General features: G+C 37.5%; 57 protein-coding genes (2 of these 57 only partly in view). 56 read left to right on the top strand and 1 reads right to left on the bottom strand.

The window, feature by feature from the left end; all coding sequences use genetic code 11:
* The 7 genes from rlmN to spoVM all read left to right on the top strand — a co-directional run.
* Positions 1–261, top strand: partial view of a 23S rRNA (adenine(2503)-C(2))-methyltransferase RlmN gene (rlmN, locus tag ACK1U5_RS20310; RefSeq protein WP_000450541.1) — the final stretch only. Its footprint begins 828 nt before the window's first position; the window shows 261 of its 1089 coding nt (coding positions 829–1089); the start codon falls outside the window, past its left edge; the stop codon is at positions 259–261.
* A gap of 4 nt (positions 262–265) precedes the next feature.
* Positions 266–1018: a Stp1/IreP family PP2C-type Ser/Thr phosphatase gene (locus ACK1U5_RS20315; RefSeq protein WP_000648703.1), complete on the top strand. Its 753-nt coding sequence runs from the start codon at positions 266–268 to the stop codon at positions 1016–1018.
* 8 nt (positions 1019–1026) lie between these two features.
* On the top strand, positions 1027–3000 hold the full coding sequence (gene pknB, locus ACK1U5_RS20320; RefSeq protein ID WP_000904742.1) for a Stk1 family PASTA domain-containing Ser/Thr kinase: 1974 nt from the start codon (positions 1027–1029) through the stop codon (positions 2998–3000).
* 246 nt (positions 3001–3246) lie between these two features.
* Positions 3247–4128: a ribosome small subunit-dependent GTPase A gene (rsgA, locus tag ACK1U5_RS20325; protein WP_001113932.1), complete on the top strand. Its 882-nt coding sequence runs from the start codon at positions 3247–3249 to the stop codon at positions 4126–4128.
* 2 nt (positions 4129–4130) lie between these two features.
* Positions 4131–4775 carry a ribulose-phosphate 3-epimerase gene (rpe, locus tag ACK1U5_RS20330; RefSeq protein WP_069605171.1) on the top strand — a complete coding sequence of 215 codons (645 nt, stop codon included), beginning with the start codon at positions 4131–4133 and terminating at the stop codon, positions 4773–4775.
* A 69-nt stretch (positions 4776–4844) separates the two neighbouring features.
* Positions 4845–5525 (top strand): thiamine diphosphokinase, encoded by a 681-nt coding sequence (locus tag ACK1U5_RS20335; RefSeq protein ID WP_002062149.1) that lies wholly within the window; start codon positions 4845–4847, stop codon positions 5523–5525.
* Between the two features lie 66 nt (positions 5526–5591).
* On the top strand, positions 5592–5672 hold the full coding sequence (spoVM, locus tag ACK1U5_RS20340; protein WP_001213599.1) for a stage V sporulation protein SpoVM: 81 nt from the start codon (positions 5592–5594) through the stop codon (positions 5670–5672).
* A 73-nt stretch (positions 5673–5745) separates the two neighbouring features.
* Here spoVM and rpmB read toward each other — a convergent pair whose 3' ends face one another.
* Complete coding sequence (gene rpmB / locus ACK1U5_RS20345; RefSeq protein WP_000124776.1) at positions 5746–5934, bottom strand: 50S ribosomal protein L28; 189 nt, start codon at positions 5932–5934, stop codon at positions 5746–5748.
* A gap of 376 nt (positions 5935–6310) precedes the next feature.
* On the opposite strand from rpmB, the gene ACK1U5_RS20350 reads away from it, so the two are divergent.
* From ACK1U5_RS20350 to ribF, 49 genes are all read left to right on the top strand, one after another.
* Positions 6311–6673 carry an Asp23/Gls24 family envelope stress response protein gene (locus ACK1U5_RS20350; protein ID WP_000021109.1) on the top strand — a complete coding sequence of 121 codons (363 nt, stop codon included), beginning with the start codon at positions 6311–6313 and terminating at the stop codon, positions 6671–6673.
* Between the two features lie 22 nt (positions 6674–6695).
* On the top strand, positions 6696–8372 hold the full coding sequence (locus tag ACK1U5_RS20355; RefSeq protein ID WP_069605170.1) for a DAK2 domain-containing protein: 1677 nt from the start codon (positions 6696–6698) through the stop codon (positions 8370–8372).
* Positions 8373–8662: 290 nt separating this feature from the next.
* Complete coding sequence (recG, locus tag ACK1U5_RS20360) at positions 8663–10711, top strand: ATP-dependent DNA helicase RecG (protein WP_001000813.1); 2049 nt, start codon at positions 8663–8665, stop codon at positions 10709–10711.
* Positions 10712–10799: 88 nt separating this feature from the next.
* Positions 10800–11393: a transcription factor FapR gene (gene fapR / locus ACK1U5_RS20365; RefSeq protein ID WP_000747349.1), complete on the top strand. Its 594-nt coding sequence runs from the start codon at positions 10800–10802 to the stop codon at positions 11391–11393.
* On the top strand, positions 11390–12382 hold the full coding sequence (gene plsX, locus ACK1U5_RS20370) for a phosphate acyltransferase PlsX (RefSeq protein WP_000684100.1): 993 nt from the start codon (positions 11390–11392) through the stop codon (positions 12380–12382). The genes fapR and plsX overlap by 4 nt, the downstream gene beginning before the upstream one ends.
* A gap of 14 nt (positions 12383–12396) precedes the next feature.
* Entirely contained in the window at positions 12397–13341 is a 945-nt protein-coding gene (fabD, locus tag ACK1U5_RS20375) for an ACP S-malonyltransferase (RefSeq protein WP_000515910.1), read from the top strand.
* On the top strand, positions 13341–14081 hold the full coding sequence (fabG, locus tag ACK1U5_RS20380) for a 3-oxoacyl-[acyl-carrier-protein] reductase (protein ID WP_000911769.1): 741 nt from the start codon (positions 13341–13343) through the stop codon (positions 14079–14081). The genes fabD and fabG overlap by 1 nt, the downstream gene beginning before the upstream one ends.
* 69 nt (positions 14082–14150) lie before the next feature.
* The gene (gene acpP, locus ACK1U5_RS20385; protein WP_000786062.1) at positions 14151–14384 is read left to right on the top strand and encodes an acyl carrier protein; all 234 of its coding nucleotides are present in this window, start codon (positions 14151–14153) and stop codon (positions 14382–14384) included.
* Positions 14385–14442: 58 nt separating this feature from the next.
* Positions 14443–15180, top strand: coding sequence for a ribonuclease III (rncS, locus tag ACK1U5_RS20390; RefSeq protein ID WP_001146875.1), 738 nt, complete (start codon positions 14443–14445; stop codon positions 15178–15180).
* A 146-nt stretch (positions 15181–15326) separates the two neighbouring features.
* The gene (gene smc, locus ACK1U5_RS20395) at positions 15327–18896 is read left to right on the top strand and encodes a chromosome segregation protein SMC (RefSeq protein WP_000478977.1); all 3570 of its coding nucleotides are present in this window, start codon (positions 15327–15329) and stop codon (positions 18894–18896) included.
* Between the two features lie 15 nt (positions 18897–18911).
* The gene (gene ftsY / locus ACK1U5_RS20400) at positions 18912–19901 is read left to right on the top strand and encodes a signal recognition particle-docking protein FtsY (protein WP_000007655.1); all 990 of its coding nucleotides are present in this window, start codon (positions 18912–18914) and stop codon (positions 19899–19901) included.
* 133 nt (positions 19902–20034) lie between these two features.
* Entirely contained in the window at positions 20035–20367 is a 333-nt protein-coding gene (locus tag ACK1U5_RS20405; protein ID WP_000891062.1) for a putative DNA-binding protein, read from the top strand.
* A 12-nt stretch (positions 20368–20379) separates the two neighbouring features.
* Positions 20380–21729 carry a signal recognition particle protein gene (gene ffh, locus ACK1U5_RS20410; protein ID WP_000863460.1) on the top strand — a complete coding sequence of 450 codons (1350 nt, stop codon included), beginning with the start codon at positions 20380–20382 and terminating at the stop codon, positions 21727–21729.
* Positions 21730–21830: 101 nt separating this feature from the next.
* Positions 21831–22103, top strand: a complete 273-nt coding sequence (gene rpsP / locus ACK1U5_RS20415) for a 30S ribosomal protein S16 (RefSeq protein ID WP_000268750.1) — start codon at positions 21831–21833, stop codon at positions 22101–22103.
* A gap of 14 nt (positions 22104–22117) precedes the next feature.
* On the top strand, positions 22118–22345 hold the full coding sequence (locus ACK1U5_RS20420; RefSeq protein WP_000737401.1) for a KH domain-containing protein: 228 nt from the start codon (positions 22118–22120) through the stop codon (positions 22343–22345).
* Positions 22346–22465: 120 nt separating this feature from the next.
* Positions 22466–22981, top strand: a complete 516-nt coding sequence (rimM, locus tag ACK1U5_RS20425) for a ribosome maturation factor RimM (RefSeq protein WP_000170278.1) — start codon at positions 22466–22468, stop codon at positions 22979–22981.
* Positions 22981–23715 carry a tRNA (guanosine(37)-N1)-methyltransferase TrmD gene (trmD, locus tag ACK1U5_RS20430; protein WP_000686903.1) on the top strand — a complete coding sequence of 245 codons (735 nt, stop codon included), beginning with the start codon at positions 22981–22983 and terminating at the stop codon, positions 23713–23715. Before rimM ends, trmD begins: the two co-directional genes overlap by 1 nt.
* A 146-nt stretch (positions 23716–23861) precedes the next feature.
* Positions 23862–24206: a 50S ribosomal protein L19 gene (rplS, locus tag ACK1U5_RS20435; RefSeq protein WP_001186516.1), complete on the top strand. Its 345-nt coding sequence runs from the start codon at positions 23862–23864 to the stop codon at positions 24204–24206.
* Between the two features lie 101 nt (positions 24207–24307).
* Complete coding sequence (gene lepB / locus ACK1U5_RS20440; RefSeq protein ID WP_000711851.1) at positions 24308–24859, top strand: signal peptidase I; 552 nt, start codon at positions 24308–24310, stop codon at positions 24857–24859.
* Between the two features lie 20 nt (positions 24860–24879).
* Positions 24880–25770 (top strand): ribosome biogenesis GTPase YlqF, encoded by an 891-nt coding sequence (ylqF, locus tag ACK1U5_RS20445; protein ID WP_000236702.1) that lies wholly within the window; start codon positions 24880–24882, stop codon positions 25768–25770.
* 56 nt (positions 25771–25826) lie between these two features.
* A complete protein-coding gene (locus ACK1U5_RS20450) occupies positions 25827–26600 on the top strand; it encodes a ribonuclease HII (RefSeq protein ID WP_001193513.1) in 774 nt (257 codons plus the stop codon).
* Between the two features lie 194 nt (positions 26601–26794).
* Positions 26795–27955 (top strand): ADP-forming succinate--CoA ligase subunit beta, encoded by a 1161-nt coding sequence (sucC, locus tag ACK1U5_RS20455; RefSeq protein WP_001020791.1) that lies wholly within the window; start codon positions 26795–26797, stop codon positions 27953–27955.
* A gap of 19 nt (positions 27956–27974) precedes the next feature.
* Positions 27975–28877, top strand: coding sequence for a succinate--CoA ligase subunit alpha (gene sucD, locus ACK1U5_RS20460; RefSeq protein WP_000115178.1), 903 nt, complete (start codon positions 27975–27977; stop codon positions 28875–28877).
* 87 nt (positions 28878–28964) lie between these two features.
* On the top strand, positions 28965–29834 hold the full coding sequence (dprA, locus tag ACK1U5_RS20465; RefSeq protein WP_000818039.1) for a DNA-processing protein DprA: 870 nt from the start codon (positions 28965–28967) through the stop codon (positions 29832–29834).
* A gap of 144 nt (positions 29835–29978) precedes the next feature.
* The gene (gene topA / locus ACK1U5_RS20470) at positions 29979–32057 is read left to right on the top strand and encodes a type I DNA topoisomerase (RefSeq protein ID WP_001286963.1); all 2079 of its coding nucleotides are present in this window, start codon (positions 29979–29981) and stop codon (positions 32055–32057) included.
* A gap of 48 nt (positions 32058–32105) precedes the next feature.
* On the top strand, positions 32106–33410 hold the full coding sequence (gene trmFO / locus ACK1U5_RS20475; RefSeq protein ID WP_000213002.1) for an FADH(2)-oxidizing methylenetetrahydrofolate--tRNA-(uracil(54)-C(5))-methyltransferase TrmFO: 1305 nt from the start codon (positions 32106–32108) through the stop codon (positions 33408–33410).
* 65 nt (positions 33411–33475) lie between these two features.
* Positions 33476–34375 (top strand): tyrosine recombinase XerC, encoded by a 900-nt coding sequence (gene xerC, locus ACK1U5_RS20480; RefSeq protein WP_001101241.1) that lies wholly within the window; start codon positions 33476–33478, stop codon positions 34373–34375.
* Between the two features lie 42 nt (positions 34376–34417).
* The gene (gene hslV / locus ACK1U5_RS20485; RefSeq protein WP_048567505.1) at positions 34418–34960 is read left to right on the top strand and encodes an ATP-dependent protease proteolytic subunit HslV; all 543 of its coding nucleotides are present in this window, start codon (positions 34418–34420) and stop codon (positions 34958–34960) included.
* Positions 34961–34982: 22 nt separating this feature from the next.
* Positions 34983–36374, top strand: a complete 1392-nt coding sequence (gene hslU / locus ACK1U5_RS20490; RefSeq protein ID WP_000550087.1) for an ATP-dependent protease ATPase subunit HslU — start codon at positions 34983–34985, stop codon at positions 36372–36374.
* Between the two features lie 77 nt (positions 36375–36451).
* The gene (gene codY, locus ACK1U5_RS20495) at positions 36452–37231 is read left to right on the top strand and encodes a GTP-sensing pleiotropic transcriptional regulator CodY (protein WP_000421290.1); all 780 of its coding nucleotides are present in this window, start codon (positions 36452–36454) and stop codon (positions 37229–37231) included.
* Between the two features lie 348 nt (positions 37232–37579).
* Complete coding sequence (rpsB, locus tag ACK1U5_RS20500) at positions 37580–38281, top strand: 30S ribosomal protein S2 (protein WP_000111485.1); 702 nt, start codon at positions 37580–37582, stop codon at positions 38279–38281.
* 103 nt (positions 38282–38384) lie between these two features.
* Complete coding sequence (gene tsf / locus ACK1U5_RS20505) at positions 38385–39272, top strand: translation elongation factor Ts (protein WP_001018578.1); 888 nt, start codon at positions 38385–38387, stop codon at positions 39270–39272.
* A 66-nt stretch (positions 39273–39338) separates the two neighbouring features.
* Positions 39339–40061 (top strand): UMP kinase, encoded by a 723-nt coding sequence (gene pyrH, locus ACK1U5_RS20510; protein ID WP_000042668.1) that lies wholly within the window; start codon positions 39339–39341, stop codon positions 40059–40061.
* Between the two features lie 2 nt (positions 40062–40063).
* Positions 40064–40621, top strand: a complete 558-nt coding sequence (gene frr / locus ACK1U5_RS20515; protein ID WP_000531501.1) for a ribosome recycling factor — start codon at positions 40064–40066, stop codon at positions 40619–40621.
* Positions 40622–40706: 85 nt separating this feature from the next.
* A complete protein-coding gene (uppS, locus tag ACK1U5_RS20520) occupies positions 40707–41483 on the top strand; it encodes an isoprenyl transferase (protein WP_000971296.1) in 777 nt (258 codons plus the stop codon).
* Positions 41484–41500: 17 nt separating this feature from the next.
* The gene (cdsA, locus tag ACK1U5_RS20525) at positions 41501–42292 is read left to right on the top strand and encodes a phosphatidate cytidylyltransferase (RefSeq protein WP_000813594.1); all 792 of its coding nucleotides are present in this window, start codon (positions 41501–41503) and stop codon (positions 42290–42292) included.
* A gap of 23 nt (positions 42293–42315) precedes the next feature.
* Positions 42316–43458: a 1-deoxy-D-xylulose-5-phosphate reductoisomerase gene (gene dxr / locus ACK1U5_RS20530; RefSeq protein WP_000790372.1), complete on the top strand. Its 1143-nt coding sequence runs from the start codon at positions 42316–42318 to the stop codon at positions 43456–43458.
* Between the two features lie 17 nt (positions 43459–43475).
* A complete protein-coding gene (gene rseP / locus ACK1U5_RS20535; protein WP_001090245.1) occupies positions 43476–44732 on the top strand; it encodes an RIP metalloprotease RseP in 1257 nt (418 codons plus the stop codon).
* A 109-nt stretch (positions 44733–44841) separates the two neighbouring features.
* Positions 44842–46542 carry a proline--tRNA ligase gene (locus ACK1U5_RS20540; RefSeq protein WP_113710624.1) on the top strand — a complete coding sequence of 567 codons (1701 nt, stop codon included), beginning with the start codon at positions 44842–44844 and terminating at the stop codon, positions 46540–46542.
* Between the two features lie 124 nt (positions 46543–46666).
* Positions 46667–50968 (top strand): PolC-type DNA polymerase III, encoded by a 4302-nt coding sequence (locus tag ACK1U5_RS20545; RefSeq protein WP_000060005.1) that lies wholly within the window; start codon positions 46667–46669, stop codon positions 50966–50968.
* A gap of 336 nt (positions 50969–51304) precedes the next feature.
* A complete protein-coding gene (rimP, locus tag ACK1U5_RS20550) occupies positions 51305–51775 on the top strand; it encodes a ribosome maturation factor RimP (protein WP_000359096.1) in 471 nt (156 codons plus the stop codon).
* A 17-nt stretch (positions 51776–51792) separates the two neighbouring features.
* The gene (nusA, locus tag ACK1U5_RS20555) at positions 51793–52899 is read left to right on the top strand and encodes a transcription termination factor NusA (RefSeq protein WP_000102604.1); all 1107 of its coding nucleotides are present in this window, start codon (positions 51793–51795) and stop codon (positions 52897–52899) included.
* An 11-nt stretch (positions 52900–52910) separates the two neighbouring features.
* On the top strand, positions 52911–53183 hold the full coding sequence (rnpM, locus tag ACK1U5_RS20560) for an RNase P modulator RnpM (protein WP_000071127.1): 273 nt from the start codon (positions 52911–52913) through the stop codon (positions 53181–53183).
* Positions 53184–53495 carry a YlxQ family RNA-binding protein gene (locus ACK1U5_RS20565; RefSeq protein WP_069605168.1) on the top strand — a complete coding sequence of 104 codons (312 nt, stop codon included), beginning with the start codon at positions 53184–53186 and terminating at the stop codon, positions 53493–53495.
* 4 nt (positions 53496–53499) lie between these two features.
* Positions 53500–55560 (top strand): translation initiation factor IF-2, encoded by a 2061-nt coding sequence (gene infB, locus ACK1U5_RS20570; protein WP_000036343.1) that lies wholly within the window; start codon positions 53500–53502, stop codon positions 55558–55560.
* Positions 55557–55838: a DUF503 domain-containing protein gene (locus tag ACK1U5_RS20575; RefSeq protein ID WP_000582363.1), complete on the top strand. Its 282-nt coding sequence runs from the start codon at positions 55557–55559 to the stop codon at positions 55836–55838. The genes infB and ACK1U5_RS20575 overlap by 4 nt, the downstream gene beginning before the upstream one ends.
* A gap of 15 nt (positions 55839–55853) precedes the next feature.
* A complete protein-coding gene (rbfA, locus tag ACK1U5_RS20580; RefSeq protein WP_000776437.1) occupies positions 55854–56210 on the top strand; it encodes a 30S ribosome-binding factor RbfA in 357 nt (118 codons plus the stop codon).
* An 86-nt stretch (positions 56211–56296) separates the two neighbouring features.
* Positions 56297–57220 carry a tRNA pseudouridine(55) synthase TruB gene (gene truB, locus ACK1U5_RS20585; protein ID WP_069605167.1) on the top strand — a complete coding sequence of 308 codons (924 nt, stop codon included), beginning with the start codon at positions 56297–56299 and terminating at the stop codon, positions 57218–57220.
* A gap of 43 nt (positions 57221–57263) precedes the next feature.
* Positions 57264–57671, top strand: partial view of a bifunctional riboflavin kinase/FAD synthetase gene (gene ribF / locus ACK1U5_RS20590; protein WP_000766704.1) — the start only. 564 nt of this gene lie beyond the right edge of the window; only the first 408 of its 972 coding nucleotides appear in the window; the start codon lies at positions 57264–57266; its stop codon lies beyond the right edge, outside the window.

Here is a 57671-nt window from a genome sequence, read left to right on the forward strand (position 1 = left end):
GGAGGAGAAAATGACCAAGTAGAGCATGCTGAAGAGCTTGCTGCGCTCTTAAAAGGTGTAAAATGTCATGTGAACTTGATTCCGGTAAACTACGTACCTGAACGTGATTATGTACGTACGCCACGTGAACAAATTTTCTTGTTCGAGAAAACGTTAAAAGATCGTGGAGTGAATGTAACGATTCGCCGTGAACAAGGTCATGATATTGATGCAGCCTGCGGTCAGTTGCGTGCGAAGGAGCGCAAAGAAGAGACGAGGTGACGAGATGAAAGCCGTATTTCTATCGGATAAAGGAAAAGTTCGTCAACATAATGAAGATAGTGCAGGAGTTTTTCACAATTTAGATGGAAATGTATTAGCGGTAGTAGCAGATGGAATGGGAGGTCATCGAGCTGGTGATGTAGCTAGCTCGATGGCCATTCAATTATTCCATGATTATTGGAAGCAAACACATAATATGAATGAGCCGAAAAAAGTAGAACAATGGTTACATACTAGTGTTGGGATTATTAATGAGCGTATATATGAATACGCTCAGCAAAATGCAGAATGTAATGGTATGGGAACAACGCTTATAATAGCTGTTTGTACACCAAGCTTTGTGACAATAGGGCATATAGGAGATAGTCGTTGCTATATGGTATCAGAAGGAGAAATGACGCTAGTAACGGAAGATCATTCACTTGTAAATGAGCTTGTGAAACATGGTGAAATTTCAAAGGAAGACGCAGAGTATCATCCGAAAAAGAATGTGTTATTAAGAGCATTAGGAACAGAAGAAAAAGTTGGGTTAGATGTTAAAACGTTGGTGATTGAGGAAGATGATCAATTACTTCTTTGCTCTGATGGGTTATCAAACAAAGTTTCTATTGATGATATGCGACAAATTTTACAGTTAAATGAACAGCTTGAAGGTAAAGGGCAGTGTCTCATTCAATTGGCAAATGATCGCGGTGGAGAAGATAATATCACACTTGTTCTTATTGATTATGCGGGTTCGACAAACGAAAGTAGGTGAAGTGCAACGTGCTGATTGGAAAACGCTTAAATGACCGTTATAAGCTGCTGAAAATGATTGGTGGTGGCGGAATGGCCAATGTATATTTAGCTCATGATGATATACTTGGCCGAGATGTAGCGGTAAAAATATTAAGACTCGACTACTCAAATAACGAAGAGTTTATTAAACGTTTCCATCGAGAAGCGCAGTCTGTTACAACGTTGTCGCATCCAAATATTGTGAATATGTATGATGTCGGAGAAGAAGATGGTATATACTATCTTGTCATGGAATATGTACCAGGGCAAACATTGAAGCAATACATAATTGAGCGAGGGATGTTACCTATAGGAGAAGCTCTTGATATTATGGAGCAGTTAACATCCGCTATGGCACATGCCCATCATTTTGAAATTGTGCATCGTGATATAAAGCCGCACAATATTTTAATTCGAGCTGATGGAATAATAAAAGTAACAGATTTTGGAATTGCGACAGCTACAAGTGCAACAACAATTACACATACAAATTCAGTGCTCGGTTCAGTCCATTATTTATCACCAGAACAGGCACGTGGCGGGATAGCAAATAAACAATCAGATATCTATTCTCTTGGAATAGTTATGTTTGAATTGTTAACAGGAAGACAACCGTTTTCTGGCGAATCTGCTGTTGCCATAGCTTTAAAACATTTACAAAGTGAAATCCCATCACCAAAAAGATGGAATGAAAATATTCCGCAAAGTGTTGAAAATATTATATTAAAGGCAACTGCAAAAGATCCGTTTCACCGATATCAATCTGCTAATGCGATGAAGCGAGATATTGAAACTGCGCTATATCCAGAGAGGATAAATGAGCAACCATTTTACATACCGGAAGATATGGAAGCGACAAAAGCGATTCCGATTATTCAACAAGAACAATTATTTGAAAATGTAAGTGATGAAACGATTGTTTTAAAAGGGAGTAAGATGGAAGAACCGATAAGAGCAGAAGCAGCTGAGTTAGATAAGAAGAAAAAACGGAGTAGCAAGTGGCTTAAAGTTTTAATTTCAACATTTTTATTTTTAGCAATAGGAATAACATTAGCACTTACGGTTATTCCAGGATTATTTATTCCGAAAGATGTGAAAGTTCCTGATGTGGCTGGTATGAAATACACGACAGCTGTAAATACATTAGTAGAAAAGGGCTTTGAGGTGACGGAGCCTAATATTGTATATACAGATGATGTTGAAGTTGGGGATGTAATAAAAACGGACCCTGTAGCAGGAAGAGTCGTAAAAGAAAACGCTAAAATTACTATCTATCAATCAGGTGGAAAAAAGAAAAGTAAGATGGCAAATTTCACAGGTCAAAACTTTGAGAGTGTAAAAGCTGAGTTAGAAGAAAAATATAAACAAGTTACGGTAAATTATATTGAAAATGATAAGCCGAAAGGTGAAATTGTAGAACAAATTCCGACGCCTGATCAGATGGTTATAGAAGCGGAGCAAGAACTGAAAATCTGGGTAAGTAAAGGTCCTTATCAAATTAGACCAGGTGACTTTTCGGGGTGGACTGAAAATAGTGTAACTGGTTATTTGAATGAGAGAAAACTAACGTCAGATATAAAACGAGAGTATTCAGATACAGTCGAAAAAGGACTTGTAATTTCGCAATTTCCAAAACCAGGTACACCATTAAAAGAGGGAGATAAAGTAACTATTATTATCTCTGATGGTCAAAAGCCTAAAGTGACTAAAACGATAAAAGTGGACAATATCTCTATCCCATATGAGCCTGCTGTAACAGGTGAAAAAAAGCCGCAAACAATAGAAATTTATAAAGAAGACATGCAGCAAAAAATGGATAGACCGGTTGAAACGAGAACAATTACTGAATCAGCGACTATTTCTTTAGAATTTGTAATTCAAGAAGGTTCAAAGGGACACTATAAAATTGTACGGGATGGAGTAACGATTATTGATAAAGAAGTACCATATCCAACTCAATAATAGTGAAAGTCTACTTATTATTATTGCCTGTTATGCTGTCTACAAAGTGGACGGTATAGCAGGCAAAAATATATGATTCAAAAAGCTAGTAAAGTGATGCAGCTGTAAATATTTTTTTGCATTTAATGGGAAATTCAATGTATATTAGCGAAAGTATATATGGTAGGTTTTGAAATCGTTATTTGGAAAATTTAAATCCATTCATTTTTAAATTCAGCATCACCTTATACAAAAAAGGAGAATTCTATGCCAGAAGGAAAAATTATAAAAGCTTTAAGTGGGTTTTATTACGTGCAGCATGAAGAAGGGGTTACGCAATGTCGTGGGCGAGGTGTATTTAGAAAAAATAAAATTACACCACTTGTAGGAGACCAAGTTGTTTTTCAGGCAGATAATCCAACTGAAGGTTATGTGCTTGAAGTGTTTGATCGAAAAAATGAACTTGTTAGACCTCCTATTGCTAATGTCGATCAAGCGATCCTTGTGTTCTCTGCAGTAGAACCAGATTTTAATCCTGGACTGTTAGATCGATTTTTAGTGCTGATTGAATATCATAACATTAAGCCAATTATTTGTATTAGCAAGATGGATTTAGTAGATGAAAAGATGAAAGCAACTGTTGAAGCTTATGCGAATGATTATCGTGAGATGGGTTATGATGTTTTATTTACTTCTATTAATACGTCAGAAAGTATTGATATATTAAAACCATACTTAGAAAATTGTGTTTCTGTCGTTGCGGGCCAATCTGGTGTTGGGAAATCTTCAATGCTTAATGTGCTACGTCCAGAATTAGAGCTGAAAACAAATGATATTTCTTCCCATTTAGGACGCGGGAAGCATACGACAAGACACGTAGAATTAATTGCAATTGGGAGTGGACTAGTAGCAGATACACCGGGTTTTAGTTCACTAGATTTCATTGATATAGAAGTAGAAGATCTTACATATTGTTTTCCAGAGTTGAAAGAAGCGAGCCAATACTGTAAATTTAGAGGGTGTACACATCTTTCTGAACCGAAATGTGCGGTGAAAGCTGCGGTTGAAGAAGGGAAGATTACAGAATATCGCTATAAGAACTATAAACAATTCGTAGAAGAAATTAGAGAGAGAAAGCCGAGGTACTAGTTATGATTAAAATTGCACCATCGATTTTATCAGCAGATTTTTCAAAATTAGGGGAAGAGATTAAAGATGTAGAAAAGGGCGGAGCGGATTACATTCACGTTGACGTAATGGATGGACATTTCGTACCAAATATTACGATTGGACCGTTAATTGTAGAAGCAATCCGTCCGATTACATCATTACCATTAGATGTACATTTAATGATTGAAAATCCTGATAACTATATCCCGACTTTCGCACAAGCGGGAGCGGATATTATTACTGTTCACGTAGAGGCGTGTCCGCATCTACATCGTACAATTCAGTTAATTAAATCTCATGGTATTAAAGCGGGCGTTGTATTAAATCCACATACGCCAGTTTCAGTGATTGAGCATGTATTAGAAGATATAGATATGGTATTACTTATGACAGTAAACCCTGGATTTGGTGGACAGAAGTTTATCCATTCTGTATTACCGAAAATTAAACAAGTTGCAGACATGGTGAACGAGCGCAATCTAGAAGTGGAAATTGAAGTTGATGGTGGTGTAAATGCTGAAACAGCAAGACTTTGTGTGGAAGCAGGAGCAAATGTACTTGTAGCTGGGTCAGCAGTATACAATCAAAAAGACCGCGGTGAAGCAATTCGCGTAATTCGTGGGTAGTGATGAACTTTTATCCTAGTAAGGCATTTATAGGATAGGATAAAAATATGTAAAAAGGCAATCTACCGAATGGCAGATTGCCTTTTTACAATGGGAGGAGAAGAAAAAATGATTATTCATATTTTGGCAGGAGGACCTTCGGAATATTGCGCAGATTTTGCTCGATACGAGAATGAGGAAGTAGTGTGGGCAGCGGTTGATAGGGGAGTATACCGTCTATTAAAGAAAGGGATTACCCCGGCTGTTGCGTTTGGAGATTACGATTCAGTTACTGAAGAAGAATTAGTATGGATGGGACAGCAAACGAACGAATTACATATTGTTCCGCGGGAAAAAGATCAAACGGATTTAGAAATTGCAATCAACTGGGCATTAGAACAGAAGCCGGCACTAATTCGTATTTTTGGTGCTACTGGTGGAAGGCTTGATCACGGTTTGGCAAATATACAGATGCTTTTAAAAGGGTTAGAAGTAGAGATAGAAATGTGTATTGTGGACAATAAAAATGAAATAACAGTTAAAAAAATGGGTACACATATAATTGAAGAAAATAAAAATTTTCCTTATGTATCTTTTGTACCAGTTACTGAAATAGTGGAAGGGATTACATTGTTTGGTTTTAAGTACCCTCTTACTAATAAAACAATAGAGTGGGGATCAACACTTTGTATTAGTAACGAACTCGTTGAGGAAAAAGGTACTTTTTCATTTACTTCTGGCATATTAATGTTGATAAGAAGCACTGATTGAAGAAACAATTTTGCTCCTTACATCATATAGTGACCAAGTGGAGTAATGGGGATTAGGAGGGAAACCATGAGATTTTATACAATTAAGTTACCTAAATTTCTTGGTGGAATAGTTCGTGCAATGTTAAATACCTTCAAAAAAGATTAAAAAAAGCACCTATCACCGGTGCTTTTTCCATTGTTATAGTAAAAAAAGAGCCTATCGGCTCTTTTTTTTATTATTAAACACGTTCGATTTTGCCAGATTTTAATGCTCTAGCAGAAACGTAAACACGTTGAACTTTTCCGTCGATGCGTACGCGAACTTTTTGAAGGTTAGCGCCCCATTTACGTTTTGTAGCGTTCATTGCGTGAGAACGAGAGTTACCAGAACGAGCTTTTCTTCCAGTAATAGCACAAACACGAGCCATTTATATTTCCCTCCCTTGATACCTTACCATACGTAATTTTTCAATGTTAGTCTTTTATGCGATGCTAAAAACACTACTATAATTTAACACAACTAAAAAGAGAATGCAACACCGTAGAAAAAAGAAATCAAGAAAATTTACTTGACACTATATGTCAATGAAGAAAAGTTGAAATCCATAAAAATTGCTTGACATATTATAGTGGTACATGTTGTATAATAACAATGGACTATTTTGCTCATCATAAAAAAGTGTAATTTAAAACATAAAATATGAGAGTGAAAAGAAAGAACGATGGAATTTTCTTTAAAAAGATTATATGATAGTAACTAAAGTAGTCTAGCTCACTTTCACCATTTATGAAGGGGGAAACGAGATGTCAATTGAAATTAAAACGAAGTACGGTCAAATTGATATTAGTACAGATGTAATTGCAACAATTGCTGGAGGTGCCGCGGTAGATTGCTACGGTATCGTAGGTATGGCATCAAAAAATCAGTTAAAAGATGGATTAACAGACATTTTACGAAAAGAAAACTTCACTAGAGGTGTTATTGTTCGTAAAGATGAAGATGAAGTACATATTGATATGTATATTATTGTGAGCTATGGTACGAAAATTTCAGAAGTGGCACATAATGTGCAGACGAAAGTGAAATATACATTAGATCAAACTGTAGGACTAGCAGTAGATTCTGTAAACATCTACGTACAAGGAGTTAAAGTAATAAACTTGTAATGTGCATTAAGGAGGAAAATCTGTGTCAATTCAAAAAATTGATGGAAAACGTTTATCACAAATGATCATGCAAGGAGCGAATAATTTAACAAACAATGTTCAGCTTGTTGATGCATTAAACGTATTTCCAGTTCCAGATGGCGATACCGGTACAAACATGAACTTATCTATGACTTCAGGTGCGCGTGAAGTGAAAGCAAACCCTTCACAGCATGCTGGTAAAGTCGGCGTAAGTTTAGCCAAAGGATTATTAATGGGAGCTCGTGGTAACTCTGGAGTTATTTTATCTCAGTTGTTCCGTGGTTTCTCTAAATCCATTGAACAAAAAGAAGAATTAACAACAGTTGATTTTGCTGCAGCACTAGAAGCTGGAGTAGAGGCGGCTTATAAAGCGGTTATGAAACCGATTGAAGGAACGATTTTAACGGTTGCAAGAGAAACGGGTAAATATGCAGTAACAGTTGCGAAAAAACAGCGCGACTTTGTTTTGTTTATGGAAGACGTTGTGAAAGAAGCAAACGCATCGTTAAATCGTACGCCAGATTTATTACCTGTATTAAAACAAGTTGGCGTTGTAGATAGCGGTGGTAAAGGTCTTGTAGTGGTATACGAAGGATTTTTAGCTGACTTAAAAGGAGAAACGATTTCTTCTGATGCACCGACGCAACCATCTATGAATGAAATGGTACGCGCAGAACATCACCGTAGTGTACAAAGCCAATTGAGTACAGAAGATATTAAGTATGGATATTGTACGGAATTCATGGTGAAATTAGAGGCTGAAAAGGTGAAAGAGCATAATTTCTCTGAACAAAAATTCCGTGAAGATATTAGTGTATATGGTGATTCTCTACTAGTTGTGTCTGATGATGAAATTGTAAAAGTTCATATCCATGCAGAACATCCTGGAGACGCTATGAACTACGGGCAAAAATACGGTAGTTTAATTAAGATTAAAGTAGAAAATATGCGTGAACAGCATACTGCTTTATTAGATGAACCTACTATGGTTCCTGAACAACCAGCTCAATCGAAAGAAAAACAACCATATGGTATCGTAACTGTAGCTATGGGGTCTGGTATTAAAACTTTATTTGAGAGCATCGGCGCAACGAAAGTTATCGAAGGTGGTCAAACGATGAATCCAAGTACGGAGGATATCGTGAAGGCAATTGAAGAAGCAAATGCTGAAAAAATCATTATTTTACCGAATAACGGAAATATTGTAATGGCAGCAGAACAAGCGGCATCAGTTGTAGATCAAGAAGTTATTGTTGTTCGTTCGAAAACAGTTCCTCAAGGTATGGCAGCAATGTTAGCATTTAACCCAGTTGGAACGTTAGAAGAGAATGAAGAAAACATGCAAGAAGCTTTATCTCATGTGAAAACAGGTCAAATTACGTATGCTGTACGTGATACGGAAATTGATGGTGTAGCAATTCAAAAAGATGATTTCATGTGTATTGTAGATGGGAAAATTGTATCTACAAATGCTGAAAAAGTAGGAGCTGCGAAGCAATTACTAGAAGCGCTTATTGATGAAGATTCTGAAATCGTAACGATTCTACAAGGTGAAGATGCAACTGACGAAGAAGTAGCGGAGTTAGTTGAATTTGTAGAAGAGAAATTTGAAGATGCAGAAGTAGAAGTGCATGCTGGAAACCAACCAGTGTATTCTTTCATCTTCTCTGTAGAATAAGATAAGATTCGTTTTGAAAATAAATGGATTACTTACTTGCTAATGGATAAGAAGTAGTAATATGAAGTTTATTACTAGTTTTTATTCAAAAGGCTAGCATATTGAAGAGAGAAAAGAGCCTTGCTGCTAATAGTGAGGCTCTTTTTTACTTGTTTTATATAAGGGATTTGAGTAGTTTCTCTTAGAATGCCTATGATAGAATATATAAGGTGAAAGAGAGCGATTACAGATGCTAATTGGTACTCAAATAAAATGCAATAAAGAAAATAATGTGACGGGGTGTGAGAATCTTGAATGATGTTGTACAAGTTCCTGTTACGGATGTAAAGGGGATCGGAGGAGAAACATCTGAGTTACTACATGAGATGGGTATTTATACAGTTTCTCATCTATTAGAACATTTTCCATACCGTTATGAAGATTATGCGATGAAAGATCTTGCTGAAGTAAAGCATGATGAACGTGTAACGGTTGAAGGGAAGATTCATAGTGCTCCTTTGCTGCAATATTATGGTAAGAAGAAATCGCGTTTAACAGTTCGTGTTCTCGTCGGTCGTTATTTAATTACGGCGGTATGTTTTAATAGGCCTTACTATAAGCAAAAATTAAAGTTAGATGAAACGGTAACGATTACTGGTAAATGGGATCAACATCGTCAAACAATTGCTGTATCAGAACTTCATTTTGGGCCGGTTGTACGTCAACAAGAAGTGGAACCTGTTTATTCAGTAAAGGGGAAACTTACAGTAAAACAGATGCGTCGTTTTATTGCTCAAGCGTTAAAGGAATATGGAGATTCTATAGTCGAAGTGTTACCGGATGGTTTGTTAGGGCGATATAAATTATTACCAAGATATGAAGCGCTTAGGGCATTGCATTTTCCGGTAGGACAGGAAGATTTGAAGCAAGCGCGTCGCCGTTTTGTATATGAAGAATTTTTCTTATTTCAGCTGAAAATGCAAACGCTCCGGAAAATGGAGAGGGAAAATTCAAAAGGGACGAAGAAAGAGATTCCGTCAGTAGAATTACAAGAATTTATCGATGCACTGCCGTTTCCATTAACGGGTGCGCAGCGCCGAGTTGTAGATGAAATTTTGAAAGATATGACATCTCCTTATCGGATGAACCGACTATTGCAAGGTGACGTTGGTTCTGGGAAAACAGTTGTTGCTGCGATTGGCCTTTATGCATCGAAGTTAGCTCATTATCAAGGTGCTTTAATGGTTCCTACAGAAATTTTAGCTGAGCAACATTATCAGTCGCTTGCTGAAACGTTTTCGCATTTTGGTATGAAGGTGGAACTGTTAACAAGTTCTGTTAAAGGTGCGAGACGTCGAGAAATTTTAGCGAAGTTAGAACAAGGAGAAATAGATATTCTGGTTGGAACGCATGCCTTAATTCAAGATGAAGTTATATTTCATAGGTTGGGTCTCGTTATTACAGATGAACAGCATCGATTTGGTGTAGCGCAGCGCCGAGTTTTACGGGAGAAAGGTGAAAGTCCAGATGTATTATTTATGACAGCGACACCAATTCCGCGTACGCTTGCAATTACTGCATTTGGAGAGATGGATGTTTCGATAATCGATGAGATGCCAGCAGGTAGAAAGGTGATTGAAACATATTGGGCAAAACATGATATGTTAGATCGCGTTCTCGGTTTTGTTGAAAAGGAGATAAAAAAAGGAAGACAGGCATACGTTATTTGTCCTCTAATTGAAGAATCTGAGAAACTTGATGTGCAAAATGCTATCGACTTACATAGTATGCTGACGCATCATTACCAAGGGAAATGCCAAGTTGGATTGATGCATGGGAGATTATCGTCTCAGGAAAAAGAAGAGATAATGGGACAGTTTAGTGAAAATAAAGTGCAAATTCTTGTATCGACAACAGTTGTTGAAGTAGGTGTGAACGTACCGAATGCGACTGTAATGGTTATTTATGATGCAGAACGTTTCGGTTTATCGCAGCTTCATCAGCTTAGAGGGCGTGTCGGCCGTGGTAGTGAGCAATCATATTGTTTATTAATAGCAGACCCTAAATCAGAAACAGGGAAAGAAAGAATGCGCATAATGACTGAAACAAATGATGGATTTGTATTGTCAGAAAAAGATTTAGAATTACGAGGTCCTGGAGATTTCTTTGGGAGTAAGCAAAGTGGCTTACCAGAATTTAAGGTTGCTGACATGGTACATGATTATCGAGCGTTAGAAACAGCAAGGCAAGATGCGGCGATACTAGTAGATTCAGAAGCGTTTTGGCACAATGATCAGTACGCTGCCTTGCGTACGTATCTTGATGGGACAGGTGTGTTCCAAGGAGAGAAGCTCGATTAAAGGGAGTCAACAAAAGTTTTTGTTGCATTCTACTTTTAATGATTATATACTACTGTTAGTACCTAGTCATAAAAATGGATGGTGCGGTATGAAAAAAAGAAGAAGTAAAAAAGAAAGACAAGAGTTATTACAACAAACAATCGAATCAAATCCTTTTATTACGGATGAAGATTTAGCGGAAAAATTTCAAGTGAGTATACAAACAGTACGACTTGATCGTATGGAATTGTCTATTCCTGAATTAAGAGAGAGAATTAAACATGTAGCTACAAAGCAACATGAAGAAGATGTGAAATCTTTACCGTTAGAAGAGGTTGTTGGAGAAATTATTGATATTGAATTAGATAGACATGCAATCTCTATCTTTGAAGTAAAGGTAGAACATGTATTTAAAAGAAATCAAATTGCCCGTGGGCATCATCTGTTTGCGCAAGCAAACTCACTAGCTGTTGCGGTTATTGATGAAGAATTAGCTTTAACTGCAAAGTCTACCATTCGATACATTCGCCCTGTAAAATTAGGAGAGCGTGTTGTTGCAAAAGCGCGCGTTGAAGATGTAGAGAATGATAAGGGACGGACGGTTGTCAAAGTGCGTAGCTTCGTTGGAGAAGAACTTGTTTTTACAGGCACTTTTGAAATGTATCGATCTAGTAATTATAGTGAGGAAGGTAACAACTTATGAAAATCGCAATAGATGCAATGGGCGGAGATCACGCTCCAAAGGCTGTAGTATTAGGGGCAATGAAAGCTATTAAGGAATATTCTGATTTACATATTACGTTAGTAGGGAAAGAAGAGGAAATTCGTCAATACTTAACGAGTGATGAACGAATTACTATTCTTCATACAGACGAAAAAATAGAATCAACGGAGGAACCAGTAAGAGCGGTTCGTCGAAAAAAACAAGCTTCAATGGTGCTTGCGGCACAACAAGTAAAGGATGGAGAAGCAGACGCTTGTATATCCGCAGGTAGTACAGGAGCTTTAATGGCAGCTGGATTATTTGTTGTCGGTCGTATGGAAGGAATTGAGCGACCAGCTTTATCGCCTACAATGCCGACTGTAGATGGAAAAGGTTTTGTTATGTTAGATGTTGGAGCAAATGTTGATGCAAAACCAATTCATTTATATCAATATGCAGTAATGGGATCTGTTTATGCTGAGAAGGTAAGAGGAATTGAAAATCCTCGTGTTGGACTATTAAACGTTGGAACAGAGGATGGAAAAGGAAACGAGCTTTCAAAGCAAGTATTTGCAATGCTTAAAGATGCGCCAATTAATTTCGTTGGGAACGTTGAATCGAGAGATTTATTGCAAGGTGTAGCAGATGTTGTTGTATGTGATGGTTTTACAGGGAATGTAGCGTTGAAATCATTAGAAGGAACAGCACTTGCGCTATTCTCTATGTTGAAAGAACAACTAATGAGTTCGTTTACGAGCAAATTAGCAGCGGCGGTATTAAAGCCAAAACTTATGGTATTAAAAGATAAAATGGATTATTCGGAGTATGGGGGAGCTGCATTATTTGGATTGAAAGCACCTGTCATTAAGGCTCACGGTTCTTCTAATGACCAGTCGATATTTAGTGCGATTCGTCAAACGAGAGAAATGGTAGCGAAAGAAGTAATTCCTACAATTTCAAGCGTAATGGAGAAAGAGTCACTCCAATAAGAGGAGGATTTGAAATGGGAAAAATAGCATTTCTTTTTCCGGGCCAAGGTTCACAGGCAGTTGGAATGGGTAAACAATTAGCAGAGAATAATAAAGAGGTTGCAAAAGTGTTTGCAAAAGCAGATGAGGTGTTACAAGAGTCACTTTCAGAAGTGATTTTTGAAGGCCCGCAGGAAAAGCTTACATTAACAACAAATGCTCAGCCTGCATTATTAACAACGAGTTTTGCTATTTTGACAGCTTTGAAAGAGTATGACATTACACCTGACTTTGTCGCTGGTCATAGTTTAGGTGAATATAGCGCTCTTGTAGCAGCTGGTGCATTAACTTTTGAAGATGCGGTATATGCTGTAAGGAAACGCGGGGAATATATGGAAGAAGCTGTTCCGGGCGGGGAAGGTGCAATGGCAGCTATATTAGGTGCTGACCCACATATGCTGAAACAAGTTACAGAAGAAGTAACAAGTGAAGGATATGCAGTGCAAATCGCTAATATGAATAGTACGAAGCAAATTGTAATTTCTGGAACGAAGCAAGGCGTAGAGGTTGCTTCTCAAAGAGCGAAAGAAAATGGTGCAAAGAGAGCAATTCCACTAAAAGTAAGTGGGCCATTCCATTCTTCACTTATGAAGCCGGCAGCTGAGAAGTTCCAAAGTGTTTTAAATGAAATTACAATTCATGATACGAATATTCCTGTTATTGCAAATGTTACGGCGGATGTTATTACGCGTGGTGCCGACATTCAAGAAAAGTTAATCGAACAGCTTTATTCGCCTGTATTATGGTACCCGTCTATTGAATGTATGGTGAAGCAGGGAGTAGATACATTTATTGAAATTGGGCCTGGAAAAGTACTTGCTGGACTTATGAAGTCAATTGATTCATCAGTGAAAGCATATGCGATATATGATGAAGAGACATTAAAAGATACCATTTCAAATTTGAGAGGAGAAAACTGATGTTAAAAGGGAAGGTAGCATTAGTAACTGGCGCTTCACGTGGAATTGGTCGCGCGATTGCGATCGATTTAGCGAAACAAGGGGCAAATGTAGTAGTAAATTATGCAGGTAATGAACAAAAAGCAAATGAAGTAGTAGATGAAATTAAGAAATTAGGTTCTGATGCAATTGCGGTAAAAGCAGATGTTGCAAATGCTGATGATGTTACAAATATGGTGAAACAAACAGTAGATACATTTGGACAAGTTGATATTCTTGTAAATAATGCTGGTGTAACAAAAGATAATTTATTAATGCGTATGAAAGAAGAAGAATGGGATACAGTTATTAATACAAACTTAAAAGGTGTATTCTTATGTACAAAAGCAGTATCTCGTTATATGATGCGTCAACGTCACGGTAGAATTATAAATATCGCTTCTGTTGTGGGTGTTATAGGAAACCCAGGGCAAGCTAATTATGTTGCTGCTAAAGCGGGTGTTATTGGATTAACAAAAACATCTGCAAAAGAGTTAGCAAGTCGAAATATTACTGTGAATGCAATTGCGCCGGGCTTTATTGCGACTGATATGACGGATGTACTAGATGAGAATATTAAAGCTGAAATGTTAAAAGTTATTCCAGCTGCTCAATTTGGTGAAGCGCAAGATATCGCGAATGCTGTAACGTTTTTTGCTTCTGATCAAAGCAAATATGTTACAGGTCAAACGTTAAATGTTGATGGCGGTATGGTAATGTAATAAAAGAATCGATTTCACCTAGTTTTTTTGGTCAATATTTAATATAATATTTGAGGGGAGGTGAATGGAATGGCAGATGTTTTAGAGCGCGTAACAAAAATCATCGTTGATCGTTTAGGAGTAGAAGAGACTGAGGTAGTACCAGCTGCAAGCTTCAAGGAAGATTTAGGAGCAGACTCCCTAGATGTAGTAGAACTTGTAATGCAATTAGAAGATGAATTCGAAATGGAAATTTCTGATGAAGATGCTGAAAAGATTGCTACTGTTGGCGATGCTGTGACTTACATAGAGAGTCATCTATAATGCTTAAGTGAAGTCCCGTTTTTTAGCGGGGCTTTCTGGCTTATATCTGGAGGGACCTATGCCGTACCGAAAATATAGAGAAAAAAAATACGAAACAAAATATCGTGAAGCATTTAAAGTGTTTCAAGAAAAGATAGGTATTACGTTTACAGATGAAAAATTATTGATTCAAGCATTTACGCATTCATCGTATGTGAATGAGCATCGAAAAAAACCGCATGAAGATAATGAGCGTCTTGAATTTCTTGGAGATGCAGTATTGGAACTGACTGTATCACAGTATCTGTTTCAAAAATATCCGACAATGAGCGAAGGAGAGTTAACAAAACTACGTGCAGCTATTGTATGTGAGCCATCTCTTGTTCGTTTTGCGAACGAATTGTCATTTGGCAGCCTTGTTTTATTAGGAAAAGGTGAAGAAATGACAGGTGGACGTGAACGACCAGCTTTATTAGCGGATGTCTTTGAAGCGTTTATTGGTGCCCTTTATCTTGATCAAGGGCTAGAAACAGTTTGGGAATTCTTAAAAGAAATTGTATATCCGAAAATTAATGAGGGTGCTTTTTCTCATGTGATGGATTATAAGAGTCAGTTGCAAGAATTGATTCAGCGTGATGGCAGTGGCAATGTTGAGTATCAAATTTTGCAAGAAAAAGGACCAGCTCACAATCGAGAATTTGTGTCACGTGTTACGTTAAATAACGTAGCTTTAGGTCTTGGTAGTGGTAAGTCGAAAAAAGAAGCAGAGCAACAAGCTGCTGCAGAAGCATTGAAAAAATTAAAAGAACAACTATAAGGAATCCCCCTTTGAATGAGGGGGATTCCTTATGCATAGAATGAAACTTTCTTTTTGTTTATAAAGAAAAAGAAGGTAAATCCGTATAATACTTGTTTTTATATAGAGAACATTTATAACGACGGAGAATAGGAGGAAGGCCTTTCGTGTTTTTAAAAAGATTAGAAATAGCAGGGTTTAAGTCTTTTGCTGAGCGTGTATCTGTTGATTTTGTCCCAGGTGTAACTTCTGTAGTAGGACCTAATGGAAGCGGGAAAAGTAATATTACTGATGCAATTCGCTGGGTACTTGGTGAACAATCTGCAAAATCATTACGTGGTGCAAAGATGGAGGATATTATTTTTGCAGGCAGTGATACGAGGAGAGCGGTTAATGTTGCTGAAGTAACAATAACTTTAAATAATGAAGATCAACGTTTACCAATTGAATACAATGAGGTGTGTGTAACACGTCGTGTATCTCGTTCAGGTGATAGTGATTTTTATATTAATAAACAATCATGTAGATTGAAAGATATTATCGATTTATTTATGGACTCTGGTATGGGAAGAGAAGCTTTTTCAATTATTAGCCAGGGGAAAGTGGAAGAGATTTTAAGTAGTAAGTCAGAAGAGCGTCGAGGTGTATTTGAAGAAGCGGCAGGCGTACTAAAATACAAACTTCGCAAAAAGAAAGCTGAAGGGAAACTAGCAGAAACACAAGAAAACTTAAATCGTGTACAAGATATAATTCATGAATTAAGTAGTCAAGTAGAACCTTTAGAAAGACAAGCTTCTATTGCGAAAGATTATCTTGAGAATAAAGAAGAATTAGAGAAAGTAGAAGCTGCGCTTATTGTTCATGAAATTGAAGAATTGCATGAGAAATGGGAAGCGCTTCGAAATCAGTTTGGGCATAATAAAAACGAAGAAGCTAAAATGTCAACGAATTTACAAAAAAGTGAAGAAGAGCTTGAGGAATTACGAGGACAATTACAAGCGGTAGACGAGTCTGTAGACTCGTTGCAAGAAGTACTTCTTCTTTCTAGTAAAGAGCTAGAAAAACTAGAAGGGCAGCGTGAGTTGTTAAAAGAAAGAAAGCAAAATGCTACGACGCATTGTGCGCAACTTGAGCAGTTAATTGTTGAATTAACTGAGAAAGCTAAAAGTTACGATGGTGAGATTGAGTCAAGTACAGAATCTTTAATGCAATTTGTGAATGAAGTAAAAGAGTTGGAGCAAAAATTGCATGATAATGAGCAACTGCTTGCTACTTTTGCTGACAATTTAGAGGAACAGATTGAGAATTTAAAAGGTGACTATATTGAGCTTTTAAATCAACAAGCTAGTCATCGTAATGAATTATCTATGATTGAAGAACAATCGAAACAGCAAACGTCTAAAAACGAGCGTCTAGATGAAGAGAATGCGAAATATGTAGAAATGCGTATGGAAATTACAGCGAAAAAGACGAAACTTGTAGAAAGTTACGAACAAGCGAAAGAAAAAGTAGCTGGCATTCTCTCAAATATACAGAAGACAGAGGCGGCGCTTGGGAAATGTAAGACGCAGTATAGTGAAAATGAAACAAAACTGTATCAAGCATATCAATTTGTGCAACAGGCACGTTCTCGAAAAGAAATGCTTGAAGAGATGCAAGAAGATTATTCTGGATTCTATCAAGGTGTACGTGAAGTATTGAAAGCTAGAGAAAATAGGTTGCAAGGTATCGAGGGTGCTGTTGCGGAACTGTTAACGGTACCGAAAGAATACGAAGTTGCAATGGAAATCGCTCTAGGTGCAGCGATGCAGCATATTGTTGTACAAACAGAGGAACATGCTCGTAATGCGATTGCATTTCTAAAGCAAAATAAACATGGACGTGCAACGTTTTTACCGCAAGCTGTTATTAAAAGCAGATCGTTATCATTTGAGCAATTACGCATTGCAAATCAACACCCATCGTTTGTAGGTGTGGCGGCAGAACTTGTGCAGTACAACAATAAATATGAAAATGTAGTTTCAAATTTATTAGGTACTGTTATTGTTGCGAAAGATTTACGTGGAGCAAATGAGTTGGCGAAACAACTGCAATACCGTTATCGCATTGTAACAATCGAAGGTGACGTAGTGAATCCTGGCGGTTCTATGACTGGTGGGGCGGTAAAGCAAGCGAAATCTTCTTTATTAGGACGCCAACGTGAACTGGAAGAGTGGACTCGCAAGTTAACTGATATGGAAGAAAAAACAACGAAGTTAGAAAACTTTGTTAAAGCAGTAAAACAAGAGATTCAAGAAAAAGAAGTGAAAATACGCGAACTAAGGCAAACTGTAGAAGCAGATCGTGTAGATGAGCAGAAATTAAGAGAAGAGATTAATCGTTTAGAATTAGAAGAACATCGTATTAATGATCGGTTGTCTATTTATGATTTAGAGATTGAAGGGTTTTTACAAGATCGAGTAAAAATGCAAGGGCGTAAAGAGGAGTTAGAAGGGGTTTTAACGAATCTTCAAGCTGAAATCACTAAGTTAGATAGTAAAATTGTAGCTTTAACAAAACAAAAAAGTGAGCAACATTCTTCGAAAGAAAAAGTTCAAAAAGAAATGACTGAGTTAAAAGTGCTGGCAGCTGAAAAGCAACAACGCTTATCTAATCAAAAAGAAAAAGTTGAACGATTGACGAAGGAAAAAGAAGAAACGGATGCGACACTTGTAAAAACGAAAGAGGATTTAGCGTTCTTAAAACAAGAAATGACATCTAATTCAAGTGGTGAAGAGCAAATTACGAATATGATTGAGAAGAAAGCATATGATCGTAATCAAACTTCAGAATTAATTCGCTCTCGTCGTGAACAACGTGTATCGTTGCAAGAGAGAGTAGAACATTTAGAGCGCAATTTGAAAGAAACGACAGGTAAACATAAATATGTTCTTGAAATGTTGAAAGATCAAGAAGTGAGAATAAATCGACTGGATGTAGAGTTGGAAAATAGATTACAACATTTACGTGAAACATATACGATTTCATTTGAAGCGGCAAAACTAAAATATACAATGACAATGCCTGCAGAAGATGCGCGTAAGAAAGTAAAATTAATCAAATTATCCATAGAAGAGTTAGGTACAGTGAACCTAGGGGCAATTGATGAATATGAACGTGTAGCGGAGCGTCATACATTCTTACTAGAGCAGAGAGACGACTTAGAAGAAGCGAAAGCGACATTGCACCAGCTTATTACCGAAATGGATGAAGAAATGAAAAAACGCTTTTCTACTACGTTTGAAGGCATTAGAATGGAGTTTCAATCGGTATTCTCTGAATTATTTGGAGGCGGTAGAGCGGATTTAGTAATGACTAATCCCGAGGATTTACTAAATACGGGTATTGATATTGTAGCACAACCGCCAGGGAAGAAACTGCAGAACTTAGGTTTACTTTCAGGTGGAGAGCGTGCTTTAACAGCAATTGCGCTTTTATTTGGTATTTTAAAAGTACGCCCAGTACCGTTCTGTGTACTAGATGAGGTAGAGGCAGCCCTTGATGAGGCGAATGTAGCTCGTTTTGCACAGTATTTAAAGAAATTCAGTGATGAGACGCAGTTTATTGTAATTACACATAGAAAAGGTACAATGGAAGAGTCTGATGTGTTGTACGGTGTAACAATGCAAGAATCGGGGGTATCTAAACTTGTTTCGGTTCGTTTAGACGCCGGAGAAGAACTTATTGCAAGTGAATAGGAAGGATGGGAAAGTATGAGTTTTTTTAAAAAACTAAAAGAAAAAATTTCAAAACAAACGGATACAGTTACAGAGAAATTTAAACAAGGATTAGAAAAAACGAGAAATTCATTTGCGGATAAAGTGAATGATTTAGTGTATCGTTACCGTAAAGTGGACGAAGATTTCTTCGAAGAGTTAGAAGAAATTTTAATCGGTGCAGACGTTGGCGTTGCGACGGTAATGGAATTAATTGACCAATTGAAAGAAGAAGTACAACGTCGTAACATTCAAGATCCAAAAGAAGTACAAGCTGTTATTTCAGAAAAACTAGTAGGAATTTACAAAGGTGACAGCGATTTTAGTAACGAAATTAATATGCAAGAGGACCAATTAACGGTCGTTTTATTTGTTGGTGTTAATGGTGTAGGAAAAACGACGACAATTGGTAAACTGGCGCATAAGTTTAAATCAGAAGGTAAGTCAGTCCTATTGGCGGCAGGAGACACATTCCGTGCTGGAGCGATTGAACAATTAGAAGTATGGGGCGATCGCGTTGGTGTAGAAGTGATTAAACAAGGATCTGGATCTGATCCAGCGGCGGTTATGTATGACGCTGTACAAGCAGCGAAAGCACGTAAGGTAGATGTATTACTATGTGACACAGCAGGACGCTTGCAAAATAAAGTGAACTTAATGAAAGAGTTAGAGAAGGTGAAGCGTGTAATTGAGCGTGAAGTACCAGGTGCTCCTCATGAAGTATTGCTTGTTATTGATGCAACAACAGGACAAAACGGTTTAAGCCAAGCGAAAACATTCCGTGAAGCAACGAATGTAACTGGTATTGTTTTAACGAAGTTAGATGGAACTGCTAAAGGTGGTATTGTATTAGCGATTCGTAACGAAATGGATGTACCGGTGAAGTTTGTTGGATTAGGAGAGCAAATGGATGACTTGCAGCAGTTTGATCCAGAACAATATGTGTATGGTTTATTTGCGAACTTAGTAGAAACAGAAGAAGTATAAGCGAAAGAAGCGGTATTTCCGCTTCTTTTTCTATAAAAAATATATGATGTTAAGAAAAAAACTTGACACTCTTTTGGACTACATGTAAACTAATTCATGTAAAGGGAAATCACTTAACAAAGGATGATCCAACATGCTCGAAAAAACAACGAGAATGAACTATTTATTTGATTTTTATCAATCGTTGTTAACGCAAAAACAAAGAAGTTATATGTCGCTTTATTATCTAGATGATTTATCTCTTGGTGAAATTGCGGAAGAATTTGATGTAAGTCGCCAAGCCGTGTATGATAACATTAAACGGACTGAAGCGATGCTTGAAGAATATGAAGAAAAATTAGTATTACTTCAAAAGTTTCAAGAGCGACAGCGACTTGTTGCAAAGCTAAAACAGCTAATCAGCGAAGAAGAGCATGTGAATGAAGAAATGAAACAAGTTGTTGAAGCTATCGAAAAATTAGATTAGGAGGGCGGCAATATGGCATTTGAAGGATTAGCCGACCGACTTCAACAGACAATGCAAAAAATCCGCGGCAAAGGAAAAGTTTCTGAAGCCGATGTGAAAGAAATGATGAGAGAAGTTCGTCTAGCTCTTTTAGAAGCGGATGTTAACTTTAAAGTAGTAAAAGATTTTGTGAAGCGTGTGTCTGAACGTGCTGTCGGACAAGATGTAATGAAAAGTTTGACACCTGGACAACAAGTAATTAAAGTTGTACAGGAAGAACTTACAGAACTTATGGGCGGAGAGCAAAGCAAAATTGCTGTTGCTAATAAGCCACCGACTGTTATTATGATGGTTGGTCTGCAAGGTGCGGGTAAAACAACGACGACAGGTAAGCTTGCGAATTTGCTTCGTAAAAAGCATAATCGTAAACCGATGCTTGTTGCAGCGGATATTTACCGTCCAGCAGCGATTAAACAGCTTGAAACATTAGGGAAGCAATTGGACATGCCTGTATTTTCTTTAGGAGATCAAGTAAGTCCTGTTGAAATTGCGAAACAAGCGATTGCAAAAGCAAAAGAAGATCATCACGATTATGTTTTAATCGATACAGCGGGTCGCCTGCATATTGATGAAGAATTAATGGATGAATTAGCGAAAGTGAAAGAAGTTGCGAAACCGGATGAAATTTTCCTTGTTGTCGATGCGATGACGGGGCAAGACGCGGTAAATGTTGCACAAAGTTTCCATGAACAGTTAGGTTTAACAGGTGTTGTATTAACGAAATTAGATGGTGATACGCGCGGTGGTGCTGCATTATCTATTAAGGCTGTAACAAACACGCCGATTAAATTTGCTGGTATGGGTGAAAAACTAGATGCAATTGAAGCGTTCCATCCAGAGCGTATGGCATCCCGTATTTTAGGGATGGGCGATGTCTTAACGTTAATTGAAAAAGCGCAAGCTACAGTTGATGAAGAGAAAGCAAAAGAACTTGAGCAAAAAATGCGTACGCTTTCGTTTACGCTTGACGATTTCCTAGAACAACTTGGACAAGTGCGCCAACTTGGGCCGCTTGATGAATTGTTAGGAATGCTTCCTGGTGCAAATAAAATTAAAGGGCTGAAAAATGCGCAAGTTGATGAAAAACAAATTGGGCATATTGAGGCAATTATTCGTTCTATGACTAAATTAGAACGAGAACAACCGGAAATAATCAATGCTAGTCGCAAAAAGCGCATTGCCAAAGGTAGCGGTACAACTGTACAAGAAATCAATCGTCTAATTAAGCAATTCGATGACATGAAAAAAATGATGAAGACGATGACGGGAATGCAAAAAGGTAAGAAAAAAGGACTAGGTGGATTGAAGTTTCCATTCATGTAAGGAAAAAAAGATGGCTCTGTTAAGAAAAAATACTTTACAAAGCAATAGTCTTTTTGCTAATATAATTATCTGTGTGAAATAAATTCGGAGGTGCTTTATAAATGGCAGTTAAAATTCGTTTAAAACGTATGGGAGCTAAAAAAACTCCTTTCTATCGTGTAGTTGTTGCAGATTCTCGTTCTCCTCGTGACGGACGTTTCATTGAGGAAATCGGAACTTACAATCCAGTTGCTCAACCAGCTGAAGTTAAGATCAACGAAGAAGCAGCATTAAAATGGTTAGGAAATGGTGCTAAACCATCTGATACAGTTCGTAACTTATTCTCTAACCAAGGTATCATGGAGAAATTCCACTTATCTAAACAAGGTAAGTAATTGAGGCAATGACTATGAAGAAGTTAGTCGAGACGATTGTCAAGCCTCTTGTCGATTATCCTGAAGATGTAAAAGTTACACAGGAACTTTGCAACGGAGAGATAAAGTATCGATTAACTGTACATCCTGAGGATGTTGGAAAAGTCATTGGAAAGCAAGGGAGAGTTGCGAAAGCGATTCGAATGCTCTTGTATTCAGTGGGACATCATAATGATGAAAAAGTAACACTGGAAATTCAATAAACGTAAAAAGGGCGAGGAGTTATTCCTCTCCCTTTTTTAACATTTAAATAGAGATTGCATGTTCCATCTGCGAAATGGAGATGCTTAATTTATATAGAAACCAGGGGTGACATACTATTTATGACAAAATGGTTTAACGTAGGGAAAATTGTAAATACTCATGGCGTAAGAGGAGAAATCCGTGTTATTTCTCGTACTGATTTTCCAGAAGAGCGATATAAAGTAGGAAACACGCTATACATATCGAATGAGAAAGGCACAGACTATCTTCCGGTGAAGGTAACTTCTCATCGCCAACATAAGACATTCGATTTATTAACATTTGAAGGATATAACAATGTAGATGAAGTAGAGAAGTTTAAAGGTTCTTTAATAAAAGTACCAGAAGAGCAGTTAGGCGAACTTGCTGAAGGTGAATACTACTATCATGAAATTATTGGTTGCAGTGTTGTAACGGAAGAAGGAGAAGCGCTAGGGACAATCAAAGAGATTCTATCTCCTGGTGCAAATGATGTTTGGGTAATTAAACGCCCGAAGGGTCAAGATCTCTTAATTCCTTATATCGATGATGTTGTACTTCAAGTTAATATTGAAAATAAATTAGTAACCATTCATGTAATGGAAGGGCTGCTATAATGAAAATTGATATTTTAACGTTGTTCCCAGACATGTTTACCGGTGTATTTGGATCTTCTATATTAAAGAAGGCGCAAGAAAAAGAAGCGGTAAACCTTCGTGTTGTTAACTTTCGTGATTATACAACAAGTAAGCATAATAGCGTAGACGATTATCCTTACGGCGGAGGAGCTGGTATGGTGCTTACTCCTCAGCCTATTTTTGATGCTGTAGAGGATTTGACGAAAGAGACAGAGCGTAAGCCGAGAGTTGTCTTAATGTGTCCGCAGGGCGAAAGATTTACGCAGAAGAAAGCGGAAGAGCTTGCAGGGGAAGAACATTTAATCTTCGTATGTGGGCATTATGAAGGATATGACGAACGAATTCGTGAGCATCTCGTAACGGATGAGATTTCTATTGGTGACTATGTATTAACGGGCGGAGAATTAGCCTCTATGGTTATTACTGATAGTGTGGTACGTCTCTTGCCAGGTGTGCTAGGAAATCATGCTTCACAAGTAGAGGATTCGTTTAGTACAGGTTTATTAGAGCATCCTCATTATACACGTCCAGCTGATTTTCGTGGTATGAAGGTACCGGATGTATTAATGTCAGGGAATCATAAAAACATTGATGAATGGCGACATAAGGAATCTTTGCGCCGAACGTATACGCGTAGACCTGATTTATTAGATGAGAGAGAGCTATCTAAACAAGAGAAAAAATGGCTTGAGGAAATAAAGCGAGAGCAGTAATAACTTCATATATTTGCTATTGCAACAGGCCTAGTAATATGCTATTATAACATTTGTGCTACTGAAATCAGTAGCCGTATTAACGATGTTCCGCTGTAATTTATTAAGACTTTATAAGAGCATCTGTTTAAAGGAGAGAATTTAATATGCAACAATTAATCGCAGAAATTACAAAAGGCCAATTAAAAACTGACCTTCCTTCATTCCGTCCTGGTGACACTTTACGTGTACACGTAAAAGTTGTTGAGGGAACTCGTGAAAGAATTCAGCTTTTCGAAGGTGTTGTAATTAAACGTCGTGGTGGCGGAATCAGTGAAACATTCACAGTTCGTAAGATTTCTTACGGTGTAGGTGTTGAGCGTACATTCCCAGTTCACACGCCAAGAATCGCGAAAATCGAAGTACTTCGCCGTGGTAAAGTACGTCGTGCTAAGTTATACTACTTACGTAACCTTCGCGGTAAAAAAGCACGTATTAAAGAAATTCGATAAGACATGTATGGGAGCTTGTAAATGCACAAGCTCCCTTTTTCCAATCTATATGAAATTTTGGTATAATACGAGCAGTTTACATAACCGTGGAGGGGAAATGCATGAAAAAAGAGAAGAGTTCACTTTGGGAATGGATTAAAGCAATTTTGATTGCTGTTGTATTAGCTGGTGTTATTAGACAGTTTTTCTTTGCGCCAATTCTCGTAGACGGGGTATCGATGGCACCTACTTTACATGATCGTGATCGAATGATTGTGAATAAAATTGGTTATCACATTGGAGATCCAAAACGCTTTGATATTATCGTATTTCGAGCAACAGAAGATAAAGATTACATTAAGCGCATTATAGGCCTGCCAGGCGATGAAATAGAGTATCGTAATGATAAACTGTATATTAACGGAAAGGCTTATGAGGAGCCGTATTTAGACAAGCAGAAAAAGCAAATTGCTGACGGACCGCTTACATATGATTTTAATCTTGAAGAAATGACAGGCAAGAAAACCGTTCCAAAAGATCAATTATTTGTTTTAGGTGATAATCGTCGTTTTAGTAAAGATAGCCGTTCAATCGGTACGATTTCAATGGATCAAGTAATTGGTAAAGCTAATATGTTATATTGGCCGTTAGAAGACGCACGTATTGTGAAATAAATGAAAAAGAAGGTGGCAACATGGTAATTCAATGGTTTCCAGGGCATATGGCGAAGGCTAGACGCCAAGTAACGGAGAAATTAAAATTAATTGATGTTGTAATTGAACTTGTAGATGCTCGATTACCATTATCATCTCGAAACCCAATGATTGATGAAATCATTACACATAAGCCAAGGCTTGTTGTTTTAAATAAAGCGGATATGGCAGATGATCGTTTAACAAAACAATGGATCGCATATTTTAAAGAAAAAGGCCATATGGCAATTTCAATTAACGCGCAAGCTGGACAAGGTATGAAGGAAATTGCAGCAGCTTGTAAAGTGCTTGTTAAAGAAAAATTTGATAAAATGGTTGCAAAAGGTATTAGACCGAGAGCGATTCGTGCATTAATTGTAGGTATACCAAATGTTGGTAAATCTACATTGATTAATAAATTGGCAAAGAAAAATATTGCTAAAACAGGAGATCGTCCAGGTGTGACAACAGCTCAACAATGGATTAAAGTTGGGAAGGAAATGGAATTGTTAGATACACCAGGTATTCTGTGGCCTAAATTTGAAGATCAATTAGTGGGTCTTCGCTTAGCGACAACGGGTGCAATTAAAGATTCAATTTTAAATTTACAAGATGTAGCTGTTTACGCATTACGTTTTATGGAGAAACATTATCCAGAACGCTTGAAAGAACGCTATAATTTAAATGAGATTCCAGAAGATATTGTGGAATTATTCGATGCAATTGGAAAAAATAGAGGCTGCTTAATGGGCGGCGGAATGATTGATTATGATAAGACATCTGAGCTTGTGCTTCGTGAGCTTCGTGGTGGCAAACTTGGAAAAATGACGTTTGAAACACCGGAAGAGTTTGCAGAGCAAGTAGAAGATGTGGAAAAAATAGAAGAAGTATAAGACGTGCGTTTGTGCGTCTTTTCTTTTTGGATATGTTTAAAAAGGAGCTTGTATAAATGCAAACTATAACGATAAAAGAAGCAGAAAATGTATTGAAAGAAATTATGAATGAAGAAGATGATCGCTTTCAACTGTTAATGAAAGATGATCGAAAAGGTGTTCAAAAGCTCGTTTTGAAGTGGTATAAACAAAAAGAGTTAGAACAGAAAGAAAAAGAGAAGTTTTTTGAAATGTCCAAGTATGAAAATGCTTTGCGTGAAAAAGGGGTCACATATATCGCGGGTATTGATGAAGTAGGGCGCGGGCCATTGGCTGGGCCTGTTGTGACGGCAGCTGTCGTTCTTCCTGAGGATTTTTATATTCCAGGGTTAAATGATTCGAAAAAGTTGAGTGAAGCGAAACGTGAGCGTTTTTATGATGAAATAAAAGTACAAGCAATTGCAATTGGAGTAGGAATTGTATCGCCGCAAGTTATTGATGACATTAATATTTACCAAGCAACGAAACAAGCGATGTTAGATGCAGTTGCGAATTTATCTTGTACACCCCAACATTTATTAATTGATGCGATGAAACTTCCTACACCAATTCCGCAAACATCAATTATTAAAGGTGATGCGAAAAGTGTTTCGATTTCAGCCGCATCCATTATCGCAAAAGTAACGAGAGATCGTATGATGAAAGAACTGGGAGAGAAGTATCCTCAATATGGATTTGAGCAACATATGGGATATGGCACAAAGCAACATTTAGAGGCAATTCAAGTGCATGGAGTATTAGATGAACACCGAAAGTCATTCGCGCCAATTAAAGATATGATTCAAAAATAAGCTGTAAATATACAGCTTATTTTTTTATTTTGGCATATAAACATTACTATTTCCGAAAAAGAATAAAGCGATTTCAGTTTTCTGACACTTTATTGTAGACAGCGTGCCAATCATCTTATACAATGGCAATGTAATGTTTTTTAAACATTAAAAAACTTTTCGAGTAAAACAGGAAAACAGGGGAGGATGGGACCATGAATATCCATGAGTACCAAGGTAAGGCAGTCCTTAGAAGCTATGGGGTTAGCGTTCCGAACGGGAAGGTTGCATTTACAGTAGAAGAAGCTGTAGAAGCGGCGAAAGAATTAGGAACAGATGTATGTGTAGTGAAAGCACAAATTCACGCTGGTGGACGCGGCAAAGCTGGCGGAGTAAAAGTTGCAAAAAATTTAGATGAAGTTCGTACATATGCAGAAAGCATTTTAGGAACTACACTTGTGACACATCAAACAGGTCCTGAAGGTAAGGAAGTAAAACGCTTACTTATCGAAGAAGGTTGCGATATTAAAAAAGAATATTATGTAGGTCTAGTTTTAGATCGTGCAACTTCTCAAGTTGTTTTAATGGCGTCTGAAGAAGGCGGAACAGAAATTGAAGAAGTAGCAGAAAAAACACCTGAAAAAATCTTTAAAGAATATATTGATCCAGCAGTAGGCTTACAAGGTTTCCAAGCGCGCCGAATCGCATTTAACATCAATATTCCAAAAGAGCTTGTAGGACAAGCTGTGAAGTTTATGATGGGCTTATACCGTGCGTTTATCGAAAAAGATTGCTCTATCGCTGAGATTAACCCACTTGTTACAACAGGTGAAGGTAAAGTTATGGCATTAGATGCAAAATTAAACTTTGATTCTAATGCATTATATCGCCATAAAGACATTTTAGAGCTTCGTGATCTTGATGAAGAGGATTCAAAAGAAATTGAAGCTTCAAAATACGACTTAAACTACATTCCTTTAGATGGAAATATCGGTTGTATGGTTAATGGTGCAGGTTTAGCGATGGCTACAATGGATATCATTAAACATTACCACGGTGACCCAGCTAACTTCTTAGATGTTGGTGGCGGTGCAACTGCAGAAAAAGTTACAGAAGCATTCAAAATTATCCTTTCTGACAAAAATGTAAAAGGTATCTTTGTTAACATTTTTGGTGGCATTATGAAGTGTGATGTTATTGCAGAAGGTGTTATTGAAGCAACGAAACAAGTAGGTCTTGAGTTACCTTTAGTTGTACGTCTTGAAGGTACAAACGTAGAACTAGGTAAGAAAATTTTAAATGAGTCTGGCTTAAATATTGTTGCAGCAGAATCTATGGCAGACGGTGCACAAAAAATTGTTTCACTAGTGGGCTAATAGAAAGCGGGGGAGAAAAATGAGCGTATTAGTTAATAAAGATACAAAAGTTATTGTTCAAGGTATTACAGGTTCTCAAGGTTTATTCCATACAAAACAAATGATTGAATACGGTACGAAAATTGTCGGTGGTGTAACACCAGGTAAGGGCGGCACTGATATTGAAGGTGTACCAGTATTTGATACAGTAGAAGATGCAGTGAAAGCAACAGGCGCAAACGCTTCAGTTGTATACGTTCCACCCGCTTTTGCGGCAGATGCAATTATGGAAGCTGTTGATGCAGAAATTGATTTAGTAGTATGTATTACTGAAGGGATTCCTGTATTAGATATGGTAAACGTAAAGAGATATATGGCGGGTAAACATACACGTTTACTTGGACCAAACTGCCCAGGTGTAATTACACCGGATGAATGTAAGATTGGTATTATGCCAGGATATATTCATAAAAAAGGTCATGTTGGTATCGTATCTCGCTCTGGTACATTAACGTATGAAGCTGTACATCAGTTAACACAAGAAGGTATTGGCCAATCTACTGCTGTAGGTATCGGCGGAGACCCTGTTAACGGTACAGACTTTATTGATGCTTTAAAAGCATTTAATGAAGATGAAGAAACACATGCTGTAATTATGATTGGTGAAATCGGCGGTACAGCAGAAGAAGAGGCAGCTGAATGGGTAAAAGCTAATATGACAAAACCTGTTGTAGGCTTCATTGGTGGTCAAACAGCGCCTGCTGGCAAACGTATGGGCCATGCTGGTGCAATCATTTCTGGCGGTAAAGGAACTGCTGCTGAAAAGATTAAAACAATGGAAGCTTGTGGCATTAAAGTAGCTGAAACTCCAGCAGTTATGGGAGAAACGCTAATCTCTGTTTTAAAAGAAAAAGGTTTATTTGAGACTTGTAAAAACTATTAATCTGTTGAAAGACACCTTCTTACTTGAGGGTGTCTTTTTAGACTTTTTCTGTTTACATAATAAAAATTATGGGTAAGGAGAATCAAGATGAAAAGAGAGAGATTATTACATCTTCATTACTTGCTAGCAGATTATTGGAAAGCGATGGAGAGGCTACTATATGTCGATCCAGAATTAGAGAACATATATAATTTTAACGAAAAACAAATGGAACACTACACTGGAATATCCTCGAAAAAATCTTCAGAACTAGTAAAATTTCTTCAAAGTTCAAATCTTCCGCAATATATATCTTATTTAGAGAAAAATCGTATTTTTTATATAACGATATGGGATGAAAATTATCCGCAATTATTACGTGAAATACAAGACCCTCCCTTCGTTTTATATGGAAAAGGAGAGAAAGATTTCCTGAATAAAGTAAATAAATTAGCAGTTGTTGGAACGAGAGAACCATCATTATATGGTCATGAGAGTTTGAAGTTTATTTTACACCCTTTATTAGAAAGAGAGTGGCTTATTGTCAGTGGGTTTGCAAAAGGGATAGATACAATGTCTCATGAGATTACAGTAAGGCATCATTGCCCGACTATTGCGATATTAGGGCATGGATTGTCTTTTATGTATCCGAAAGAAAATAGACCTTTATATGAAATGTGGAAGGAATATATATTGTTATTGACAGAGTATCCGCCGCACTATGCACCGAAAAAATGGTATTTTCCAAAAAGAAACCGGATTATTAGTGGTATAAGTAAAGGTGTTTTAGTTGTAGAAGCGAAATCGAGAAGTGGAACACTTATTACTGCGGACCTTGCGTTAGAGCAAAGTAGAGAGGTATTTGCGCTTCCTGGACCTATATTTATAGAGGGGGCATCGGGAACGAATCATCTTATTCAGCAAGGAGCAAAACTAGTAAGAAATGCAGAAGATATCTTGGAAGAGATTTTAAATTAACCTTATATTTTTATGTTTTTATTAAACAATTATTGACAAATGGTAGATTGGCACTGTATGGTATATTCATTCTTGATTGACAAAAACAAGAGAAATCAATAAGATTAATGAAGACTTGAATCCACCTCTTAAGGAGGCACTAGCATGTCAGATTACCTCGTAATCGTGGAGTCGCCTTCTAAGGCGAAGACCATTGAGAAATATTTAGGGAAAAAATACAAAGTTGTCGCGTCTATGGGACATGTTCGCGATTTGCCAAAAAGTCAAATGGGGATAGAAGTAAAGAACAACTTCACCCCGAAGTATATTACCATTCGTGGTAAAGGTCCCGTCTTAAAAGATTTAAAATCAGCGGCCAAAAAAGCAAAGAAAGTCTATCTCGCGGCCGATCCAGACCGTGAAGGGGAAGCGATTGCTTGGCATTTAGCGAATACGTTAAATGTGGACGTTGAATCAGATTGTCGGGTTGTGTTTAATGAGATTACGAAAGATGCGATCAAAGAATCATTTAAACATCCTCGTGCAATTAATATGGATTTAGTGGATGCACAACAAGCAAGACGTATACTTGATCGTCTTGTTGGTTACAATATTAGTCCTTTATTATGGAAGAAAGTAAAAAAAGGATTAAGTGCAGGACGTGTACAATCTGTAGCAGTTCGTTTAATCATCGAGCGTGAAAGGGAAATTCAAAACTTTGAACCTGAAGAATTCTGGACAATTAAAACAGAATTTGTAAAAGGAAAAGACACATTTGAAGCAAGCTTTTACGGTGTAGATGGTGAAAAAGTTCAATTAACAAATGAAACGCAAGTGAATGAAATAATTGAACAGATGAAAGACAATGCGTTTTCAGTTGAAAATGTAACGCGCAAAGAGCGAAAACGTAACCCTGCATTACCGTTTACAACATCTTCCTTGCAACAAGAAGCAGCCCGTAAGTTAAACATGCGAGCAAAGAAAACAATGATGCTTGCACAGCAATTGTATGAAGGGATAGATCTTGGAAAACAAGGAACTGTAGGTCTTATTACGTATATGAGAACCGATTCAACACGTATCTCAGAAACAGCTCAAACAGAGGCTCGTACTTACATCACTGAAGCGTATGGTACGGAATACATAGGAACAGAAAAGAAGAAAGAAACGAAAAAGTCAAATGCACAAGATGCGCATGAGGCAATTCGTCCTACTTCGGTAATGAGAAAGCCAGAGGAACTAAAAAGTTTCTTAGGTCGTGATCAACTTCGATTATATAAATTGATTTGGGAGCGATTTGTTGCAAGTCAAATGGCGTCTGCTATAATGGATACTGTGACAGCGAGACTCATTAATAACAATGTTCAGTTCCGTGCAAGTGGATCGGTTGTAAAGTTCCCGGGATTTATGAAAGTGTATGTAGAGTCAAAAGATGATGGTGCTGAAGAAAAGGATAAGATGTTGCCGCCTTTAGAAGTAGGGGAAACTGTATTTTCAAAGGATTTAGAACCAAAGCAACATTTTACACAACCTCCTCCGCGCTATACAGAGGCTCGCCTAGTAAGAACACTTGAAGAACTTGGAATTGGAAGACCGTCGACATATGTACCTACACTTGAAACGATTCAAAAGCGTGGGTATGTAGGCTTGGATAATAAACGCTTCGTTCCGACTGAACTTGGTGAAATAGTAATTGAACTTATTTTAGAGTTTTTCCCAGAAATTATTAACATTGAATTTACTGCCAATATGGAGCAAAGCCTTGATGAAGTAGAAGAAGGAAATGCGAATTGGGTAAAAATTGTTGATGATTTCTACGTAGGTTTTGAACCGCGTTTAGAAAAAGCGGAAAAAGAAATGCGTGAAGTGGAAATTAAAGATGAACCAGCTGGGGAAGATTGTGAATTATGTAATCACCCAATGGTCTTTAAAATGGGTAAATACGGGAAATTTATGGCTTGCTCGAATTTCCCAGATTGTCGTAATACAAAGCCGATTGTGAAAGAAATCGGTGTTACTTGTCCAAAGTGTGATAAGGGTCAAATTATTGAACGCCGTAGTAATAAAAAGAAACGCCTTTTCTATGGGTGCGGTACGTATCCGGAATGCGACTTTGTATCTTGGGATAAGCCAATTGGTCGTAAGTGTCCGAAGTGCGAAGGCATGCTTGTAGAGAAAAAGTTGAAAAAAGGCGTGCAAGTACAATGTATTTCGTGCGATTATGAAGAAGAACAACAAATGTGAGCGTAACTGCTCACATTTTTTTCGGGAAGAAAAGGAAAGGTGATATAAATGACAACACAAGTAGTAAACGTCATTGGCGCAGGTCTTGCAGGAAGTGAAGCAGCTTACCAAATTGCAAAACGTGGTGTCCAAGTTAGATTATATGAAATGAGACCGGTAAGGCAAACGCCAGCTCATCACACAGATAAATTCGCTGAATTAGTATGTAGTAACTCACTTCGTGCAAACACTTTAACAAATGCAGTTGGCGTTATTAAAGAGGAAATGCGCTTAATGGATTCTGTAATTATTCGTGCGGCGGATGAGTGCTCTGTACCAGCTGGAGGCGCTTTAGCTGTAGACCGTCATGAGTTCGCAGCTAAAGTAACAGAATACGTAAAGAACCATCCAAATGTAACTGTAATGAATGAAGAAATTACAGATATTCCAGAGGGACCGACAATTATTGCTACAGGTCCATTAACATCTCCTGATCTTTCTGCAAAATTGAAAGAATTAACAGGAGAAGATTATTTCTACTTCTATGATGCTGCAGCCCCAATCGTAGAAAAAGACAGCATTGACATGAATAAAGTATATTTAAAATCGCGTTATGACAAAGGTGAAGCTGCATATTTAAATTGCCCAATGACAGAAGAAGAGTTTGATCGTTTTTATGAGGCTCTAATTGCTGCTGAGACAGTGCCTTTAAAAGAGTTTGAAAAAGAAATTTTCTTTGAAGGTTGTATGCCAGTAGAGGTTATGGCAAGTAGAGGGAGACAGACGTTAGTATTTGGACCTATGAAACCTGTTGGATTGGAAGATCCAAAAACAGGGAAAACGCCATATGCTGTTGTTCAGTTACGTCAAGATGATGCAGCGGGAACTTTATACAATATCGTAGGTTTCCAAACACATTTAAAGTGGGGACCGCAAAAAGAAGTGCTACAGTTAATTCCAGGATTGGAAAATGCAGAGATTGTACGTTATGGTGTAATGCATCGTAATACGTTTATTAATTCACCTAATTTGCTTCGTCCAACATATCAATATAAACAACGGGATGATTTATTCTTCGCTGGTCAAATGACTGGAGTAGAGGGATATGTTGAATCAGCAGCATCAGGATTATTAGCAGGAATTAATGCTGCGCGTCTTGTGCAAGGTGAAGAGCCAGTTGTATTACCGCCAGTAACTGCGATGGGTAGCATGGCAAATTACATTACGGCAACGAATGCTAAAAACTTCCAACCGATGAATGCGAACTTCGGTCTATTTGCACCGTTAGAGAAGAAGATTAAAAAGAAAGCAGAACGAAATGAAGCGTACGCAGCACGCGCTTTAGAAACGATTCGAAATTTTGTAAATATTTAGTTAAATTTCTTGCAAAGGCTACTAAGTTGTGATACGATTTAGTAGCCTTTATTGAGGTGAGTTGTGTGAATGTGAAGAAATTGTTACAATTATTCGTTGGATATTTACAAATTGAAAGAAATTATTCAAAATATACAATTGCAAGTTATCAAAATGATTTAGAACATTTTGTGCAATTTATGGAACGAGAAGGCATATCCTCTTTTTTAGACGTTACATACGCGGATGTTCGTTTGTACTTAACGACGTTGCACGATGAGAAGTTAGCCCGTAAATCTGTCGCAAGAAAAGTATCAAGCTTACGAAGTTTATATCGTTTTTTGATGCGTGAAGGTTATCGAAAGGATAATCCGTTTGCACTTGCGTCACTCCCCAAAAAAGAATTGTCAATCCCAAAGTTTTTATATGCTGAAGAGTTAGAGGAATTATTTGAAGTTTCTGACACGGAAACACCATTAGGTCAAAGGAATCAAGCTTTGTTAGAGTTGATGTATGCGACTGGGATCCGTGTGAGTGAATGTGTCAATTTACAACTTACCGATATTGACTTTGCGGTGGGAACAATTTTAGTAATGGGAAAAGGAAAAAAACAAAGGTATATTCCGTTCGGAAGCTATGCGCAAGATTCTTTAATTACTTATATAGAGAATGGGAGAAAACAGTTAGTTAATAAGACTGACGAAGACTCTCATATGGTATTTTTAAATGCGAAAGGTAAACCGCTAACAAGTCGTGGAGTTCGTTATGTTTTAAATGAACTCATTAAAAAGGCTTCGCTGACAATGCGGATAAGTCCCCATATGTTAAGGCATACATTTGCTACACATATGCTAGATGAAGGGGCGGATTTACGTACTGTACAGGAGTTATTAGGCCATGAAAATTTGTCGACGACACAAATTTATACGCATGTCTCTAAAGAAAGATTGCGTTCTGTTTACATGAAGCATCACCCGCGGGCATAAATTGCTTTAAAAGCTATAAAAACAAATAAAGGAGTTTTTTCTATGGGAAATTTCCACGCTACAACGATATTTGCAGTTCATCATAATGGAGAATGTGCAATGGCTGGAGATGGCCAAGTGACAATGGGAAATGCTGTTGTAATGAAACATACAGCTCGTAAAGTTCGTAAACTTTTCCAAGGTAAAGTTTTAGCTGGTTTCGCAGGATCAGTTGCTGACGCATTTACTCTTTTTGAAATGTTTGAAGGGAAATTAGAAGAGTATAATGGCAACTTGCAGCGTGCTGCTGTTGAAATGGCCAAACAATGGCGTGGCGATAAAATGTTACGTCAGCTAGAAGCAATGCTCATTGTCATGGATAAAACAACTATGCTCCTTGTTTCAGGTACAGGAGAAGTGATTGAACCGGATGATGGTATTTTAGCAATTGGATCTGGTGGGCATTATGCACTTTCTGCAGGTCGTGCTTTAAAGCAATATGCAAGTGAACACTTAACAGCGAAGCAAATTGCGAAAGCGAGTTTAGAGATTGCTGGCGATATTTGTGTTTATACGAATCACAACATAATTGTTGAAGAATTGTAGAATCGTAAGGGAGGCATTTTATATGCATTTACATTTTACTCCGCGCCAAATTGTGGAAAAATTAGATCAATACATCATCGGTCAAAAAGACGCAAAGAAAGCGGTTGCTGTAGCGTTGAGAAATCGATATCGTCGCAGTAAATTAGCTGAAAATTTACGTGACGAAATTGCACCTAAAAATATCTTAATGATTGGACCGACAGGTGTTGGGAAAACAGAGGTAGCACGACGAATGGCGAAACTCGTTGGAGCACCTTTTATTAAGGTTGAGGCTACAAAATTCACAGAAGTTGGATATGTGGGTAGAGATGTAGAGTCAATGGTACGTGACCTGGTGGAAACATCGGTTCGTATCGTAAAAGAAGAAATGGTAGTGAAAGTTCAAGATAAAGCCGAAGAGCAAGCGAATCAACGTCTTGTTGAAATTTTAGTACCGAGTCCAGAGAAACAATCTGGATTCAAAAATCCATTAGAGATGCTTTTTGGAGGTACTCAAAATTCGAATCAAACGTCTGATACACAAGAAGATGTTGAAATCGAAAAGAAGCGTCAAGATGTGGAGAGAAAGCTTGCTGCAGGGCTTCTTGAAGACGAAATTGTATCGATTGAAGTGACTGAACAACAGTCTTCCATGTTTGATATGTTACAAGGAACTGGCATGGAGCAAATGGGAATGAATTTCCAAGATGCGCTAGGAAGTTTTATGCCGAAAAAAACGAAAAAACGTAAACTTTCTGTAAAAGAAGCAAGAAAACTCTTGACAAATGAAGAGGCACAGCGCTTAATTGATATGGATGAAGTTACACAAGAGGCTGTTTATCGTGCTGAACAGCTCGGGATTATTTTTATCGATGAAATTGACAAAATTGCTGGTAAGCAGTCGAATAGCGTAGATGTATCACGTGAAGGTGTGCAACGTGACATTTTGCCGATTGTAGAAGGGTCGAATGTTGCGACAAAATACGGATCAGTAAAAACGGATTATATTTTATTCGTTGCAGCTGGAGCGTTCCATATGTCTAAACCGTCGGATTTAATTCCGGAATTGCAAGGGAGATTTCCGATTCGAGTAGAATTAACAAAATTATCGACAGACGATTTTGTTAAAATACTAATCGAGCCTGACAATGCGTTAATTAAACAATATATGGCATTATTAGCGACTGAAGGTATAGAAATTGAATTTTCAGACGAAGCTATTCGTAAGATTGCTGAGATTGCTTATCAAGTTAATCAGGATACAGATAATATTGGAGCAAGAAGACTTCATACGATTATGGAGAAGCTCCTTGAAGATTTATCGTTTGAAGCATCTGAAATTACGTTAGAGAAAATAACGATAACACCTCAATACGTTGAGGAGAAATTAGCAACAATTGCTAAAAATAAAGATGTGAGCCAGTTTATTTTGTAATAGTGTCATCAGGTGACTCGCCCTAGTTTCCAAGTGATGAAAAAATATGTGAGTAACATGTAGGAGGAACTTTTGAAATGGAATTATTAGCAAAAACGAGAAAATTAAATGCGTTATTACAGAGCGCAGCAGGGAAGCCTGTAAACTTTAGAGAAATGTCTGACACAATGTGTGAAGTAATCGAAGCAAACGTATTCGTAGTTAGCCGTCGTGGTAAATTACTAGGTTATGCAATTCACCAACAAATCGAAAACGAACGCATGAAGCAAATGCTTGCAGAACGTCAATTCCCAGAAGAATATACACAAAGCTTATTCAACATTACAGAAACATCTTCAAACTTAGATGTGAACAGTGCTTACACAGCATTCCCAGTAGAAAACAGAGAATTATTTGGTCAAGGTTTAACTACAATCGTACCAATCGTTGGTGGCGGTGAGCGTCTAGGTACATTAGTATTAGCTCGTCTTGGTCAAGAGTTCTTAGATGATGATTTAATCCTTGCTGAGTACAGCTCAACTGTTGTAGGTATGGAAATCTTACGTGAAAAAGCAGAAGAAATCGAAGAGGAAGCACGTAGTAAAGCTGTTGTTCAAATGGCGATCAGCTCATTATCTTACAGTGAGTTAGAAGCAATTGAGCACATTTTCGAAGAATTAAATGGAACAGAAGGTTTACTTGTTGCAAGTAAAATTGCTGATCGCGTAGGAATTACTCGTTCTGTAATCGTAAATGCACTACGTAAATTAGAAAGTGCTGGTGTTATTGAGTCTCGTTCTTTAGGTATGAAAGGAACATACATTAAAGTGCTAAACGACAAGTTTCTACAGGAACTTGCTAAATTAAAAACAAACTAATTTATAAAAAACTCTCCTCGATTGAGGAGAGTTTTTTTGTGCAATGGATAGATGGTGCTTGTGAAAAGTGTCATAAGCGTGTTTTCTGGGAAAACTATTAATTGTATTTATTTTTTTTGCTTAAAAGAAATGAAGGTTGGTAATACTAGAATTCGAGTATGAACAAAGAAAGTTTTACATTGTTCGCATTTTCGACTTGATTGTAATATTTCAGTATGATATAGTAAGCAGTGGTGTCAGTACAAAGTACACACGTTTACTGATTTAAGTGTTGGTGCTACGTTTGTAGTTTCGCTTAGAGATGAAGTAAACGGAGGATATCAAAAACCATTTAGGAGGAACTATATTATGTCAGTAATTTCTATGAAGCAATTGCTTGAAGCTGGTGTTCATTTCGGACATCAAACTCGTCGTTGGAACCCAAAAATGAAGCGTTACATTTTCACAGAGCGTAACGGTATCTACATCATCGACTTACAAAAAACTGTGAAAAAAGTTGAGGAAGCTTACAGAACGATGCGCGACATCGCTGCTGAAGGCGGAGACATCTTATTCGTAGGTACTAAAAAACAAGCACAAGAAGCTATTAAAGAAGAAGCAACTCGTGCTGGTATGTACTTCGTTAACCAACGTTGGTTAGGCGGAACTTTAACAAACTTCCAAACAATCCAAAAGCGTATCAAGCGTCTTAAAGACATCGAAAGAATGCAAGAAGATGGTACTTTCGAAGTACTTCCTAAGAAAGAAGTTGTTCAACTTAAAAAAGAGTTAGAGCGTCTTGAGAAATTCTTAGGCGGTATTAAAGATATGAAAGGTCTTCCAAGTGCATTATTCGTAGTAGACCCTCGTAAAGAGCGTATTGCAGTTGCTGAAGCACGCAAATTACACATTCCAATCATCGGTATCGTTGATACAAACTGTGATCCAGACGAAATCGATCACGTTATCCCAGCAAACGATGATGCAATTCGTGCTGTAAAACTTCTTACATCTAAAATGGCAGACGCGATCCTTGAAGCAAAACAAGGTGAAGAAACTGTTACTGCGTAACAAAGTTGGAAAGGTGATAAGGGGTTCGGCCTTTTATCACCTTTTTTAAGGTATAAACACCTTTATAAAAGGTATAAATACATATTTTAGGAGGATGAAAAGTATGGCAATCACTGCTCAAATGGTAAAAGAATTACGTGAAAAAACTGGCGCAGGTATGATGGACTGCAAAAAAGCTTTAACAGAAACTAACGGCGACATGGAGAAGGCAATTGACTTCTTACGTGAAAAAGGTATTGCGAAAGCTGCTAAAAAAGCTGACCGCATTGCTGCTGAAGGTTTAACTTTCATCGAAACAAACGGTAACGACGCTTTAATCTTAGAATTAAACTCTGAAACTGATTTCGTTGCGAAAAACGAAGGTTTCCAAACACTAATTAAAGAATTAGCTGCTCACTTATTAACTAACAAACCAGCTAACGTTGAAGAAGCTATGGCTCAAACAATGGAAAACGGTAAAAAAGTTGAAGAGCACATCAACGAAGCAATCGCTAAAATTGGTGAAAAACTTACACTTCGTCGTTTCGAAATCGTATCAAAAACTGATGCAGATGCATTCGGCGCTTACCTACACATGGGTGGACGCATTGGTGTATTAACAGTTCTTGAAGGTTCTACTGATGAAGCTGCTGCTAAAGATGTTGCAATGCACATCGCTGCAGTTAACCCTAAATACATCGACCGCGATGCTGTAACAGCTGAAGAAGTTGAGCATGAGCGTCAAGTATTAACACAACAAGCATTAAACGAAGGCAAGCCTGAGAAAATCGTTGCAAAAATGGTTGAAGGCCGTTTAGGCAAATTCTTCGAAGAGATTTGCTTACTTGACCAAGCATTCGTTAAAAACCCTGATATGAAAGTTCGTCAGTTCGTTGAGTCTAAAGGCGGAACATTAAAAGGATTCGTTCGCTACGCTGTTGGTGAAGGTATCGAAAAACGCGAAGACAACTTTGCTGAAGAAGTAATGAACCAAGTAAAAGGTAGCAACTAATACAGATTAGGGAACACATTGTGTTCCCTTTTTTAAAATAAAGATGTAAGCAATTGGAGGTTCATTATGAGTAAACCGAAATATAATCGTGTCGTTTTAAAGCTAAGTGGAGAAGCTTTAGCTGGAGAGCAAGGATTTGGAATTAACCCAACTGTTATTAAGTCAGTTGCGGAACAAGTAAAAGAAATTGCAGAACTTGATGTAGAGGTTGCTGTTGTTGTTGGTGGCGGTAACATTTGGCGTGGGAAAATTGGAAGTGAAATGGGCATGGATCGTGCAGGGGCAGATTACATGGGCATGTTAGCGACAGTTATGAATTCATTAGCTCTTCAAGATAGCTTGGAGAATATCGGAATTCAAACTCGTGTACAAACTTCAATTGAGATGCGTCAAGTTGCAGAACCTTACATTCGTCGTAAAGCAGTTCGTCACTTAGAGAAAAAACGTGTTGTTATCTTTGCAGCAGGTACAGGTAACCCATACTTCTCTACAGATACAACAGCAGCATTACGTGCGGCAGAAATTGAAGCAGATGTAATTTTAATGGCGAAAAACAATGTAGATGGTGTATATAATGCGGATCCATCTATTGATCCAACAGCTACGAAATATGAAACGCTTACTTACTTAGACGTATTAAAAGAAGGTTTAGGTGTAATGGATTCTACAGCTTCTTCTCTATGTATGGATAATGATATTCCATTAATTGTATTCTCAGTTATGGAAAAAGGTAATATTAAACGTGCCGTTTTAGGCGAAAATATCGGAACAGTGGTAAGGGGGAAATAAATATGGGACAACAGGTATTGAAGTCTTCAAATGAAAAAATGGAAAAAGCAGTTGCTGCTTATTCTCGTGAATTAGCAACAGTTCGTGCTGGCCGTGCAAACGCGTCTGTATTAGATAAGGTACAAGTTGATTACTATGGTGCACCAACACCAGTTGTGCAATTAGCGAACATTACAGTTCCAGAAGCGCGTTTACTAGTAATTCAACCTTATGATAAAACTTCTATCGGTGATATTGAAAAAGCAATTTTAAAAGCAGATTTAGGCTTAAATCCTTCTAATGATGGAACTGTAATTCGTATTGCATTTCCTGCATTAACAGAAGAACGTCGTCGTGATCTTGTAAAAGTTGTGAAAAAATATGCTGAAGAAGCTAAAGTTGCTGTTCGTAACGTACGTCGTGACGGAAATGATGATCTTAAGAAGCTTGAAAAAGCTGGCGAGATTACAGAAGATGATTTAAGAGGATATACTGAAGATATCCAAAAAGAAACAGATAAATATATTGCAAAAGTTGACGAAATCGCAAAAAACAAAGAAAAAGAAATCATGGAAGTGTAATAGCGATAACTTCGCAATTATGACCCTCTTCTTAAGGGGGTCTTTTTACACTTTTAGGCATACGTCTGCTTGCTGGAGGGTATGAATGATGTTTAAAAACTTTCCTTTTTTTAAAGGTAAAAAGGACACATCGTTTGATCATCTCGTTGAAGAAGTGAAAAAAGGATATATCCCAGAACATATTGCCATCATTATGGATGGGAATGGAAGATGGGCAAAGAGGAGAGCAATGCCTCGTATTGCGGGACATCATGAAGGTATGCAAGTTGTAAAGAAAATTACAAAATTTGCAAGTAAACTTAATGTGAAAGTGTTAACTCTTTATGCTTTTTCAACTGAGAACTGGAAAAGACCGAAAAAGGAAGTTGATTATTTAATGAAGCTTCCAGAAGAATTTCTAGGTACATTTTTACCAGAATTGATTGAAGAAAACGTACAAGTCCGAGTAATAGGGCAAAAAGATCGTCTTCCTACGCATACACGCAGAGCGATGGAGAAAGCCATGGAAGATACGAAAGAGAATACGGGATTAATTCTTAATTTCGCGTTAAACTATGGAAGTCGAGATGAAATCGTTTCTGCTGTGCAACATATGATGAAAGATAATGAGGAAGGAAAAATTCGTTCTGAAGAGGTAAGTGAAGAAATGCTTTCCTCCTACTTAATGACGAGTTCTTTACCTGATCCAGAGTTGTTAATCCGAACAAGCGGAGAGCTACGTATTAGTAATTTCATGTTATGGCAAATTGCATATTCGGAGTTTTGGTTTACAGACGTGTATTGGCCAGACTTCAAAGAAGAACATTTGCTAAATGCGATTACTGACTTTCAACATAGAGGGCGCAGATTCGGAGGCGTGTAGAAAGAGAGGGTTTGGTAGTGAAACAGAGAATTATTACTGGAGTGGTTGCTGCCGCGCTATTCATTCCCATCGTAATATACGGTGGCGTGCCTTTTACGGTTTTAGTGTATGCACTTGCTTCTATAGGTTTATATGAATTAATTCGTATGAATAAGCTTACGCTTATTTCAGTACCGACAGTTTTAGCTGCAGTATTATTGTGGATTCTTTTAATTCCAAGTAGTGCATCAAAACTGTTTACATGGATTGGATTAGGTAAATTGGAAATCACATTTGTGATTGTTTTATTACTTTTATCATATACAGTCCTTTCTAAGAATACATTTACTTTTGATAATGCTTCATTTTTACTGATGGCAACGACATATGTGGCAATGGGATTCTTATATTTAAATGAAACGAGAATATTAGGAATTAAATATGTATTTTGCGCATTATTTGTTATATGGGCTACTGATTCAGGCGCATATTTCGTAGGAAAAGCATTGGGCAAGAGAAAATTGTGGCCAGAAATTAGTCCAAATAAAACGATTGAAGGTTCATTAGGCGGCATCGTTTGTGGAATTATTGTGGCACTTGTTTACAACGTGTTCTTCCCAGTCGAATCGAATGTAGTAATTTTAATTGTGCTGACAATTATCATTTCTATTTTTGGACAAATTGGTGATTTAGTACAATCTGCTTTTAAACGTCATTATGGCGTAAAAGATTCAGGTACAATTTTACCTGGGCATGGTGGTATATTAGACCGAACAGATAGTTGGTTATTCGTTTTACCAATTCTCTACTTCTTATTACAATACAATTAATAAATGAACGAGGGGTTGGAGTCATGAAAAACATTAGTTTATTAGGTGCAAGCGGATCAATTGGTACACAAACTTTAGATGTATTACGCTCGCACCCAGACCAATTCCGTCTCGTTGCTTTTTCTGTAGGGAAAAATATTGACTACGCAGTAAAGGTAATTCAAGAATTTTCTCCGCAAATCGTCTCTGTGCAAAGAGAGGAAGATGTTTTAAAATTACAATCTGTTTCTGGTAATACAAAAATTGTATATGGTAGTGAAGGACTTTTAGAAGTAGCACTACATCCAGATGCGGAGATTGTAGTAAATGCTGTTGTAGGTAGCGTAGGGTTGTTACCAACACTTCGTGCAATTGAGGCGAAAAAAACAATTGGAATTGCAAATAAAGAAACGTTAGTAACTGCAGGACATCTTGTAATGGAAGCAGCACGAAAACATAATGTTTCGTTACTTCCAGTTGATAGTGAACATTCGGCTATTTTTCAATGCTTGAATGGTGAAAATGAAAAAAGAATTTCTCGTCTTATTATAACGGCTTCTGGTGGAAGTTTCCGCGATAAAACGAGGGATGAATTGCATCATGTGACCGTAGAAGATGCGCTTCGACATCCAAACTGGTCAATGGGTTCGAAAATTACAATTGATTCTGCTACAATGATGAATAAGGGACTAGAAGTAATTGAAGCACATTGGCTTTTTGGTATCCCTTATGAGCAAATCGATGTTGTTTTACATAAAGAAAGTATTATCCATTCTATGGTTGAATTTGAAGATCGTAGTGTAATGGCGCAGCTTGGTTCACCTGATATGCGAGTACCAATTCAATACGCACTTACATATCCGGATAGATTGCCTCTTTCAGACACAAAACAGTTAAACTTATGGGAAATAGGGACGTTGCATTTTGAGAAAATGGACCAAGAACGATTCCGTTGTTTACGTTTTGCGTATGAAGCTGGAAAAGCAGGTGGAAGTATGCCAGCTGTAATGAACGCAGCGAATGAAGTAGCTGTTGAAGCCTTTTTACAAAAGAGAATTGATTTCTTAACAGTGGAAGACCTCATTGAAAAAGCAATGAACCATCACAATGTCATTGCACGACCGAGCTTAGAGGAAATTTTAGAAATTGATGCGGCCACAAGACGGTTTGTGATGGAACAAATTTAGCAAAGGTGGTTATGGAATTGAATACAGCGATTGCCTTTATATTAATTTTCGGTGCACTCGTATTTTTCCATGAGCTAGGGCATCTATATTTCGCAAAAAGAGCAGGTATTTTATGCCGCGAGTTTGCGATTGGTTTTGGTCCGAAAATATTCTCATTTGAAAAGAATGAAACGGTGTATACGATTCGATTACTGCCCCTTGGTGGCTATGTAAGAATGGCTGGCGAGGATGCGGACACAGTTGAGTTAAAGCCTGGGAAAAAGGTTGGCCTTGTATTAAATGAAAAAGACGAAGTTGTGAAATTAGTTTTTGATGGATATGAAAAGTATCCAAATGTTCGTGTTATTGAAGTCGAACAAGCTGATTTGGAGCATAATTTAACAATTTCGGGCTATGAAGAGTACGAGGAAGAGCTTCAAACATTCCGAGTGAATGAAAAGGCTCGTATTATTACTGCGGGGGAAGAAATTCAAATTGCCCCGTATAATAGACAATTTGGCTCGAAAAAACTAGGGCAACGCGCTTTAACAATCTTTGCGGGTCCTGCAATGAACTTCATTTTAGCATTTGTTATTTTTGTGATTCTTGGATTTGTACAAGGGGTTCCTGTTGACAAACCAATGGTCGGAAAAGTGATGGATAACAGTGCAGCACAGCAAGCTGGATTGAAAGAGAATGATACAATTCAAGCTATTGATGGGAAAAACACAAGTACATGGAAAGATGTTGTTACTATTGTACGTGAAAACCCAAATAAAGAAATTACGTTACAAGTAAAGCGTGATAATGAACAGTTTAATGTGAAAGTAACGCCAACACTCGATAAAGAAGGTAAAGAAGAAGTTGGTAGAATTGGTGTCTACTCTCCTGTAGAGAAAACAGTAATGGGTTCTATTAAATCAGGATTTGAACAAACGTACCAATGGACGAAACTAATTTTTGAATCTCTTGTTAAATTAGTAACTGGTCAATTTTCTATTAATGAGTTGTCAGGTCCAGTAGGAATTTATAATCTAACAGATCAAGTTGTAGATTATGGGTTTACGCGTGTACTAAGTTTAGCTGCAGTTCTAAGCATTAATCTTGGTTTATTTAATTTATTACCAGTTCCTGCTTTAGATGGTGGCCGTTTATTCTTCTTCTTAATTGAAGCGTTACGAGGGAAACCAATTGATCGCCAAAAAGAAGGAATGGTTCACTTTATTGGTTTTGCATTATTAATGTTACTTATGTTAGTTGTAACTTGGAATGACATTCGTAAGTTTTTCTTGTAAAATAAAGTGAAACTTATAATGAAATAGAGCTCGTAGAATAAAATCCCTCACCTAACTCGAGGTGAGGGGTTTTACTGCGTGTAAGAGTAAAATGAAGAGGTGCAAATAAATGAAACAAAGTATGGTATTCAGTCCTACATTACGTGAAGTTCCAACTGATGCTGAAATTAAGAGTCATCAGTTATTACTTCGTGCAGGTTTTATGCGTCAAAATGCTTCTGGTATTTATAGCTTCCTACCATTTGGATTAAAAGTATTACACAAAGTAGAACGTATCGTTCGAGAAGAAATGGAGCGCGCAGGAGCTGTAGAATTATTAATGCCAGCTATGCAAGCTGCAGAATTATGGCAAGAATCAGGTCGTTGGTATTCTTACGGATCTGAATTAATGCGTATGAAAGATCGTAACGCTCGTGAATTCGCATTAGGAGCGACACATGAGGAAGTAATTACGGATCTTGTGCGTGATGAAGTGAAATCATATAAAAAATTACCGTTAACATTATACCAAATTCAAACAAAATTCCGTGATGAGCAAAGACCTCGTTTCGGCTTATTACGTGGAAGAGAGTTTCTAATGAAAGATGCATACTCTTTCCATGCTACACAAGAGAGCTTAGATGAAGTATACGATCGCTTATATAAAGCATACTCTAACATTTTTACTCGCTGTGGCTTGAATTTCCGTGCAGTTATTGCTGATTCTGGAGCAATGGGCGGAAAAGATACACATGAATTTATGGTATTATCTGATGTTGGTGAAGATACAATTGCATACTCTGACACATCTGATTATGCAGCAAACATCGAAATGGCTCCTGTTGTAGCTACGTATACGAAGAGTGACGAAGCAGAAAAAGCACTTGAAAAAGTAGCAACACCAGACCAAAAAGCAATTGAAGAAGTATCTGCATTCTTAAACATTGCAGCTGACAAGTGCATTAAGTCTATGGTGTTTAAAGTAGATGAGAAATTAGTAGTTGTACTTGTTCGTGGTGATCACGAAGTAAACGATGTGAAAGTGAAAAATGTATATGGCGCTTCAGTTGTTGAGCTTGCTTCTCATGAAGAAGTAAAAGCATTATTAAATTGTGAAGTTGGTTCATTAGGACCGATTAATGTAACAGGTGATATCGAAATTATTGCTGATCACGCTGTAGCATCAATTGTTAACGGATGTTCAGGAGCGAATGAAGAAGGGTTCCATTATGTAAATGTAAATCCAGAACGTGACTTTAAAGTAAGTCAATATACAGATTTACGCTTTATTCAAGAAGGAGACCAATCTCCAGATGGAAACGGAACAATTCTTTTCGCACGCGGAATTGAAGTTGGTCATGTATTCAAATTAGGAACTCGTTATAGTGAAGCAATGAACGCAACATTCCTAGATGAAAATGGAAAAACACAACCACTTATTATGGGTTGTTACGGTATCGGTGTATCTCGTACAGTAGCAGCAATTGCAGAGCAATTTAACGATGAGAACGGCTTAGTTTGGCCAAAAGCGGTAGCACCGTTCCATGTGCATGTAATTCCAGTAAATATGAAATCTGATGCACAACGTGAAATGGGTGAAAATATCTACAACTCATTACAAGAACAAGGCTATGAAGTGTTATTAGACGATCGTGCAGAACGTGCAGGTGTTAAATTTGCAGATGCAGATTTATTCGGTCTTCCAGTTCGTGTTACAGTTGGTAAAAAAGCAGACGAAGGTATTGTAGAAGTGAAAGTACGTGCTACAGGTGAGTCTGAAGAAGTAAAAGTAGAAGAACTTCAAACATATATTGCAAATATTTTAAAATAAGAAGAGGTACCTCGTAATGGGGTACCTTCTCTTTCTTTGTAAACGTATTTTGTAAAAGAAGAGGTGAGAAATCTTTCTTTGTGGTACGTTTCAATTTATAATAGCAAATGGAAGGAGAGTGCTTATGTCTTTAACAAATGAACAACAAGAGCGATTTCAAATTTTGCTCCAGCAGTTGCAAATACCAGACGACCTTATAAATCAATATTTACAAGGCGGTGGTATTGAAAGGCTCGTTATTGATAAAGCGAATAAAAGTTGGCATTTTGATTTACAAGTGCCACGTATTTTGCCTACAGAATTATATGAATTGCTAGAAACAAAGCTTAAGCAATCATTTTCTCATATTGCAAGAACAACATTTGCATTAGAAACAGAGAATAAACAATTTACAGAAGAAGAAGTGAGGGCGTATTGGCCGCTTTGTACGGAACGAATTACATTTTCACCTATGTTCGCATACTTAAAGAAGCAGCTTCCACAGGTGAATGGAGTGAAGTTGTTAATAAATGTAAATAACGAGCTGGAGTCTACGGCTTTAAAGAAAAACGTTGCGAAACCAGTAGGGGATCAATACGAAGTTTTTGGATTCCCGCGTTTTCAGTTAGACACACATATACAGCAAAATACAGAAGAAATGCAAAAGTTTCGTGAACAAACGCAGCAAGAAGACCGTGAGCGTGTTATACAAGCTATGGAAGAAATGGCGAAGAAGCAAGCTGAAGAAAGCAGCGTTGTGTATGAAGGACCGATTACACTCGGGTATCTTATTAAGCCAGATGAAGAGATTACACCGATGCGAGAAATTCAAGATGAAGAAAGAAGAAAAACGGTTCAAGGATATGTCTTCCATGTAGAAACAAAAGAGCTTCGTAGTGGGCGTACGTTATTAACTTTAAAAATAACGGATTATACGGATTCTATTATGATCAAAATGTTCTCGCGTGACAAAGAAGATATTCCAATGCTGCAATCCTTGAAAAAAGGAATGTGGGTGAAAGCGCGTGGTTCTGTTCAAAACGATACATTCGTTCGAGATTTAGTAATGATTGCAAATGATATTAATGAAATAACAGGACCGTCTCGTAAAGATAAAGCACCAGAAGGCGAAAAACGAGTAGAGCTGCATCTCCATACTCCGATGAGTCAAATGGACGCTGTCACTCCAGTTTCTAAGCTTGTTGCTCAAGCTGGTAAATGGGGACATGAGGCTATCGCGGTTACAGATCATGCCGTGGCTCAGTCCTTCCCAGAGGCGTATTCTGCAGGGAAGAAGGCTGGTGTTAAAGTTATATATGGTGTAGAAGCAAATCTAGTTAATGATGGTGTACCGATAGCGTATAACGAAGCGCATCGTTTACTTGCAGAGGAAACGTATGTTGTTTTCGACGTTGAGACGACAGGTTTATCAGCTGTATACGATACAGTCATTGAGTTGGCTGCCGTAAAAGTAAAGGGTGGCGAAATTATTGATCGCTTTGAATCTTTCGCAAATCCACATCAACCATTATCAGCGACGATTATTGAATTGACAGGTATTACGGATGATATGTTAACTGATGCACCTGAAGTGGACGAAGTGTTTAAAAAGTTTGAGGAATGGATGGGCGACCATACACTTGTTGCCCATAACGCGAGCTTTGATATGGGCTTTATTAACGTAGGTTTTAAAAAGGCTGGACTAGAAAAAACGAATAATCCAGTTATTGATACGTTAGAACTTGCACGATTTTTATTCCCAGAAATGAAAAATCATCGATTAAATACGATGTGTAAAAAACTTGATATTGAATTAACACAACATCACCGTGCGATTTATGATACAGAAGCGACGGGATATTTACTTGTGAAAATGTTGAAAGACGTAATTGAAAAGGGATTTGAATATCACGATCAATTAAATGATAGCATGGGACAAGGGGATGCGTATAAGCGTGGCCGTCCAAGTCATATGACGTTACTTGCCACATCAGATGTTGGATTGAAAAATTTATATAAACTTGTTTCATATTCTCACCTTAATTACTTTTACCGTGTACCACGTGTGCCGAGATCACTATTAAAAAAATATCGTGAAGGGATTTTAGTAGGAACGGCTTGTGATAAAGGTGAAGTGTTCGAGGCAATGATGCAAAAGGCACCTGAAGAGGTAGAAGAAATTGCCCAGTTCTATGATTACATTGAAGTAATGCCTCCAGAGGTGTTGCGTCATTTAGTAGAACGTGAGCTTGTTCGAGACGAAGGGCAATTAAAAACAATTATTTCTAACTTAGTAAAACTAGGTGAGACGTTAGATAAACCAGTTGTTGCTACAGGAAACGTGCATTATTTAGACCCTGAGGATGCGATGTATCGTAAAATTTTAGTCAGTTCGCAGGGCGGAGCCAATCCGTTAAATCGACATTCATTACCGCCAGTACATTTCCGTACAACTGATGAGATGTTAGAATGTTTTTCATTCTTAGGTGAAGACAAAGCGAAAGAAGTTGTTGTAACAAATACACAAAAGATTGCGTCATTAATTGGTGATGTGCATCCAGTAAAAGACGATCTATACACACCGAAAATTGAAGGTGCTGATGATGAAACGCGTGATATGAGTTATAAAATGGCGCGTAGCATTTATGGTGAAGAGCTACCGGAAATTGTAGAAGCACGTTTAGAAAAAGAATTAAAAAGTATTATTGGGCATGGATTCGCCGTAATTTATTTAATTTCACATAAGCTTGTGAAGAAATCGTTAGTAGACGGATATCTAGTAGGTTCGCGTGGATCGGTAGGGTCATCATTTGTTGCAACGATGATGGAAATTACAGAAGTAAACCCATTACCACCACACTATGTATGTCCGAAGTGTAAGCAATCAGAATTCTTTAATGATGGTTCTGTAGGTTCTGGTTTTGACTTACCAGATAAAGAATGTCCTGCTTGTAATATTCCATATGTAAAAGATGGACATGACATTCCTTTCGAAACGTTCCTTGGATTTAAAGGAGATAAGGTGCCCGATATCGATTTGAACTTCTCCGGGGAATACCAACCACGTGCCCATAACTATACGAAAGTACTGTTCGGTGAAGACTATGTATATCGTGCAGGAACGATTGGTACAGTTGCGGAAAAAACTGCTTACGGATATGTAAAAGGTTATGCAAATGATCATAACTTAACGATTCGAAATGCAGAGATTGATCGCTTAGTAGCAGGGTGTACCGGTGTAAAACGTACAACAGGACAGCATCCAGGCGGTATTATCGTTGTGCCAGATTACATGGATATCTTTGATTTCTCACCAATACAGTACCCAGCTGATTCAATTGGTGCTGAATGGAGAACAACGCATTTTGATTTCCACTCGATTCATGATAATTTATTAAAACTTGATATACTAGGACACGATGATCCGACCGTTATTCGTATGTTACAAGATTTAAGTGGTATTGATCCGAAAACAATCCCAACGGATGATCCAGAAGTAATGAAAATTTTCTCTGGTCCAGAATCGTTAGGGGTAACGGAAGAGCAAATTAACTGTAAAACAGGTACACTTGGTATACCAGAGTTTGGTACAAAATTCGTAAGACAGATGTTAGAAGAGACAAAACCGACGACATTCTCAGAGTTAGTCCAAATTTCTGGACTATCACATGGTACTGACGTATGGCTTGGTAATGCAAACGAGTTAATTTATAACGGTACATGTACGCTGAGCGAAGTTATCGGTTGTCGTGATGACATCATGGTATATTTAATCTATCAAGGTCTAGATCCATCATTAGCCTTCAAAATCATGGAGTCGGTTCGTAAAGGTAAAGGTGTACCGGAAGAATGGGAAGAAGACATGAAAAATAATAATGTACCAGGTTGGTATATTGATTCATGTAAGAAGATTAAATACATGTTCCCTAAAGCCCATGCGGCTGCTTACGTACTTATGGCTGTACGTATCGCATACTTTAAAGTACATTTTGCACTGTTATTCTATGCCGCATATTTTACAGTTCGTGCAGATGATTTTGATGTAGAGGCAATGGCGAAAGGTTCAGCATCTATACGTGCAAGAATTGATGAAATTGCTCAAAAAGGATTGGATGCAGCGCCGAAAGAGAAAAGTTTATTAACAGTACTAGAAATGACACTTGAAATGTGTGAGCGTGGATACTCATTCCAAAAGGTGGATTTATACCGCTCACATGCAACAGAATTTATTATTGATGGAGACACATTAATTCCTCCATTTAATGCGGTACCTGGTCTTGGTACAAACGCAGCTTTAAGTATTGTGGAAGCACGTAAAAATGGAGACTTCTTATCAAAAGAGGACTTGCAGCAGCGTAGTAAGGTTTCGAAAACAATTATTGAGTATTTAGATAGTCAAGGTTGTTTAGGAGATTTACCGGATCAAAACCAGTTATCACTGTTCTAGTAGGTAGGAAAAGTCTTTGCAAATCAACATTTCCTATGATATACTATTAACCGAGATAACCATGTCATGTATATTGTGTAAAGAAAAGAGTGGGGAAACCCACTCTTTCGTGTTACTATCTATGTTTTCTCTACGTAGATAGGTAAAAGATTTCTGTCGTATATACATATTTTGTTACAAGTTTTACTTCTTAAATTTGGTAATACTAAGACAGATAATCCCTGCTGAACAGCAGGGGCTTTTGTTAGCTAACGAGAAAGAATAAGATAGACCGTTTTTAAAGTGGCGGGGTCTTCTTCTTTTAAATGGTACATGACGGCAGGAAGGAGGCTGTTTATGGATAAGAAAGTCACAGAAGTTGTAGAAGCATTTGCGCAGCCGATCGTTGAAGAGTTAAATCTTGAACTTGTAGATGTAGAGTATGTGAAAGAAGGACAAGACTGGTTCTTACGCGTATTCATCGATTCTGAAAAGGGAGTCGACATTGAAGAATGCGGTGCGGTAAGTGAACGTTTAAGCGAAGCTTTAGATAAAGAGGATCCAATTCCTCATCTTTACTTTTTGGATGTATCATCTCCTGGAGCGGAACGCCCATTAAAGAAAGAAAAAGACTTCCAGCAAGCGGTAGGAAAACAAGTGGCAATTAAAACATATGAGCCGATTGATGGTGAAAAGATGTTTGAAGGAAAACTGCTTTCTTACGATGGTACAACAATAACATTATTATTAACAATTAAAACACGTAAAAAAGAAATCCAAATTTCGATGGATAAAGTCGCAAATGCGCGACTTGCTGTTACGTTTTAGTTAGAAGGGGGATCTTCATGAGCACTGAGTTATTAGATGCTTTGCTCGTATTAGAATCTGAAAAAGGCATTAGCAAAGACATTATTATTGATGCGATTGAAGCAGCTTTAATCTCTGCTTATAAGCGCAATTTTAATCAAGCACAAAACGTTCGTGTGAGCTTTAACCCAGAAGTGGGAACAATTCAAGTTTTAGCACGTAAAGACGTAGTAGACAATGTGTTTGATCCACGTCTTGAAATTTCTGTAGAGGAAGCAAGACAAATTAATCCAAACTACCAAGATGGTGACGTACTAGAAATTGAAGTAACACCAAAAGACTTTGGTCGTATTGCAGCACAAACTGCAAAACAAGTTGTCACACAACGAGTGCGTGAAGCAGAGCGCGGTGTTATTTACTCTGAGTTTAGTGACCGTGAAGAAGATATTATGGTAGGTATTGTACAACGTCAAGATGCTCGTTTCATCTATGTAAGCTTAGGAAAAGTAGAAGCTTTATTACCTGTAAGTGAGCAAATGCCTAATGAGCAATACAAACCACATGATCGTATTCGCGTATTCATTACGAAAGTAGAAAAAACGACAAAAGGACCACAAATTTACGTATCACGTACACATCCTGGTCTTTTAAAACGTTTATTCGAAATGGAAGTTCCTGAAATCTATGATGGAACTGTAGAAATTCGTTCTGTAGCACGTGAAGCTGGCGATCGCTCTAAGATCTCTGTATATGCAGAGAACACTGATGTTGATCCAGTTGGTTCTTGTGTAGGACCAAAAGGGCAACGTGTACAACGCATTGTAGACGAATTAAAAGGTGAAAAAATTGACATCGTCCGCTGGTCAAATGATCCAGTTGAATATGTTGCAAATGCATTAAGCCCATCACAAGTTGTTAAAGTACTTGTAGATGAAGAAGAAAAAGCGACAACAGTAGTTGTTCCAGACCACCAGTTATCATTAGCTATCGGTAAGCGTGGACAAAATGCACGTCTTGCAGCTAAATTAACAGGCTGGAAAATTGATATTAAGAGTGAGTCTGATGCGAAACAACTTGGTATTGTAACAGAAGAAGATAGCGTAATCGCATTTGGATTCGATTCAGTGGAAGACGAAATCGAATAGAGGTGATGAGTATGAGCAATCGAAAAGTTCCGTTACGAAAATGTGTTGCAACGCAAGAAATGAAATCAAAACGAGAGCTCGTTCGCATTGTTCGTTCCAAAGAGGGAGAAGTGTCCATTGATTTAACTGGGAAAAAATCAGGACGAGGTGCTTACTTGTCGAAGGACAAGGAGAGCATTCTTCAAGCTCAAAAGAAAAATGTTTTGGAACATCATCTAAAAGCGAAAATCGACGGTTCTTTATATGAAGAGCTTCTTGAGCTTGTTGAGAAGGAGTCGAAATAAGTGTCCGATTGGAAATCGTTTTTAGGACTAGCAAACCGGGCTCGGAAAATTATTTCGGGTGAAGAACTCGTTTTAAAAGAAGTACGAAGTGGCAACGCAAAACTTGTATTGCTATCTGAAGATGCGTCAGTAAATACTACAAAACGCATCACAGATAAAACTACGTACTACAACGTACCAATGAGAAAGGTCGAAAATCGACAACAATTAGGGCATGCGATTGGGAGAGATGAGCGAGTCGTTGTAGCTGTGTTAGATGTAGGCTTTGCGAAAAAGCTGCGTAGCATGCTCGATACAAATTACCGGGGGTGAAGGTATGAGTAAAATTCGAGTGCATGAATATGCAAAAAAACATAATATCTCAAGTAAAGATCTTATGACAAAACTAAAAGAAATGAATATCGAGGTTTCGAATCATATGACAATGTTAGACGATGAAGTAGTAAATAAATTAGATAATGAATATCAAACTGAAAAACCTTCTGTTGCAGATGAGTTTGAAGTAGAAGAAAAAGTTGTTCGCAGTAAAAAGAACAGCAATAAGAAAAAGAAAAAAGGCAAAGGAAACGAAGACAAACGTCAAGAGAACTTTGCTGGTAGACAACAAACTCAAATTGTAGAAACACCAGATAAAATTACTTTCTCTGGAAGCCTTACAGTAGGAGATCTTGCTAAAAAATTAAGCAAAGAGCCATCTGAAATTATTAAGAAGCTCTTCATGCTTGGAATTATGGCAACAATTAACCAAGACTTGGATAAAGATACAATTGAGTTAATTGCTAACGACTACGGTATTGAAGTAGAAGAAGAAGTAATTGTAAGCGAGACTGAGTTTGAAACATTCATTGATGAGCAAGATGATGAAGAGAACTTAAAAGAACGTCCAGCTGTAGTTACAATCATGGGACACGTTGACCATGGTAAAACAACATTACTGGATTCTATTCGTAACTCAAAAGTAACTGCAGGCGAAGCGGGTGGAATTACTCAGCATATCGGTGCATATCAAGTTGAAGTAAACGATAAGAAGATTACATTCTTAGATACACCTGGTCACGCAGCATTTACAACGATGCGTGCTCGTGGGGCACAAGTAACGGATATTACAATCCTTGTTGTTGCAGCGGATGACGGTGTTATGCCACAAACGGTTGAAGCAATTAACCATGCGAAGGCAGCAGGAGTACCAATTATTGTTGCTGTGAATAAAATGGATAAACCAGCTGCAAACCCTGATCGCGTAATGCAAGAACTAACTGAATATGAATTAGTTCCAGAAGCTTGGGGCGGAGATACTATTTTCGTACCAATTTCTGCAATTCAAGGCGAAGGCATTGACAACTTACTAGAAATGATCCTTCTTGTAAGTGAAGTAGAAGAATATAAAGCAAATCCAAACCGCTATGCAACTGGTACAGTAATCGAAGCACAGCTTGATAAAGGTAAAGGAACTATCGCGACATTACTTGTTCAAAATGGTACGCTTCGAGTTGGAGATCCAATCGTTGTTGGAACTTCATTCGGACGTGTTCGTGCAATGGTAAGTGATATTGGTCGTCGTGTAAAAGTTGCTGGTCCATCAACTCCTGTTGAAATTACTGGTTTAAACGAAGTACCACAGGCTGGAGATCGTTTCATGGCATTTGCTGATGAGAAGAAAGCTCGTCAAATTGGTGAATCACGTGCACAAGAAGCGTTAGTTGCACAACGTGGTGAGAAATCTAAATTAAGCCTTGAAGATTTATTCCAACAAATCCAAGAGGGCGATGTAAAAGAAATTAACTTAATCGTAAAAGCAGACGTACAAGGTTCTGTTGAAGCGATGGCAGCATCACTTCGTAAAATTGATGTTGAAGGCGTAAAAGTTAAAATCATTCACACTGGTGTAGGTGCGATTACAGAATCTGATATCATTTTAGCTTCTGCATCTAATGCAATTGTAATTGGATTTAACGTACGTCCAGATGTGAACGCGAAGCGTACAGCTGAATTAGAGAACGTTGATATTCGTTTACACCGTATTATTTATAAAGTAATCGAAGAGATTGAAGCAGCTATGCAAGGTATGCTTGATCCAGAATTCGAAGAAAAAGTAATCGGTCAAGCAGAAGTTCGTCAAACGTTTAAAGTAACAAAAGTTGGAACAATCGCAGGTTGCTACGTAACAGACGGTAAAATTACGCGTGATAGTGGCGTACGTATTATCCGTGACGGCGTAGTAATTTTCGAAGGACAACTTGATACGTTAAAACGTTTCAAAGACGACGTAAAAGAAGTTGCACAAAACTATGAGTGTGGTATTACAATTGAGAGATATAATGATCTTAAAGAAGGGGACATCATTGAAGCGTACATTATGGAAGAAGTGAAGCGATGATTATCGCTTCACTCTCATTCGAGTGTATGATTTACGATGTGCATTCTTTAAAAGAGAAACGTGCAATTTTACAACGTGTGTTAACTCGTGTAAAACAGCGCTATAATGTAGCTGTTTCTGAAGTTGGGCACCAAGATGTATGGCAACGTACAGAAATTGCAATTGTTTCCGTATCCTCAAATCGTGTTATCTGTGAGAAAGAAATGAATCGTGTACTTGAGTACATCGATTCATTTCCTGAAATTGAACGTACAATAACACATTTGGAATGGTATTGAATGAGGTGAAGAGTTATGAAATTACGTGCGAACCGTGTGGGCGAGCAAATGAAAAAAGAATTAGGCGACATTATCAGTCGTAAAATTAAAGACCCACGTATTGGATTTGTTACAGTAACTGATGTACAAGTGAGTGGTGATTTACAAATTGCTAAAGTATATATTTCTGTTTTAGGTGATGAAGAACAGAAAGAAAATACTTTAAAAGGTTTAGCGAAGGCAAAAGGCTTTATTCGTTCAGAAATTGGCCAACGTATTCGTCTTCGTAAAACACCAGAAATTACCTTTGAGTTTGATGAGTCTATCGGATATGGTCATCGAATTGATACACTTTTACATGAAATTAATAAAGACGGTAAACGTGAAGAATAATGGATAGACATTTGTCTATCCATTTTTTCAATGCAAAATAAGTTTTGGATATTTACTACGAGAGAATTATGATGAGGTGAACATATATGGAAGGTGTAGTATTATTACATAAGCCAAAAGGCATGACATCACATGATTGTGTATTTAAATTAAGAAAGATATTGCGAGAAAAGAGAATTGGTCATACGGGAACATTAGACCCTGATGTAACAGGAGTATTACCAATTTGCGTTGGAAGAGCAACGAAAATTGCACAATTTTTAACAAGTGAAACGAAAACATATGAAGGTGAAGTAACATTAGGGTTTTCAACGACAACTGAAGATGCTTCTGGTGAGGTTGTTGAAACGAAAAATGTAGATCGTACTATTACTCGTAAGGAAGTAGAGAAAGTCCTTGCGGAATTAACAGGCACGATTGAACAAATGCCACCAATGTTCTCGGCTGTAAAAGTAAACGGGAAAAAATTATACGAATATGCAAGAGCAGGGCAAGAGGTGGAACGTCCAGTTCGTACAATTACAATTCATGAATTCATATTACTTGATAATCGTGAAGTTTTTGAAGGAGAAAATATTTCATTCCGTTTCCGTGTAACGTGTAGTAAAGGAACATATGTAAGAACGTTAGCTGTAATGATCGGGGAAAAACTTGGTTTCCCATCACATATGTCGCACCTTATAAGAACGGCATCTGGTGAATTTTTATTAGAAGATTGCATATCATTTGAAGAAATTGAAGAAAACGTGCAAAATGGAACAGTAGAGTCTATCTTCATTTCAATTGATGAAGCATTAAGTAAGTTTCCAAAAATGGTTGTAGATGAAAAGCAAGCAGAGAAAATAAAGAATGGTATGTTCTTAAAAAATGAATTAGAAATAACAGCACCATTTATTACAGTGTTTGATAAAAATGATCGTTGCTTAGCAATTTATGAACATCATCCGAAACATCCTGGTATGTTAAAGCCGATGAAAGTACTTGTGAATAATCAAGAACTAAAGCTATAATGAATTATTGGAAGGATTATTACAGAAAAAGGTGAATTCAAGCGTGAAACTTATTCATTTAACTCATCCACATGAACAAAATAAATTAGAATTACCACCTACTGTAATGGCATTAGGATTTTTTGATGGCATTCATTTAGGACATCAATGTGTAATTCGAACTGCGAAAAAAATAGCGGACGACCGAGGATATAAAAGTGCAGTTATGACATTTCATCCTCATCCATCTGTTGTTTTAGGAAAAAAGGATGCGCATGTGGAGTATATTACACCGATGCGCGATAAAGAAAAAATAGTCGAAAGCTTAGGAATCGATATATTATATGTAATTAAATTTGATGAATCATTTGCAGGGTTATTACCGCAACAATTTGTAGATGATTATATTATTGGTTTAAATGTAAAGCATGTAGTAGCAGGGTTTGATTATTCATATGGACGTTTAGGAAAA

This window comes from Bacillus sp. XB1 (assembly GCF_053557995.1).

Excerpts from the sequence above, each read along its gene's own strand:
- plsX (WP_000684100.1), top strand. The coding sequence starts at position 11,390 with ATGAAAATCGCAATAGATGCAATGGGCGGAGATCACGCTCCAAAGGCT.
- trmFO (WP_000213002.1), top strand. The coding sequence starts at position 32,106 with ATGACAACACAAGTAGTAAACGTCATTGGCGCAGGTCTTGCAGGAAGT.
- ACK1U5_RS20315 (WP_000648703.1), top strand. The coding sequence starts at position 266 with ATGAAAGCCGTATTTCTATCGGATAAAGGAAAAGTTCGTCAACATAAT.
- sucC (WP_001020791.1), top strand. The coding sequence starts at position 26,795 with ATGAATATCCATGAGTACCAAGGTAAGGCAGTCCTTAGAAGCTATGGG.
- rplS (WP_001186516.1), top strand. The coding sequence starts at position 23,862 with ATGCAACAATTAATCGCAGAAATTACAAAAGGCCAATTAAAAACTGAC.
- fabG (WP_000911769.1), top strand. The coding sequence starts at position 13,341 with ATGTTAAAAGGGAAGGTAGCATTAGTAACTGGCGCTTCACGTGGAATT.
- fabD (WP_000515910.1), top strand. The coding sequence starts at position 12,397 with ATGGGAAAAATAGCATTTCTTTTTCCGGGCCAAGGTTCACAGGCAGTT.
- rnpM (WP_000071127.1), top strand. The coding sequence starts at position 52,911 with ATGAGCAATCGAAAAGTTCCGTTACGAAAATGTGTTGCAACGCAAGAA.
- ACK1U5_RS20335 (WP_002062149.1), top strand. The coding sequence starts at position 4,845 with ATGGCAGATTGCCTTTTTACAATGGGAGGAGAAGAAAAAATGATTATT.
- tsf (WP_001018578.1), top strand. The coding sequence starts at position 38,385 with ATGGCAATCACTGCTCAAATGGTAAAAGAATTACGTGAAAAAACTGGC.
- ACK1U5_RS20350 (WP_000021109.1), top strand. The coding sequence starts at position 6,311 with ATGTCAATTGAAATTAAAACGAAGTACGGTCAAATTGATATTAGTACA.
- lepB (WP_000711851.1), top strand. The coding sequence starts at position 24,308 with ATGAAAAAAGAGAAGAGTTCACTTTGGGAATGGATTAAAGCAATTTTG.
- ACK1U5_RS20405 (WP_000891062.1), top strand. The coding sequence starts at position 20,035 with ATGCTCGAAAAAACAACGAGAATGAACTATTTATTTGATTTTTATCAA.
- truB (WP_069605167.1), top strand. The coding sequence starts at position 56,297 with ATGGAAGGTGTAGTATTATTACATAAGCCAAAAGGCATGACATCACAT.
- spoVM (WP_001213599.1), top strand. The coding sequence starts at position 5,592 with ATGAGATTTTATACAATTAAGTTACCTAAATTTCTTGGTGGAATAGTT.
- rpsB (WP_000111485.1), top strand. The coding sequence starts at position 37,580 with ATGTCAGTAATTTCTATGAAGCAATTGCTTGAAGCTGGTGTTCATTTC.
- ACK1U5_RS20575 (WP_000582363.1), top strand. The coding sequence starts at position 55,557 with ATGATTATCGCTTCACTCTCATTCGAGTGTATGATTTACGATGTGCAT.
- ACK1U5_RS20450 (WP_001193513.1), top strand. The coding sequence starts at position 25,827 with ATGCAAACTATAACGATAAAAGAAGCAGAAAATGTATTGAAAGAAATT.
- topA (WP_001286963.1), top strand. The coding sequence starts at position 29,979 with ATGTCAGATTACCTCGTAATCGTGGAGTCGCCTTCTAAGGCGAAGACC.
- ffh (WP_000863460.1), top strand. The coding sequence starts at position 20,380 with ATGGCATTTGAAGGATTAGCCGACCGACTTCAACAGACAATGCAAAAA.
- rimP (WP_000359096.1), top strand. The coding sequence starts at position 51,305 with ATGGATAAGAAAGTCACAGAAGTTGTAGAAGCATTTGCGCAGCCGATC.
- ftsY (WP_000007655.1), top strand. The coding sequence starts at position 18,912 with ATGAGTTTTTTTAAAAAACTAAAAGAAAAAATTTCAAAACAAACGGAT.
- acpP (WP_000786062.1), top strand. The coding sequence starts at position 14,151 with ATGGCAGATGTTTTAGAGCGCGTAACAAAAATCATCGTTGATCGTTTA.
- nusA (WP_000102604.1), top strand. The coding sequence starts at position 51,793 with ATGAGCACTGAGTTATTAGATGCTTTGCTCGTATTAGAATCTGAAAAA.
- frr (WP_000531501.1), top strand. The coding sequence starts at position 40,064 with ATGGGACAACAGGTATTGAAGTCTTCAAATGAAAAAATGGAAAAAGCA.
- rimM (WP_000170278.1), top strand. The coding sequence starts at position 22,466 with ATGACAAAATGGTTTAACGTAGGGAAAATTGTAAATACTCATGGCGTA.
- uppS (WP_000971296.1), top strand. The coding sequence starts at position 40,707 with ATGATGTTTAAAAACTTTCCTTTTTTTAAAGGTAAAAAGGACACATCG.
- rpmB (WP_000124776.1), bottom strand. The coding sequence starts at position 5,934 with ATGGCTCGTGTTTGTGCTATTACTGGAAGAAAAGCTCGTTCTGGTAAC.
- ylqF (WP_000236702.1), top strand. The coding sequence starts at position 24,880 with ATGGTAATTCAATGGTTTCCAGGGCATATGGCGAAGGCTAGACGCCAA.
- ACK1U5_RS20420 (WP_000737401.1), top strand. The coding sequence starts at position 22,118 with ATGAAGAAGTTAGTCGAGACGATTGTCAAGCCTCTTGTCGATTATCCT.
- ACK1U5_RS20540 (WP_113710624.1), top strand. The coding sequence starts at position 44,842 with ATGAAACAAAGTATGGTATTCAGTCCTACATTACGTGAAGTTCCAACT.
- rpsP (WP_000268750.1), top strand. The coding sequence starts at position 21,831 with ATGGCAGTTAAAATTCGTTTAAAACGTATGGGAGCTAAAAAAACTCCT.
- infB (WP_000036343.1), top strand. The coding sequence starts at position 53,500 with ATGAGTAAAATTCGAGTGCATGAATATGCAAAAAAACATAATATCTCA.
- trmD (WP_000686903.1), top strand. The coding sequence starts at position 22,981 with ATGAAAATTGATATTTTAACGTTGTTCCCAGACATGTTTACCGGTGTA.
- pyrH (WP_000042668.1), top strand. The coding sequence starts at position 39,339 with ATGAGTAAACCGAAATATAATCGTGTCGTTTTAAAGCTAAGTGGAGAA.
- rsgA (WP_001113932.1), top strand. The coding sequence starts at position 3,247 with ATGCCAGAAGGAAAAATTATAAAAGCTTTAAGTGGGTTTTATTACGTG.
- dxr (WP_000790372.1), top strand. The coding sequence starts at position 42,316 with ATGAAAAACATTAGTTTATTAGGTGCAAGCGGATCAATTGGTACACAA.
- rpe (WP_069605171.1), top strand. The coding sequence starts at position 4,131 with ATGATTAAAATTGCACCATCGATTTTATCAGCAGATTTTTCAAAATTA.
- dprA (WP_000818039.1), top strand. The coding sequence starts at position 28,965 with ATGAAAAGAGAGAGATTATTACATCTTCATTACTTGCTAGCAGATTAT.
- rbfA (WP_000776437.1), top strand. The coding sequence starts at position 55,854 with ATGAAATTACGTGCGAACCGTGTGGGCGAGCAAATGAAAAAAGAATTA.
- hslV (WP_048567505.1), top strand. The coding sequence starts at position 34,418 with ATGGGAAATTTCCACGCTACAACGATATTTGCAGTTCATCATAATGGA.
- hslU (WP_000550087.1), top strand. The coding sequence starts at position 34,983 with ATGCATTTACATTTTACTCCGCGCCAAATTGTGGAAAAATTAGATCAA.
- ACK1U5_RS20545 (WP_000060005.1), top strand. The coding sequence starts at position 46,667 with ATGTCTTTAACAAATGAACAACAAGAGCGATTTCAAATTTTGCTCCAG.
- rncS (WP_001146875.1), top strand. The coding sequence starts at position 14,443 with ATGCCGTACCGAAAATATAGAGAAAAAAAATACGAAACAAAATATCGT.
- codY (WP_000421290.1), top strand. The coding sequence starts at position 36,452 with ATGGAATTATTAGCAAAAACGAGAAAATTAAATGCGTTATTACAGAGC.
- sucD (WP_000115178.1), top strand. The coding sequence starts at position 27,975 with ATGAGCGTATTAGTTAATAAAGATACAAAAGTTATTGTTCAAGGTATT.
- fapR (WP_000747349.1), top strand. The coding sequence starts at position 10,800 with ATGAAAAAAAGAAGAAGTAAAAAAGAAAGACAAGAGTTATTACAACAA.